Genomic DNA, 55,230 nt, shown 5'->3' on the forward strand with positions numbered 1-55,230 from the left:
GGAGCTCACCATTACGCGGCTGGCAGATTCGCCGAAGATAGACTTAACCGCCTGAGCTTCCGCTTTATCGCCTGCTGGCGTAGAGGTGCCGTGCGCGTTCACGTAGCCAATTTGTGCTGGGGTAATACCCGCATCACGGATCGCGTTTTCCATCGCCAACGCAGCACCCGCGCCGTTCTCAGGAGGAGACGTCATGTGGTAAGCATCGCTGCTCATGCCGAAACCAACGATTTCAGCATAAATTTTCGCACCGCGTTTTTTCGCGTGTTCGTACTCTTCCAGTACGATCATGCCCGCACCGTCGCCCAGCACGAAGCCGTCACGGTCTTTATCCCACGGACGGCTCGCCGCCTGCGGGTTATCATTACGGGTAGACAGCGCACGCGCCGCACCAAAACCGCCGACACCCAGTGGGGTACTGGCTTTTTCAGCACCGCCCGCAACCATAGCATCTGCATCGCCGTACGCAATAATGCGCGCGGCCTGGCCGATGTTATGTACGCCAGACGTACAGGCGGTGGCGATAGAAATGCTTGGCCCACGCAGGCCAAACATGATGGTCAGGTGACCTGCCACCATGTTAACAATCGTGGACGGAACGAAGAACGGGCTGATCTTACGCGGGCCGCCATTCATCAGAGATGTATGGTTTTCCTCGATCAGGCCAAGACCGCCAATCCCGGAGCCGATAGCGGCGCCGATACGGGTTGCGTTCTCTTCCGTAATCACAAGGCCAGAATCCTGCATGGCCTGAACGCCAGCGACAATTCCATATTGAATGAAGGCATCCATCTTGCGCTGTTCTTTGCGCGAGATGATCTCTTCACAGTTAAAATCCTTTACTAAGCCAGCAAATTTCGTTGCATAGGCGCTAGTATCGAAATGGTCGATTAGGCTGATGCCGCTCTGACCGGCAAGGAGAGCTTTCCAGGTGGACTCTACGGTATTGCCGACAGGAGACAACATGCCAAGTCCGGTCACAACTACACGACGCTTAGACACGTTTGTCCTCCAGGGAGGGATAAAAAAAGAGATTCGTGGGACTAAAAAAGATAAAACTCAGGCGGTCGAATGACCGCCTGGAGATGTTCACTTACGCCTGGTGACCGTTGATGTAATCAATGGCAGCCTGAACGGTGGTGATCTTCTCAGCTTCTTCGTCCGGAATCTCAGTATCAAACTCTTCTTCCAGAGCCATTACCAGCTCAACGGTGTCAAGAGAATCTGCGCCCAGGTCTTCAACGAAGGAAGCGGAGTTCACAACTTCTTCCTGCTTAACGCCCAGCTGTTCGCCGATAATTTTCTTAACGCGTTCTTCGATAGTGCTCATACTCTTAAATTTCCTATCAAAACTCGCTTTCGCGATGGTTTTCGTAGTGTATAAAATGTTGAAAAATTTGCAACTAAATCCCGGCAGTTCGTACCACGATTTTACGTTATTTTGAGGCCATTCGCCCTAATAACGCAAATATTTTTCATCATGGTTAAACCATATACATCCCGCCGTTGACGTGGAGGGTCTCACCAGTGATGTAACCCGCTTCGTCAGAGGCTAAAAATGCAACCGCACTGGCGATTTCTTTAGGGTCGCCAAGACGACCCGCCGGAACTGCCGCCAGCGTACCCGCACGCTGCTCATCAGTCAGCGCACGCGTCATGTCCGTTTCAATAAAGCCCGGAGCAACAACGTTTACCGTAATACCGCGGGACGCAACTTCACGTGCCAGCGACTTACTGAAACCAATCAGACCTGCTTTCGCCGCAGCGTAGTTAGCCTGACCAGCATTTCCCATGGTACCAACCACAGAACCGACAGTGATAATACGACCATGACGCTTTTTCATCATAGCGCGCATTACCGCTTTTGACAGACGGAATACAGATGACAGGTTGGTTTCGATGATATCGTTCCACTCGTCGTCTTTCATTCGCATTAACAGGTTATCGCGAGTGATCCCGGCATTGTTTACCAGAATATCCACTTCGCCAAACTCTGCGCGAATATTTTCCAGAACAGATTCGATAGATGCAGGTTCAGTCACATTCAGTACCAGACCTTTACCGTTTGCACCCAGATAGTCGCTGATGGCCTGAGCGCCATTCTCGCTGGTTGCTGTTCCAATCACCTTCGCGCCGCGCGCAACCAGTGTTTCAGCAATTGCACGCCCGATACCGCGGCTTGCGCCAGTGACCAGGGCGATTTTTCCTTCAAAACTCATGGTATTCCTCTTTTATTGCGAGAGTGCCGCTGACATCGCTTCCGGCTCGTTAATCGCCGAGGCTGTCAGGGTGTCAACAATACGTTTTGTCAGACCGGTGAGGACCTTACCTGGGCCGACTTCATACAGATGCTCAACGCCCTGAGAGGCCATAAACTCAACGGTTTTGGTCCACTGTACCGGGCTGTAGAGCTGGCGAACCAGCGCGTCGCGGATAGCTTCCGGCGTGGTTTCGCATTTCACATCGACGTTGTTCACAACGGAAATCGTCGGTGCGTTAAACGTAATTTTTTCCAGCTCAACCGCCAGTTTCTCGGCGGCAGGCTTCATCAACGCACAGTGAGACGGCACGCTGACCGGCAGCGGCAGCGCACGTTTAGCACCCGCCGCTTTACAGGCCGCACCTGCACGTTCAACCGCTTCTTTATGGCCGGCAATAACCACCTGGCCCGGCGAGTTGAAGTTAACCGGAGAGACTACCTGGCCTTCTGCAGATTCTTCACATGCTTTTGCAATTGCAGCGTCATCCAGACCGATGATGGCAGACATACCGCCCGTGCCTTCCGGCACCGCTTCCTGCATGAATTTGCCGCGCAGTTCCACCAGACGTACCGCGTCAGCAAACGCGATCACACCGGCACACACCAGCGCAGAGTATTCGCCCAGGCTGTGACCCGCGAGCAGCGCGGGTGCTTTACCGCCCTGCTGCTGCCAGACACGCCACAGCGCAACGGACGCGGTCAGCAGCGCGGGCTGGGTCTGCCAGGTTTTGTTCAGCTCTTCGGCCGGCCCCTGCTGGGTCAGCGCCCATAAATCATAACCCAGTGCATCAGAAGCTTCACGGAAAGTCTCTTCAATGACCGGATAGGTTGCTGCCATTTCAGACAACATCCCAACGGTTTGAGAGCCCTGGCCCGGGAACACAAAAGCAAATTGCGTCATTTTTTATTCCTTATCCTAGAAACGAACCAGCGCGGAACCCCAGGTGAACCCGCCACCGAAGGCTTCAAGCAAGACCAGTTGGCCCCGTTTGATTCGTCCATCGCGTACCGCTTCATCAAATGCGCACGGTACCGACGCCGCAGAGGTGTTGCCGTGACGATCCAGCGTCACCACAACGTTATCCATCGACATGCCCAGCTTTTTCGCGGTCGCGCTGATGATACGCAGGTTCGCCTGATGCGGCACCAGCCAGTCGAGCGCGGAGCGTTCAAGGTTATTCGCTTCCAGCGTTTCATCAACGATGTGTGCAAGCTCAGTCACCGCCACCTTGAACACCTCGTTCCCTGCCATCGTCAGGTAAATCGAGTTGTCCGGATTAACGCGATCGGCGTTAGGCAGGGTCAACAGTTCGCCGTAGCTGCCATCAGCATGCAGATGCGTCGAGATGATACCCGGCTCTTCGGACTGCCCCAGCAGCACCGCGCCCGCACCATCACCAAAAATAATGATCGTTCCGCGATCGGTCGGATCGCAGGTACGCGCCAGCACGTCAGCACCGATCACCAGCGCATATTTAACGGCACCGGACTTCACGTACTGATCGGCTACGCTCAGCGCATAGGTAAAACCTGCGCATGCGGCAGCGACGTCAAACGCCGGGCAGCCCTTAATGCCGAGCATGTTTTGCACCTGGCACGCCGCGCTTGGGAAAGCATGCGTGGCAGACGTCGTGGCCACCACGATCAAACCGATCTGTTCTTTATCAATGCCCGCCATTTCGATAGCACGCTGTGCGGCTTCGTAACCCATGGTCGACACGGTTTCGTCTGGCGCGGCAATACGACGCTCACGGATACCTGTGCGCGTGACAATCCACTCGTCAGACGTATCTACCATTTTTTCCAGATCGGCGTTGGTACGCACCTGTTTTGGCAGGTAGCTGCCGGTACCTAAAATCTTCGTATACATGTACGCTCAGTCACTTTTAGCTAATACAGATTCCAGGCGAGCGGCAATCCGCTGAGGGACTTGTCGCTGCACCGCCTGCACTGCCTGTTCAATCGCGACAGCAAATGCTCGCTGATTGGCGGCGCCATGACTCTTAATCACGATGCCGCGCAATCCTAACAGACAGGCGCCATTATACTGGTCGGGGTTGAGGTGACTGAATCGCCGCGTCAGGCTCTTTTGTAACCAACGCTTCAATAAAATCAGCCACCAGGCGCTTTTTTTGCCTTCTCCCTGAGATTTCAGCAGAGAAAGAAACATGCGCACGACCCCTTCCATGGTCTTCAACGTTACGTTTCCGGTGAAGCCATCGCACACCAGAACATCCGTTTTCCCCGTCAACAACTCATTGGCTTCGAGATAACCAATATAGTTGATGGAGGGAACCTGTTTGAGCAATTCAGCCGCTTCGCGAATGCTGTCCAGGCCTTTGGTCTCTTCTTCACCAATGTTCAGTAACGCAACACGGGGAGTGTTGATCCCGACGACTTCTTCTGCCAGCACCGATCCCATCACGGCAAACTGAGCCAGCATAGTACTATCACAATCGACGTTAGCGCCCAAATCGAGCACTACCGTTTTGCCCTTCTGCTGATGCGGTAACACCGTCACCAGCGCCGGACGCTCAATACCTTCTATAGGTTTGAGCAGTAATTTCGACAGCCCCATCAGCGCGCCGGTATTCCCCGCGCTGACGCAAGCCTGAGCTCGCCCTTCTTTCACCAGCTCCAGCGCTACCCGCATAGAGCTGCCACGACTATTGCGAATAGCCTGCGAAGGTCGGGCATCACTGGCAATAACTGACTGCGCAGGAATAATCTGCAGACGCGAACGTTGTTCAAAGTCAGCTTTTGCGAGTAATGGCGTGATTGCGTCGGGATTGCCGACTAAAAGAAGTGTGAGTTGCGAATTAGAATTCAGTGCCTGCAATGCTGCAGGCACTGTCACGGAAGGGCCAAAATCTCCCCCCATGACATCTAACGCCAGGGTTAGACGTGTCAAGGTATCGTCGCAGCCTGGTTCGGTAAATTCCCCGTTTGCACGGGGAAATCCTCACTAAGCCTAATCACGCTTGCGCGTGATTACTTAGTGATAACCTTGCGGCCGCGGTAGAAACCGTCAGCGGTGATGTGGTGACGCAGGTGTTTCTCACCAGAAGTCTTGTCTACAGACAGGCTGGTAACTGCAGTCAGCGCGTCATGGGAACGACGCATGCCACGTTTGGAACGGGTTGGTTTATTCTGTTGTACGGCCATGGACCTTACTCCTCAATTACTTACGCTTTAAGCTGGCTAATACGGCAAATGGGTTTGGTTTTTGCGCTTCATCAGGCAGTTCCCCAAAGACCATGTCCGCCTCGGACACTTCACAGTGTTCAGAATCATGCACCGGAACCACTGGCAAGGTGAGGATGATTTCATCTTCAACCAGAGCCAGAAGATCGATTTCACCGAATTCGTTAACCTCAATCGGCTCATACGCTTCCGGGAGTGCTTCAGCCTGTTCGTCAGAACGAACCGGACTGAAACAATACGTTGTGTGAACATGCTGTACAAACGGTTTCCCGCAACGCTGACACTCGAGCGTTACCGTCACCTTTGCATCACCGGTTAAAACGGCGAGACGCTGGTTGTCGATAGCGAACGACATGGAGCATTCTACATCACTGTCCACACTGACTACGGATTCGGCAATACGCTCAGCCTGATCGGAAGTATAGATACCTTCATAATCGAGGCGTTTTTGAGCCGTACGAACCGGATCAAGAGTCAGGGGTAATTTTACCTTTTGCATAGGGCGCGCATATTAACTTTGTAACGTCATAGAGTCAAAGAAAAAGGCAACCAGAGCTGCCTTTTGCCAATTATTCGCACACATTGCGGCCTGTAGTTTAAAATGGCTGGCATCGATACGCTATATCTGGTGATAAAAATATGCCAAATCTCGTCCTTGCTTCCACGTCTCCCTACCGCCGAATGCTGCTGGAAAAGCTCGGGATCCCGTTTGAATGCGCCGCGCCAGAGGTTGATGAGACGCCACAGCCGGGCGAGTCACCGCGTCATCTGGTAACGCGTCTTGCTAAAGAGAAAGCGCAGTCGCTGGCCGCACGCTATCCTTCGCATTTGATTATAGGCTCCGATCAGGTTTGCGTGCTGGACGGCGAAATCACCGGCAAGCCCCATACGGAGGAGAACGCCTGCCAGCAGCTTCTGCGCGCGCGAGGCACTATCGTGACCTTTTACACGGGCCTGGCGCTCTATAACTCCGCCACCGGTCATCTGCAAACGGAGTGTGAACCGTTCGACGTACACTTCCGCCATCTCAGCGAGCAAGAGATTGTGGATTATGTACGTCGGGAACGTCCGTTGAACTGTGCGGGGAGTTTTAAAAGTGAAGGATTGGGGATTGCGCTGTTCGACAAGCTGGACGGTCGCGATCCCAACACGCTGGTGGGGTTACCGCTGATTGCCTTGTGTCAGATGTTAAGACGAGAAGAGTGTAATCCGTTGACGGTGTGACCTTCGCCGGGTGGCGCTGCGCTTACATGGGCCTACTACACTGCGGCCTGCTGCCCTCCCCCCGGCCCTCTTCCACAGGGAGAGGGAGCAAACATTAAAAACGGCAACATTCGTTGCCGTTTTGCGTTTACCTTAGCCGCGCAGAACCTTAAGACAGCGTTTCAACTGCTCATCCAGCGGCGCTTCAATACGGATGACTTCACCGGTATTCGGATGGGTAAACTTCAGCGCTGCCGCATGCAGGAAAAGACGCGACAGTCCCGTCCCCGCCAGCTGCTTATCAAACTCGCGGTCGCCATAGCGGTCATCAAAGGCGATGGGGTGCCCTGCAAACTGCGTATGCACGCGGATCTGGTGGGTACGACCGGTCACCGGACTGCAGCGCACCAGCGTGGCAAACTCATAGCGCTCTTCAACCTTAAAGCGCGTCTCAGACGGTTTCCCTTCCTGGCTCACGCGGACAATGCGTTCACCGCTTTGTAGAATGTTCTTCAGCAGCGGCGCCTGCACCACTTTTACATGGGACTGCCACTGACCGCGCACCAGCGCCAGATAGTCTTTCTGCATCCCTTTTTCACGCAGCTGTTCATGCAGCGAACGCAGCGCGGAACGCTTTTTCGCCACCAGCAGTACGCCTGAAGTGTCACGGTCAAGACGGTGCACCAGCTCAAGGAAGCGCGCTTCCGGGCGCAGGGCACGCAGCCCTTCAATCACGCCGAAGCTCAGACCGCTACCGCCATGGACTGCCGTTCCTGACGGTTTATTGAGCACCAGAATGTGGTCATCTTCGTAAAGGATGACATCGCTCAGGGCCGCCACTTTCTGCAGCTTTGGTGAAACGGTCTCTTCTTCACGCTCAGCCACGCGCACCGGCGGAATACGCACTTCGTCACCGGCTTCGAGTTTGTACTCGGGCTTCACGCGTTTTTTGTTAACCCGCACCTCGCCCTTACGCAGGATGCGATAAATCATACTCTTTGGCACACCTTTCAGCTGGGTGCGCAAAAAGTTATCGATACGTTGCCCCGCGTCATCTTCGGCGATGGCAACCATTTTTACGGCTGGAGTCTCTGTTTTCATGGGTGGCGATTCTAAATATCGTCAGCCATTAGCGCCACTCATTTTTCTATGCTTATATTTACTTTTATCCGGCCTGCTCCCCGTTTCGCGCAACCGATTTGGTGGTTATTAAACCAATCGCCATTCTGAAGTGAAGAAACTGTGAGTAACCGGGTGATAATTGGTAAAAGTCATCTTGCTATAACCCGGCGAGCAGTGGAATAATGAGGCTGTTTTCCGTGTTAAATCCTGGTTAAGTAAGGATGTTGACGGAATGACCAATTTTGTCTGACCGATCATCCACGCAGCAATGGCGTAAGACGTATTGATCTTTCAGGCAGTTAGCGGGCTGCGGGTTGCAGTACTTCCCGGTATAAGGATTGTTCTCTGGAGAGTTCTACCCAGGCAATTCCCCTGATAATTGCGCTGTGTTTCCGTATGAAATACAGGCAACCGACACTCTGCGCCTCTTAAGCGAGCGACAACCGTGAGGTTGGCGACGTGAACAGACACGAGGCCATCGGTTCATACCCCGGAAAGCGTCACCTTGCCCGCAGCTTTGTCGTCAATGTAAGAATAACGAGTAAGTTACGATGAAAAGAATGTTAATCAACGCAACTCAGCAAGAAGAGTTGCGTGTCGCCCTTGTGGATGGGCAGCGCCTGTACGATCTGGATATCGAAAGTCCTGGACACGAACAGAAAAAAGCGAACATTTACAAAGGTAAAATCACCCGCATTGAACCAAGCCTTGAAGCTGCATTTGTCGATTACGGTGCTGAGCGTCATGGTTTCCTCCCCCTGAAAGAAATCGCCCGCGAATATTTCCCTGCAAACTACAACGCCCATGGCCGACCAAACATCAAAGATGTTCTGCGTGAAGGTCAGGAAGTTATCGTTCAGATTGATAAAGAAGAGCGTGGCAACAAAGGTGCCGCACTGACCACCTTTATCAGCCTGGCAGGGAGCTATCTGGTTCTGATGCCTAACAACCCGCGTGCGGGTGGCATCTCTCGCCGTATCGAAGGTGATGACCGTACCGAGCTGAAAGAAGCGCTGGCAAGCCTCGAACTGCCTGATGGCATGGGTCTTATCGTGCGTACCGCGGGCGTGGGCAAATCAGCCGAAGCGCTGCAATGGGACCTGAGCTTCCGTCTGAAGCACTGGGAAGCCATCCAGAAAGCAGCGGAAAGCCGCCCTGCTCCGTTCCTGATCCACCAGGAAAGCAACGTGATCGTGCGTGCCTTCCGTGACTATCTGCGTCAGGACATCGGTGAGATTCTGATCGATAACCCGAAAGTGCTTGAGCTGGCGCGCCAGCACATCGCCGCGCTGGGTCGTCCGGATTTCACCAGCAAAATTAAACTGTACACTGGTGAAATCCCGCTGTTCAGCCACTATCAGATCGAATCCCAGATTGAATCCGCCTTCCAGCGTGAAGTGCGCCTGCCGTCCGGCGGTTCTATCGTTATCGATACCACTGAAGCGCTGACCGCTATCGACATCAACTCCGCGCGTGCAACTCGCGGCGGCGATATCGAAGAGACCGCCTTCAACACCAACCTTGAAGCCGCTGATGAAATCGCCCGCCAGCTCCGCCTGCGCGACCTGGGTGGTCTGATTGTTATCGACTTCATCGACATGACCCCTGTTCGCCACCAGCGTGCGGTAGAAAACCGTCTTCGCGAAGCGGTGCGTCAGGACAGGGCGCGTATCCAGATTAGCCATATCTCACGCTTTGGCCTGCTGGAGATGTCCCGTCAGCGTCTGAGCCCGTCGCTGGGTGAGTCCAGCCATCACGTTTGCCCGCGCTGCTCCGGCACCGGTACCGTGCGTGATAACGAATCGCTGTCCCTCTCTATTCTGCGTCTGATTGAAGAAGAAGCGCTGAAAGAGAATACCAAAGAGGTGCACGCGATTGTTCCTGTGCCAATTGCCTCCTACCTGCTGAACGAAAAACGTGCTGCGGTAAGTGCTATTGAAGCGCGTCAGGGCGGCGTTCGCTGCATCATCGTGCCAAACGACCAGATGGAAACTCCGCACTATCACGTGCTGCGTGTCCGTAAAGGTGAAGAGACGTCCACGCTCAGCTACCTGCTGCCGAAGCTGCACGAAGAAGAGATGGCCCTGCCTTCCGATGAAGAGCCAGCCGAGCGCAAACTGCCTGAGCAGCCTGCGTTAGCGACCTTTATCATGCCAGAAGCCCCACCGGAAGCGGCACTGGAAAAACCTGCGGCTAAACCTGAAGCGCAGAAACCAGCAGCAGCGAAAGCCCAGCCGGCGCAGCCGGGCCTGCTGAGCCGCTTCTTTGGCGCGCTGAAGAAGATGTTTGCTGAAGAAGAAGCTCAGCCAGAACAGCCGAAGGAAGAGCCAAAAGCGGCCAAGCCTGAACGCCAGCAGGACCGCCGTAAACGTCAGAACAACCGCCGCGATCGTAACGACCGTAGCGATCGTAATGACCGCAGCGAGCGTCGTGACAACCGCGACAACCGTTCTGAAAATAACGAAGGTCGTGAGCAACGCGAAGACAACCGTCGCAACCGTCGCGAGAAACAGCAGCAGAATGTTGAAGATCGTGAAATTCGCCAGCAGGCGGGCGATGAGTCTGAGAAGAGCAAACAGCGTGACGACCAGCAGCCGCGCCGTGAACGCAACCGTCGTCGTAACGACGAGAAGCGTCAGGCACAGCAGGAAGTCAAAAACCTGAACCGCGAAGAGCCTGTTGAACAGCAGGACGGCGAGCAGGAAGAACGTACTCAGGTTATGCCGCGCCGTAAGCAGCGCCAGCTTGCTCAGAAAGTCCGCTTCGCCTCCGAAGCAACCGAAGAGTCAGCCGTTGTCGCAGTTGAAACCCGCGAGAACGCAACCGGCACGCAGCTGGCGAAAGTTGATCTGCCTGCGGTCGTTGAAAACAACGTTGAGCAGGATGAAAACGGTGAAAACCGTGATAACGCCGGTATGCCGCGCCGTTCACGCCGTTCCCCACGTCATCTGCGCGTCAGCGGCCAGCGCCGTCGTCGCTATCGTGACGAGCGTTACCCAACTCAGTCGCCAATGCCGCTGACCATTGCCTGTGCTTCGCCAGAAATGGCTTCCGGCAAAGTCTGGATCCGCTACCCGGTTGCTCGCCCGGAGCAGGTTGTTGAAGAGCAGCCTGTAACCGAAGAGGTGATTGCACCTGCGGCAGCGGTAGAAGACGTTGTGACTGAAGCGGCAACCGTGGTTGAACCTCAGGTTGTTGAAACGGAAGCACCTCAGGCAGTTGAAGTCGAAACCACTCATCCGGAAGTAATTGCCGCGCCGGTTGATGCCGCACCGCAGCTTATTGCTGAAGAAGATGTCGTGGTGGCTGAGGAAGTTGCTGAAGAGGCTGAACCTGTAGCCGCAGTGGAAGACACCGCTGAAGCCACCGTCGAAACCACCACTGAAGAAGTCGTTCAGGACGTTGAGATTGAGGTTGAACCGGTTGTTGAAGAACCGAAAGCGCCTGAAGTGAAACCTGAACCGGTTGTCTCTGCGCCAGCCGCTGCCCACGTGGCGACAGCACCGATGACCCGCGCTCCGGCGCCGGATTACGTGCCAGAAGCACCGCGTCACAGCGACTGGGTTCGTCCGGCGTTCAGCTTCGACGGCAAAGGCGCTGCTGGCGGCCACAGTGCAACGCATCAGGCGACTGCACCGGCAACGCGCCCGCAGTCTGTCGAATAACGACGCTGAAAGTAAAAAGCCGACCTTAGGGTCGGCTTTTTTTATGGCTGCTGCACAGGCCTTCTCATCCCGGAGACCTCCGGCATGACCTGCCGCATCAGCTCCAGAAAACGCCGCAAGCGTGCCGGATAATAACGGGACCAGGGGTAAACCAGATGCACCGGCAGCGCCGCTGGCTGCCACTCCGGCAGCAAATGCACCAGCCGCCCTTCCCGAATATCATCCTTTACCGTCCAGCTGGATACCACCGCCACACCGAGACCGGTGAGCACCGTATTGCGTGCGACATACAGGCTGTCGGTGCTGAGGCGTGGCGTAATAGCAATCCGCGCGGTGGCGGGCGAGGCATCGTGAAAAAGCTCCACGTGGCGCTGGTAAAAAGAGCTGATCGCTATCCAGGGAAACTGCTGCAAATCCTCCGGCGTGGTAACCGCTGGAAAACGGGCCAGCAGTGCCGGAGAGGCGACTACCGAGCGCGGCACTTCCGCCAGCAGCACGGATACGGTCGCCGGATCGACCTCCACGCCCACCCGAATAGCGCAGTCAAGGTTGTCGCCGAGGAAGTCCGCCGACCGATCGTTGAGCATCCACTCAATCGAAAGCTGCGGATAGCGTTGCAAAAATTCGGTTACGGGTTTCAGAAGCTGATCCTGACCAAACGCGTGTGGTGCCCGCACCCGCAGCACGCCTACGGGCTCATCTTCCGTCTGCCCCACCTCATCTTCCAGCGCCAGCCAGCTGTCAATCACCCGACGAGCGTGCTGGTAGCAGCGTTCGCCATCATCCGTCAGCCGCGTCGTGTGGGTAGTGCGCAGTATCAGGCGCACGCCCAGCATGGTCTCCAGCGACTGTAGCCGTCTGCTCACCGTGGCCTGGGTGGTGGCCAGCTGCCGTGCCGCCGCAGAGAGGGAACCCGCCTCCACTATCCGGACAAACGTCCGCATTAGCTCCACCCTGTCTATACGCTCAGCTCTTTTCATTGCATTTTCACTTATACGTTAAACGTATAAGCGTTTTACCACCGGGCCCGCTACCGTCGCAAGGCGTACTGATAAAAAATAGCCGCACACGACGAATGAGGAACAACTTATGAACACAACAACGACTCCCCATGCTGTAAGCCGCTGGGTGATTTTTATGCTGGCTCTGGGGGCCGGTTTCAGCGTGGCATCAATCTATTACGCGCAGCCCCTGCTGCCGCTAATGGGTGCCGATCTGCATCTGAGCATTGAAGGTATGGGTCTGGTCCCAACGTTAACTCAGGCAGGCTATGCGCTCGGTATCCTGTTCCTGCTTCCCCTGGGCGATCGCCACGACCGCAGGACGTTAATTCTGATTAAAAGCGCAGCGCTGGCGCTGTTTCTTCTCGGCTGTAGCCTGACCGGGCAGATCCATTCTCTGCTGCTGGCAAGCCTGCTCATCGGCATGGCCGCCACCATGGCACAGGATATCGTCCCTGCTGCGGCGATTCTTGCACCAGAAGGTAAACAGGGGAAAACCGTGGGCACGGTAATGACCGGGCTGCTGATGGGTATCTTATTATCAAGAACCGTGAGCGGCGTAGTGGGCGAAGCGTTTGGCTGGCGCGTCATGTACCAGCTGGCGGCGGCGAGCATTGCGTTCATCGGGGTGATGATGTGGTTTGTGCTTCCCCGTTTTGCCATTCACTCCACGCTGAGCTATCCCGCACTGATGCGTTCAATGGAACATCTGTGGCGTCGTTATCCGGCGCTGCGCCGCGCGGCGCTGGCTCAGGGTTTTCTGTCGATTGCCTTCAGCGCCTTCTGGTCAACGCTCGCGGTCATGCTGCTGGAACGCTATCACCTTGGCAGTGCCGTAGCGGGTGGGTTTGGTATTGCGGGTGCCGCCGGTGCATTAGCCGCCCCGCTGGCGGGGGGTCTGGCGGACAAACTGGGCGCAGGAAAAGTTACGCAGCTTGGTGCCGTCCTAGTGACCGTTTCATTCGCCCTGATGTTCCTGATGCCCGCGCTGAGCGTTCATGGACAGCTGATGCTGATCGCCGTCTCTGCCGTCGGGTTCGACCTGGGCCTGCAGTCCAGCCTGGTCGCTCACCAGAACCTGGTCTACAGCCTTGAACCGCAGGCGCGCGGTCGTCTCAATGCCCTGCTCTTTACGGTGGTCTTTATCGGGATGGCGCTGGGCTCCGCGTTAGGCAGCAATATCTACTCGCTGGCTGGCTGGACGGGTGTGGTCGCGCTGGCGACAGTCAGTGGCGCCATTGCGCTGGCCATCCGTCTGATAGAAAGCGCGCGCGTCGCCTCCGTACCGGCAGAAGCCGCATAAAAAAAATGCCCAATCCAGACGGATTGGGCAGTAAAACATGCCCAGTTTCAAGACATGTTCCAAGAGGTCAAGATGTTATTTGTTCAGCTGGAACAGAGACATGCCCTGCATATCGCTAAACGCTTTATAAGACGCCTGCAAGGCCGCCTGCTGCATGGTGTAAGAGGAAATCGCTTCGTTCCAGTCGACATCTACCAGATCACTCATCTGCTTAGTCTGACCCAGGGCACGGTCATCTCCCAGCGTATCGAGTTTTTCCAGTTCGTTCATCTTGGTTCCCACATCCGCAACGACCGTCAGGACGTTGTTCTGGGCGTTTTTGATGCCGATCTGCGCATTGGCAATCACCTGGTTTTGCGCCGTTGCGGCAGCCGGATCGTTCTCAATCGGTGTCTTCAGGGACGCAATGGCAGAATCCAGGATTTTGAACATGTTGGTCTGGCCATATCCACCGCCCGGCAGCTGTTCCGCATTACTGGTAATGCTTTCGAAAATTTGCTGTCCGGTATGGCTAATGGTCATATTTCGCGCCGTATCAACCTGCTGCGAGATGGCCTCTGCGCCGCCGTTATAATCCCCGGTCACGGCATCAAACGGTGCGCTCTCGGTTTTGTATCCCGCGAAGATAAAGCGACCATTGCCATCCGTCGTGTTGGCCAGGTTCATCAGCTGATCGCGGATCCCCTGGATATCGGTCGCCAGAGAAAGACGGTCGTCATCGCTTAATGTGCCGTTGGACGCGTAAACTAACTTCTCGCGCACGCTTGAGATTGCGGTGTTCACCTGGGTTAACACGTTATCTTCCAGCGAGACCTTCTGCGTTGCAAAGGTACGCGCAAGCGCGAACTGGCTGTTTTGCGACTGAGATTGCGACAGAACGATGGCCTGCGACGCGGCGATAGGATCGTCCGAAGGACGGTTAACGCGCTTACCGGTGGACATTTGCTCACCGTAGCTCAGCCATCTGCTCTGGGAATCAGTGATCCCGCGCATGTTCTGCTCATACATCATCTGGGTGCTAATACGCATTATTCACCTCAACCTTAACGAATGTTGATAATTGCATCGAAGAGCGTACTGGCAGTCTGGAGAACCTGGGCGTTCGCCAGGTAATACTGCTGATAACGCTGCAAATTGCCATACTCTTCGTCGAGGTTTACCCCAGAGATGGTCTGCTGCTGCTTGATTAACTGCGTTTCCACATTGGCTTTCGTCTGGCTGCTCACCTTCAGTGACGCCGTGGTGCTACCGACGGTACTGACGAGAGAGGCATACGCATCGTTGAAGGTTTTATTTCCACCCACCACTTTGCCGTTTTGCAGATCGAGCAGTTTCTGACCGTTACGGTTGTCACTTTCGCCGCCGTTCTGTACCGACGCCATCGCCAGTTTGGACTCGTCGCTGATCGCCAGATCCATGTTCATGATGACGTTGGAAACCGGCTTCACGGTAAAGCTGTCTTTGGTATTTGCCGTACCGCTCACGTTGACGTTAAGGCCATCAAACGACAGATTACCGCTGGCATCCGGGCTCATCGTAAAGCTGGTTTTGTCTGATGTGCGGGTGACCGTCCAGTCAGTGCCGTTAAACTGCAGCTTATAGTCAGTCGCCTGGACCTGTTTGCTGTCCGCCACAGAGGCCGTAACAACCGCCGATCCGCCGTTCTTGCTGTTGGACAGCACCGCAGGAGAACCAAAGTTGAACAGCTTACCGCCCGCATCACCGTTTGCATCAAAACCGGCTTCATGCTGCGTGTTCATCGCATCGGCAAAGGCCAGCGCCATCTGGTTCAGAGTGTTACGCGCTTTATCCAGATCTTCATTACGGAAGGTCAGTAAACCGCCTAAAGAACCGGTGGTGATAAATTTCTCGGGGATCTCAATATTACCCGCCACGTCATCGACGTAGGCGATGGTCGTACGCGCCGGATCGGCGCTGGACTTCACGGCAGCCAGCTGGCTGGCTTTGCTGCCCTGCACCAGGCTGTAACCATTGCCGAGAGAGATATTAAACGTGCCGCTATCCTGTACGGAGACTTCCACGCCCACGATTTTGTTCAGTTCAGTCACGAGCTGATCGCGCTGGTCGAGCAGGTCGTTTGGCGAAGCACCCGCACCGACGCCGGTCAGACGAGAAATCTGATCGTTCAGGTTCGCAATCTGCGTCGCGTAGTTGTTGATCTGAGACACGCTGCTTGAGATGGCGGTATTGACCTGCGTATCCTGGTCACGAAGATACTGATCGTTGGTTTTGAATTGATTGACCAGACCACCCGCTTTACCCAGCACCGTCTGACGTGCAGCCGGGTCTTCCGCGTTGCTCACCAGGGTTTGCAGGCTTTTGAAGAAGTCCTGCAGCGTGGTGGAGAGCGAGTTGGTGGTATCGGAGAGCACATCGTCAATTTTTGACATCTGCTGATAGCGCGTCGTCAGACCGCTGCTCTGCGTCTGCGCGGCGCGCAGCTGGTTGGTGATGAAGGCGTCATACTCACGCTGGACACCGGAGACATAGACCCCGTTACCCACCCAGCCACCGCCGGTCAGCGTGCTGTTAGATGCGCCCAGCACCGTGGTCTGGCGGGTGTAACCTGCCACGTTATAGCTTGAAATATTATTACTGACGGTATTGAGTGCCGACTGAGCAGCACTGAGGCCACTCATGGCGCTGTTAATCAAACTGGACATGGGGGTTCCTTTTATACGTTCAGACACGAGTCCTGATGAAGGTTATCGGCAACCTCCACCGGGACTTGAGAACTTTCAGAACAGATTTTCGATATCTGTGCTATAGGCTTTGCTGACCTTCTCGCCCATGGATTTCAGCTGCTGGATCATGCTGGTGAGCTTGCGTGCATAGTTCGGGTCAGTCGCGTAGCCCGCGTTTTGCAGCGCCTGAGCACCCTGCTCCGCCGTCGCCGCCTGCGTAACGGCGGTATAACGCGGATTTCGGCTCAGCAGGCCAACATAATCGGACAAGGCTTCCAGATAAGAGCTGTAGACGCGGAATTTGGCTTTGACCTTCACCGCCGCACCGTTCTCGTATTCGGTGGTCGTGATCTCCGTTGTCGGCCCCTTCCAGCTGGAGGTGGCCTTCACGCCGAAGATGTTGAAGCTCGGCTCGCCGTTTTCCTTGCGGATTTGACGCTGACCCCAGCCCGACTCCAGCGCGGCCTGCGCCAGAATCAGGTGATGCGGCACGCCGCTCTGTTCGCTGGCAAGGCGCGCAGGCAGAGAAAGCTGCGCCAGGAAGTCTTTGCTGTCACCGGAGAGCGGCTCATCGCCGCTGCCCGTGGCTTTTGGCATCGCTTTACGCACCAGCTGCGTCAGGGCCTGGTTCTGATAGCTGGTCACCGTTTCCAGGTCGAACTTCATCGGCACCTGCTGCGGCTGCTCCTGAGGCTGAATGCCCTGCGCGGCTTCGGTCTGTTTGACAATCATGTCAGCCAGACCGAGGCCTTTACCCGCAGTCATCTGCTGCGCAATCTGCTGGTCATACATGCTGGTGTAGAGACGCGTTGAATCACTGCTGAACATCCCGTCTTTCGGCAGGGTTTCGCGCATGCTTTTCAGCATCATCTGTACAAACATCCCTTCCACCTGGCGGGCGACCGGGCGGATATTCGCCGCCGGGTCTTTTCCTGCTTTGGTTTTCAGCTCGTTGAGCGACTGGGCGTCCCAGGCAGCACTGGTCAACAGTTTGCTATCGGTCAGCATTAGATGATTTCCAGTTTGGCGCGCAGGCAGCCCGCACTTTGCATCGATTGCAGGATGGACATCAGATCCATCGGCGTTGCCCCCAGGGCATTCAGGGCACGCACCACGCTGTTCAGGTTGGCGCTGGAGCGAACGCTTTGCAGTGACCCGCCGCTCTGACGCATATCAATCTGCGTTTGCGGCGTCACCACCGTCTGACCGCCACCAAATGGCGTATTCGGCTGGCTCACGTTCGCGGAGCGGTTTACCGTCACGGAGAGGTTACCCTGCGCCACGGCACAGCTGTCGAGCGACACTTCCCGGTTCATCACCACCGAGCCGGTACGGGAGTTGATGATCACCTTCGCATCCTGGACCGGAACATTCACTTCCATATTCTGGATATCTGCCAGCATGCGCACCTGGTTGCTGCTGCCGGTAGAGGTACGGATCTGTACGGTGCGCGCATCAAGTGCCGTTGCGTTACCGTAGCCGCGGCTGCGGTTGATGGTATCGGCAATCTGCTGCGCCATCGTGAAGTCTTCATTATTGAGCTGCAGGTTGATGGTGTTGCCCGCGCCAAACTGGGTCGGCAGTTCACGCTCAATGATCGCCCCGTTGGTAATCCGTCCGCCGTTCAGCTGGTTCACCTGCACGCTGCTTCCGCCTGCGGATGCTCCCGCACCGCCGACCAGTATGTTCCCCTGCGCCAGCGCATAGACCTGGCTGTCGACGCCTTTCAGCGGGGTCATCAGCAGCGTACCGCCGCGCAGGCTTTTGGCGTTACCCATTGAGGAGACCACCACGTCAATGGTTTGTCCCTGGCGCGCAAACGCCGGGTAGGACGCGGTGACCATTACTGCCGCCACGTTTTTCAGCTGCATGTTGGTTCCCGCCGGCACGGTAATGCCGAGCTGGGAAAGCATGTTGTTCAGGCTTTGGGTGGTGAACGGCGTCTGGGTCGTCTGGTCACCGGTACCATCCAGACCCACCACCAGACCGTAGCCGATCAGGGAGTTTTCACGTACGCCCTGAACGCTGGTGAGGTCGCGAATACGGTCAGCCTGGGCAAACGTTGCCACCAGCGCAAGCGCCACGGCGAAGATCGATTTAAACATGGGTCACCTCGCTTACATCGGCGATAAATTAAGGAAGAAGCGCTGCAGCCAACCCATATTTTGCGCTTCATTGATATAGCCGTTACCGACGTACTCAATGCGCGCATCCGCCACCTGGGTGGACGGAACGGTGTTGGTGCCGCTGATGGTGCGAGGGTTAACCACGCCCGAGAAGCGAATGAATTCAGTGCCCTGGTTGATGGCGATCTGTTTTTCACCCACAACGTGTAAGTTGCCGTTAACCAGTACCTGGTCAACCGTGACCGTCAGCGTACCGCTGAAGGTATTGCTGGCGTTCGCGCCGCCTTTGCCGTTAAAGGTGTTGCCGCCGGACGCGTTCACATCAGCACGCGCGTTGCCGAACAGCCCTTCGAGATAGCGTGGCACGGTATCGAAGCCAAAATTGGTTTTGCCATCGCGGCTGGCATTCGCCGACGAGCTCTTGCTCGCGCTGACGTTTTCCTGCAGCACAATGGTCAATGTATCGCCGACGTTACGCGGGCGGCGATCTTCAAACAGCGGTTGATAGCCGTAATTAATCGGCTGCGCGGTCTGGAAAATGGAGCCGTTTACCACTGGCGCAGGGCCAGGAACGGGCTGGGCAGTCGTCGCACCCTGGACCAATGGTTTGGACGGGATCAAAGCACACCCGCTGAGGGTGACAGCCAGAACAGTCAGTATCGGATAACGAAACGCCGCGTTTTTTTGCATTGCCTTCATCTTCGAAAACAGGGAGCCGGCGCGGCGTTTACCGCACCGGGCTACACCTTAGAGTTGCGTCAGTTTCTGCAGCATCTGGTCGGTCGTCGACACTGCTTTACTGTTAATTTCATACGCGCGCTGAACCTGGATCATATTCACCAGCTCTTCCGCCACGTTCACGTTGGAGGTTTCAACATAGCCCTGGTACAGCAGGCCCGCACCGTTCAGGCCCGGGGTGCTCTCATTTGGCGTACCGGAGGATTGCGTTTCGGTGTAGAGGTTCTCACCAATGCTTTCCAGACCGGTATCGTTCATGAAGGTGGTCAGGTTGAGCTGCCCAACCTGAACCGGCGCGGCCTGTCCCTGCTGGGTCACGCTGACCACACCGTCACGTCCGATGGTGATGCTCAGGGCGTTGGCCGGGATGGTGATCGCAGGCTGGACCTGGAAACCGCCCGCCGTCACCAGCTGGCCGTTCTGATCGACCTGGAACGAACCGTCGCGGGTATAAGCAGAGGTACCGTCAGGCAGCTGCACCTGGAAGAAGCCCTGCCCTTTGATTGCCACGTCTTTACTGTTGTTGGTCTGAGACAGGTTGCCCTGACTGTGCAGACGCTCGGTGGCCACCGGGCGAACACCGGTACCGATCTGCAGGCCCGAAGGCAGAGTCGTCTGTTCAGAAGACTGCGCCCCCGGCTGGCGGATGGTTTGATAAAGCAAATCTTCGAAAACGGCGCGCTGACGCTTGAAACCATTGGTGCTCACGTTTGCCAGGTTGTTGGCAATCACGTCCATATTGGTTTGCTGGGCGTCCAGGCCTGTTTTCGCGATCCATAAAGAACTGATCATAAGGAGTCCTGTTAACTCATAGCCAGAAGTTGGTTAGCCTTGCCCGCGTTTTCATCCACGCTGCTGATGATCTTCATCTGCATTTCAAAGCGGCGGGCGCTGGCGATCATGTCGGTCATGGCTTCGACCGGCTTGACGTTACTGCCTTCCAGAACGCCGGACATCACGCGGATGCTCGGATCGGCCTGTAACGTGGCACCCCGCGTCGCCTGCGCCGCCTGGGTCAGACGGAACATGCCGTCATCGCCACGCTGCACCTCTTTGCCTTCCGCCTTAACCAGCTTCAGACGTCCGACGGGCGCAACGGTGTTGGCCGGGTCGCCCGGGTTCAGCGCCGAAATGGTGCCGTCCGCGGCGATAGTCAGCTCAGAGCCTTCCGGCACGGTCAGCGGACCCGCTTCCCCCATTACCGGATGCCCCTGAATCGTCAGCTGGCCCGTCGCGCTCACCTGGATGTTCCCGTTACGGGTATAGCCTTCGCTGCCGTCGGCCGTTTGCACCGCCAGCCAGCCGTCCTGCTGCAGGGCAACATCCAGCGGGCGTGAGGTATAGTCCATCTGCCCTGGCGTCATATCGGCGCCTGGGGTTGATGCCGTCACCAGCGTACGGGTTGGCAGGGAAAGCCCTTCTACCGGCACCGCGCGCAGCGCATTAAGCTGCGCGCGAAAGCCCGGCGTTGAGGCGTTTGCCAGGTTGCTGGCGGTAACGGCCTGCTGATTGAGCGTCTGGCTTGCCGCGCCCATCGCGGTATATATTGCGTGATCCATTGCGCTTTCCTGTTAGCCGCTTAACGCAGGTTAACCAGCGTGTTGAGGATCTGATCCTGGGTTTTGATGGTCTGCGCGTTCGACTGATAGTTACGCTGCGCGACGATCATGTTCACCAGTTCCTTACTCATATCCACGTTGGAGGCTTCCAGCGCGCCGTTGGTCAGCTTGCCGAAGTTACCGGTGCCTGCGGTACCCAGCAGCGCCACGCCGGAGGACTGAGAGGCAGACCAGACGTTGTCGCCTTCTGATTTCAGACCTTCGTTGTTGGCGAAGTTTGCCAGCACGATCTGACCCAGAACCTGAGACTGTTCGTTAGAGTAGCTTCCCACCACGGTGCCATCGTCGTTGATCTGGTAGCTCACCAGATCGCCTGGCTTGTAGCCGTTCTGATTGGTTGCCACCACGCTGTTCGCACCGGTGTTCTGCTGCATGGAGTTCAGGAAGCTCAGGGAGAAGGTCGCAGCCGTCGCACCGCTGACAGAACCCGTGGTGATGTTAATGGCCGGCGTGGCGTTTGGCGTTGCGCTCAGTACACCCGCAGCGTCGTAGTTATAGACACCCGCCAGGTTACCGTTCGCATCAAAGTTCATCTGCGCCGCTTTCGCTGCTGTAGAACCTGCAACGCTGCCGTCCTGAGTGTAAAGATCCCATTTATTGTTGGCCGTCTTCACGTAGTAGACGTACATGTTATGGGCGTTACCCTGGCTGTCGAATACGGTCACGGTCCCTTTTTTGTTATAGGTGTCCGGGTTGGTCGCATCGAAAGGGGCCGTTTGAACAGGGTCGGTTGAGTTCAGGTTGATCTGCTGCGTCGCGGTGGTGGTCGATTTTGCCGCCATCAGGGTATTCGGGATAGTAATCGCCTGAGGGTTCGCACCGGTCTGAACGGTAGGCGGCGTACCCGCTACCGGGTAGCCCGTCAGCTGCATGCCCTGCATGTTCACCAGCGTACGGTTTTCGTCCAGCTTGAACTGACCGTTACGGCTGTAGAACACAGAGCCGTTGGAATCGACCATACGGAAGAAACCGTTCTGGCTGATAGCAACGTCCAGACCACGACCGGTGTTGGTGGTGGTACCGTCGGTAAAGTCCTGAGTGATGCCCGCAACTTTCACGCCCAGGCCGACTTTGGAACCGGCAAACATGTCTGCAAATGATGCAGAACCGGATTTAAAACCATAGGTCGCGGAGTTGGCGATGTTGTTGCCAATGACGTCCAGGTTGGTGGCCGCAGCATTCAGGCCGCTGACCGCTTGAGAAAAGGCCATGACTTACTCCTGATAAGTGTTAAGGCTTAGATAATCTGCCGAACTTCGTCGAGTGTGGTGGAACCCGAGGTTCCCAAATCCAGTTTGTTGCCGTCGCTTCCTTTAATCACGCCCTGGACCAGCGCGAACTGCAGCGGCTGCGCTACCAGCTGGGTTGTCCCGTTGCTGGCGCTGATCGCTACTTTGTAGGAACCGTTTGGTGCTTTCGTGCCGTCGGTCAGGCTGCCATCCCAGGTAAAGGTGTGAACACCCGCCTTCAGCTCGCCGATATCAATGGTGCGCACGACCGTGCCGTTGCTGTCGGTAATGGTTGCGGTTACTTTCTCCGCCGCCTGCTGCAACTCAACGCCAAACGGCGTGGTCGTCGTGGTGGTATTGCCGTCGGTGGTGCTGCTACCCGCCAGAATCGTGGTTCCCGGGATCATCACCCCGTGGCCAATCAGGCTTGCCGCCTGCAGAGACTGGGCGCTGTTAATCTGCCCAGAGACGGAACCGAGGGTGGTGTTCAGTTTCTCAATGCCGCTCACGGTACTGATCTGCGCAAGCTGCGTGGTCAGTTCGTTGTTCTGCATTGGGTTGGTGGGATCCTGGTTCTTAAGCTGCGCCACCAGCAGCGTCAGAAAGCTGCCCTGAAGATCGGCGGCGTTACTCCCCGTCAGGGAGTTAGAACCCGTCGTACTCTTTGTGTTGTTAACACCCGAGTTCGTAGGATCATTCACATTTACGGCGATGGACATGCATGTCTCCTTTACTGGCCGAGAGTGAGTGTTTTGAGCATCATGCTCTTCACGGTATTAAGCACTTCGACGTTGGCCTGGTAGCTACGGGAAGCCGACATGGAGTTCACCATCTCACCCACCACATCCACGTTTGGCATCTTCACGTATCCGCTGGCATCCGCGAGCGGGTTACCCGGCTCATACACCAGCCTGTCAGGCGCCTGGCTCTCTACCACATCAGACACCTTCACGCCGCCCGTCGCCGCGCCCGGCGCAGCATCGACCTGAAAGACAACCTGTTTGGCACGATAAGGCTGGCCGTCGGGTCCGGTGACGCTGTCGGCGTTTGCCAGGTTACTGGCAGCCACGTTCAGGCGTTTGGACTGCGCGGTTAACGCCGAACCGGCAATATCAAAAATATTCAACAAGGCCATCTATCAGTTCCCCCCCTGCAGGACGTTCATCATGCCTTTGATTTGTCCGCCGAGTACGGTCAGGCCCGTCTGGTATTTCAGGCTGTTATCGGCAAACTGCGTACGCTCCCGGTCCATATCCACGGTGTTACCGTCGAGTGAGGGCTGATCGGGAATGCGGTAAAGTAAATCGGTCGCTGGCGCGGTCATCGCCTGAGCAGGAATATGGCGAGAGGATGTCATGGCAAGTGCAACACCCGTTCCTTCGGCACGTCCACGCTCCATCACCTTTTTGAGTTCACTGGAAAAATCAATATCGCGCGCCTGAAACCCCGGGGTATCGGCGTTAGCGATGTTGGCGGCTAAAATCTCCTGCCGCTGGGCGCGTAAATTGAGCGCTTCCTGCTGAAAACGTAACGCGGCGTCGAGTTTATCGAGCATGTCTCCTCCGCTGATGGCAAAATTTCAGTTCACAGCTTAAATCTCACCCGGTCTCCCCTATCGACGGAATAAGCGCAAAATGCGTCGCTATTTATTGCGTTGATGCAAAACCACTGCAGGTAGAATTCATTCAACTCTGGAAACGGTGGAACTTGCGATGCAAACGTTAAAACGTGGCCTGATGGCAATTTTCTGGCTGTTTAGCCCGCTGGTGCAGGCTGAAGGCTTACAGGATCAGTTGACGGCTTTCTTTGCTGAGAAGCTGGCAGGCTTTAGCGATGACGTTACCGTTACCGTGCGCACGCCACCGAATCTGTACCCGACGTGTGACCAGCCTTCGTTCAGCGTGGTGGGGTTCACAAAGCTTTGGGGGAATGTGAACGTGCTGGCACGCTGCGCCAACGAAAAACGCTATTTACAGGTTGCAGTTCAGGCGACGGGCAATTATGTTGTCGCCGCCGTGCCCATTGCGCGCGGCAGCGTGCTGCAGACGAACAGCGTGACGTTAAAACGCGGCCGTCTGGATCAGCTGCCTCCACGCACCATGCTGGAAATAAATCAGGCACAGGACGCCGTCAGCCTGCGTGATGTTGCACCAGGCCAGCCGATACAGCTCTCAATGCTGCGCCAGGCATGGCGGATAAAAGCGGGCCAGCAGGTGATGGTGGTGGCCAACGGAGAGGGCTTTAGTATCAACAGTGAAGGGAAAGCGTTAAACAATGCCGCGGTGGCGCAAAACATCCGCGTCAGAATGTCCTCAGGCCAGGTGGTGAGCGGAACCGTCGATTCTGATGGGAATATTCTGATTAACCTATAATCTTTTTAAAGATTTCGCGGCGCGTGCCGATAAATATTCCACTAATGATGATGTCAGGCGCAAACGCCGCGAACCCTCGATGAGGACAACACTATGAGCATTGATCGTACATCAGCCCTGAAGCCGGTAAGCGCTGTACAACCTCGCGAAACGAATGACACTCCTGCGCAAAAAACGCGTCTGGAAAAACCGTCAACTTCCAACAGCACCAGCGTGACCCTGAGCGATGCGCAGGCGAAACTGATGCAGCCAGGCACCAACGATATCAATATGGAACGTGTTGAAGCGCTGAAAACGGCTATTCGTAACGGTGAACTGAAAATGGATACCAGCAAGATCGCTGATGCCCTGATTCAGGAAGCACAGAGTTTCTTACAGAGTAACTAACCGTATGAGTCGACTGTCAGAAATACTGGATCAAATGACGGTTGTCCTGAACGACCTGAAAACGGTAATGGACGCTGAACAACAGCATCTCTCTTCCGGTCACATCAACGGCAGCGCGCTGCAGCGTATTACTGAAGATAAGAGTTCGCTTCTGGCGACGCTGGATTATCTGGAGCAACAACGCCGCGCTGAGCAGGATCCGAAGCGCAGCGCCAATGACGATATTATTGAGCGCTGGCAGACCATTACCGAAAAAACCCAGCACCTGCGCGATCTTAACCAGCATAACGGCTGGCTACTGGAAGGTCAGATTGAGCGTAATCAGCAGGCGCTTGAGGTGTTGAAACCGCATAAAGAAACCGGACTGTACGGTGCGGATGGTCAGACAGCGACTGCGCGTATTGCGGGTGTGAAAAAGATTTCGATTTGACGCATCAGCGACAAATCATGCAGTGGGGAGCACCATAAGGTGAACTCCCCTTTTGGCGTTTATGCCGTCCGGCGGGCAAACTCTTTCACTTTAAAGCCCAGCACCGCGAGCGTGGCAAAGTACGCCAGTACCCCGACGCCCACCACGGCCATCAGCCGCATCAGACGGTAGGGCATGGTGCCCTGAGACCACTCCGGCATCACGTACATCATGCCGAGCAGCGCGGCAGACATCACCAGTACCGCAACGATCAGACGCACCAGGAAACTTCCCCAGCCCGGCTGCGGTGTAAAAATATCCTGCTTGCGCAGCTGCCAGTACAGCAGTCCGGCATTCAGACAGGCCGCCAGACCAATCGATAATGACAGGCCCGCATGCTTCAGCGGACCAATAAACGCCAGGTTCATCAGCTGCGTCATAATCAGCGTCACAATGGCAATTTTCACCGGCGTTTTGATGTCCTGACGCGAGTAGAACCCGGGCGCCAGCACCTTGACGACGATCAGCCCCATCAATCCGACCGAGTAGGCAATCAGCGCGCGCTGGGTCATGGCGGCATCAAAGGCGGTGAATTTCCCGTACTGGAAGAGCGACACCGTCAGCGGTTTGGCCAGAATACCCAGCGCCACCGCGCTTGGCAGGGCCAGCAGGAAGCAGAGACGTAACCCCCAGTCCATCAGGCGGCAATACTCATCATGATTACCGCTGGCAAAACTTTTCGACAGCGACGGCAGCAGGATGGTCCCCAGCGCCACGCCCAGCACTCCGGACGGGAACTCCATCAGACGGTCGGCGTAGTACATCCAGGAAACCGAGCCGGAAACGAGGAACGAGGCAAAGATGGTGTTGATAATCAGCGAGATCTGGCTGACGGAGACGCCGAGAATAGCGGGCCCCATCTGCTTGATGACGCGCATCGCCCCGGCATCTTTGAGATTGATGCGCGGCAGCACCAGCATGCCGATTTTTTTCAGATGCGGCAGCTGATACGCCAGCTGCAGCACGCCGCCCACGGTGACCGCCCAGGCCAGCGCCAGCACCGGCGGGTTGAAGTGCGGCGCAGCGAACAGGGCAAAGCCGATCATGCTGACGTTGAGAAACGTTGGCGCAAACGCCGGAACAGAGAAGCGGTTCCAGGTATTCAGGATCGCCCCCACCAGCGAGGCCAGCGAGATCAGCAGAATATAGGGGAAAGTAATGCGCAGCAGCTGCGAGGTGAGCGCAAACTTGTCGGCCGTATCGGCAAAACCTGGCGCGGTTACCATAATCACCCACGGCGCGGCCAGCATCCCGAGTACCGTCACCACCGCCAAAGCCAGCGTCAGCAGCCCGGAGACATAAGAAACAAAGACGCGCGTCGCGTCTTCACCCTGCTTGCTTTTATATTCCGCCAGGATAGGCACGAATGCCTGGGAAAACGCCCCTTCAGCAAAAATACGACGCAGCAGGTTCGGCAACTTGAACGCGACGAAAAAGGCGTCCGTGGCCATCCCTGCACCAAATACCCTTGCCACAATGGCGTCGCGCGCAAAACCCAGCACGCGGGAAAACATGGTCATCGAGCTGACGGCCGCCAGCGATTTTAATAAGTTCATTAACGTGAATTTCCAGAACCATACGGATTTGTGAGCCGGGTAAGCGTAAGCGCCACCCGGCAAAGCCAACAAGCGGCGCTTAGTCTAACCGGATTTCAACGAATTACTATCCGCAGATGTTACAGCGAGTTATTCGCTCATGGCCTCGCGCCAGAGCCTTTCCACAATGCGCTGCGCCATAATGGCCTGCTCACCGGACGTTTCAGGAACCGTCTGATTTTGCACGCAGGTGATAAAGTGGCGGGCACAACCGGCAAAACCGCGCTGTTCAAGCGTGCTCTGCCAGCCAGGGGCAGGTAGCGTCACCACGCCGCTGCCCTTCTCTTCCCGCCATTCACGCATGTCGGTTATGTCGTACAACGCGCCGTCGGTGACGGCCTGGACGGATTCACGCTGACTCCCCGCACGACGATGCATGCTGGTCGTGATCTGCAGATGGTCAATCGCGAAATGATGTTCGGCGTAGACCATTTCACCCTGCTCGTTCGTCAGTAGCGTGCCACTTTGCAACTGTGCATTGCCGCTGGTGAGCCACAGCGCCGTATCCACAACGTGCAGATAGTCATCCAGCAGCGTGAAGCGCAAATCGTTTGGCCCAATGCTGTCGGTACGGTGCTTATCCATCCGCAGCGAGGCGAGCGTTCCCGACTGCGCCTTCAGCTGTTGATAAAGCGGCGCAAAGCGGCGGTTGAAGCCCACCATCAGCGTCAGTTTTTTGCGCGCGGCCAGCTCAATCAGCCGTTCGGCATCCTGAACATTTTCAGCCAGCGGTTTATCCACGCAGACGTGAACCCCCAAATTGAGCAGCTCGCTCACCACCTGATAGTGGGTTGCCGTTGAGGTATGCACAAAAACCGCATCACACTCGCGGGCCAGATCCTGCAGGGAGGCAGCATACGGCATGCGCCAGGTTTCGCAGATACGTTCTGCCTTTTCTCGGGTGGGTGACCATGCCCCTTGCAGGGTCCAGTCCGTCGCCGCACCTAAAACAGGCAGCCAGGCTTTTTGCGCGATGCCGCCCAGCCCCACCACGCCTACGCGTAATTTTTTCACCGTCAGTCTCCCAAATGTGCCAGCAACGCATCCAGACGCTGTTTCAGCCCGGCGACCTCATCTTCCAGCGCCTCTACGCGGGCAACCAAATCGTCATCTCCAGCACTAATATCGGTTGCGCTGGATTTAACTGAAATATCAACTTCACCACTGAACAGATGCATATAGCGGCTTTCGCGTTTTCCCGGCTCGCGCGCCAGACGCACCACGTATGGGCCGTCTTCACGCGCGGCTAGCCCTTCCAGGGTCTGCTCGACCTCCTGCATATCGCTGAACTCATGCATACGGGAAGCGCGCGTGCGCAGCTCTCCCGGCGTCTGTGCCCCGCGCAGCAGCAGCGTGGTGATGACCGCCACTTCCGCACTGCTCAGCTTCAGGTCGCCAAATTCGGAGTTACAAAAGCGCTGTTCGTATTTGGTCACGCGGTTGCCGAAGCCGCTGACGGTGCGCAGATAGTGGCGTTTTACCAATGCATCGAGCACGTCCTGAACCTCATGCTCGCTGAGGTTCATCACCGGCTCGCGGTTGGTCTTCTGATTGCAGGCCATGGTCACGGCGTTGACGGAGAGCGGATACTGCTCCGGCGTGGTGACCTGTTTTTCGAGTAAGCACCCAATCACGCGCGCTTCTGTACCGTTTAGCTGATACTTCATCTTTTCTCCTTAACGACCTGCGGTCCAGTCCCGGGTGGTTAACGCCGTCAGAACGTGGTCGCGCCACTCTCCGTCTATCAGCAGATAGTCTTTGGCGTAACCCTCTTTCTCGAACCCTAAACGCGCCAGCAGATTTCCGCTGCGCTGGTTATGCGGCATATAGTTCGCCATGATGCGATGGATATGCTGCGTGCGTTGCATATAGCGGATCGCCACCGTTAACGCCTCGTACATCAGCCCCTGCCCCTGCCATTTCTGGCCGATGGAGTAGCCAAGGTAGCAGGCGTGAAACGATCCCCGCACCACGTTTGAAAAATTGGCGATCCCGATAATTTCTTTCTCTTCAGGATCCAGCAGCGCGAAATAAAACGCGCTGCCCTGCTTGTGAAATTCCGTAATCATGCTGAGGCGCGCCTGCCAGCCGGAAGGGTAACAATGGCTCTCATCCCGAACGGGTTCCCAGGGTTTTAAAAACTGGCGATTCTCGGCGTAATAATCCGCCAGACGCCAGGCATCACGCTCATGCACCAGACGAACGACCAGCCTGTCCGTTGTCAGACGCACTTTTGGCACATTACTGCGATAGCCAAACATCGTTACCACTCCTTCCCGTCACTTCTGCTTACCCATTAGCTTTACTATACCTGCGCCTGCGCCGTCTGTGAAAACAGTGACATACCATTTTCACCTCTTTTCACACTTTTCGATGAGAACTCTCTATCAAAGCACCCTTTTGATAAAAAAATATTGTCGCGTTCAGGGGTGGGAAAAAACGCGGCGACACCGCAGAATGTTAGCGTGCTCACCATCTTATTTTCCCTGGAGGGAAAATGTCCCGCGTATCACAGGCCAGGAGCCTGGGTAAATATTTCCTGCTCGTCGATAACATGCTGGTCGTGCTCGGCTTTTTTGTCGTTTTCCCGCTGATATCGATTCGCTTTGTCGATCAAATGGGCTGGGCGGCATTAATGGTTGGCATTGCCCTGGGGTTACGCCAGTTTGTCCAGCAGGGGCTGGGCGTCTTTGGCGGGGCCATTGCCGACCGCTTTGGCGCTAAACCGATGATCGTGACCGGTATGCTGCTGCGCGCGGCAGGCTTTGCCACGATGGCGGTCGCTCAGGAGCCGTGGCTGCTTTGGTTCTCCTGTTTCCTTTCCGGTATCGGGGGCACGCTGTTCGATCCGCCGCGCACCGCGCTGGTGGTGAAGCTTATTCGCCCGCAGCACCGCGGCCGTTTCTTCTCGATTCTGATGATGCAGGACAGCGCCGGGGCGGTTGTCGGCGCCCTGCTGGGAAGCTGGCTGCTGCAGTATGACTTCCGTCTGGTCTGTGCGGCTGGCGCGGTACTCTTTATTTTGTGCGCGCTGTTTAATGGCCTGTTCCTGCCGGCGTGGAAACTGTCGACGGTGAAAGCACCTGTCCGGGAAGGGCTTGGCCGCGTCCTGCGCGACAAACGTTTTGTCACCTATGTGCTGACCCTGACGGGCTACTACATGCTGGCTGTGCAGGTCATGCTGATGCTGCCGATCATGGTTAACGACATTGCTGGCACGCCTGCTGCCGTTAAATGGATGTACGCCATCGAAGCCTGCCTGTCGTTAACGCTGCTTTATCCGATTGCCCGCTGGAGCGAACGGCGTTTTCGTCTGGAGCATCGCCTGATGGCCGGGCTGTTCCTGATGACGCTGAGCATGATGCCGATCGGCCTGGTGAACTCTCTCCAGCAGCTGTTTACCCTGATTTGCACCTTCTATATAGGGTCGATCATCGCCGAGCCTGCCCGTGAAACGCTGAGCGCCTCCCTTGCGGATGCGCGTGCGCGCGGCAGCTATATGGGTTTCAGCCGGCTGGGGCTGGCGCTTGGCGGCGCATTAGGTTACGCCGGGGGCGGCTGGTTGTTTGATGCCGGTAAAGCGTTAAACCAGCCCGAACTCCCGTGGATGATGCTCGGCGTGGTGGGCTTTATGACGCTTCTTGCCCTGTGGTGGCAGTTCAGCCAGAAACGCAGCGCGAGCGGTATGCTCGAGCCTGGCGCGTAGCCTTTCCCTCGGGCGGGAGTTCCTCCCGCCCCACTTCTCAGTTTTTTCTGCTGGTTTCTGCCCATTCACGCTGACATACTGGCGTAACAGGACAGAAGCGCCGATTTTTCGTTGAGGAACACTATGAAGAAAATTGTCTTTGCCGCTGCATTAGTTGTCAGCGGTCTGCTGGTTGGCTGTAACCAGCTCACGCAATATACCGTCAGTGAACAGGAAATTAATCAGGCGCTGGAAAAACATAACAATTTTTCTAAAGACATTGGCGTGCCGGGGCTGGCGGACGCGCATATCGTGCTCACGAATCTGACCAGCCAGATCGGACGTGAAGAGCCAAACAAAGTCACCCTGGCTGGTGACGCGGATCTTGATATGTCCTCCCTCTTTGGCAATCAGAAAGCCAACATCAAGCTCAAGCTGAAGGCACTCCCCGTTTTCAACAAAGAGAAAGGGGCGATTTTCCTCCAGGAGATGGAAGTCGTCGATGCGCAGGTGTCCCCGGACAAGATGGCGCCGGTTCTGCAAACCCTGATGCCCTATCTCAACCAGTCGCTGCGTAATTATTTCAACCAGCAGCCCGCGTACGTCTTAAGCGAAGACAAAAGCAAGGGTGAAGCCCTGGCGAAAAAATACGCAAAAGGCATAGAGGTTAAGCCGGGTGAAATCATCATTCCTTTCACCGATTAACCTGAAGGGCGCTGCGGCGCCCTTTTTTTTACGGAAAAGTGTGCAAACGAAAACGTTTCCGCTTATGATTTGTGTCCGGCAAAAACAGCCATCCTTATGACTGATTCCTGACAAGCCGGAGCTTCCATGACTGCACAACCCCAGGTTCTTAAAATCCGCCGCCCTGACGACTGGCATATCCATCTGCGTGATGGCGATATGCTGAAAACCGTCGTGCCTTATACCAGCGAAATTTATGGCCGCGCGATTGTCATGCCTAACCTGGTTCCACCAGTCACCACCGTCGATGCCGCGATAGCCTATCGCCAGCGCATCCTGGATGCCGTGCCTGCGGGACACGATTTCACCCCGTTGATGACCTGCTATCTGACCGACTCGCTGGACCCGAACGAAGTGGAGCGTGGGTTTAACGAAGGCGTATTTACGGCGGCGAAACTCTATCCGGCGAATGCCACCACCAACTCCAGCCACGGCGTCACCAGCATTGATGCCATCATGCCGGTTCTGGAGCGCATGCAGAAACTGGGCATGCCGCTGCTGGTCCATGGTGAAGTCACGCATGCCGAGATTGACATCTTCGACCGTGAAGCCCGGTTTATCGAGACCGTGATGGAGCCTCTGCGCCAGCGCCTGCCCGCGCTTAAAGTGGTCTTTGAGCATATCACCACCAAAGACGCGGCAGAGTACGTGCGCGACGGCAACGATCTTATCGCCGCCACCATTACGCCGCAGCACCTGATGTTTAACCGTAACCACATGCTGGTGGGCGGGGTGCGCCCTCACCTGTACTGCCTGCCGATTCTCAAGCGCAACATCCACCAGCAGGCGCTGCGCGAGCTGGTTGCCAGCGGGTTCTCCCGCGCGTTCCTCGGCACCGATTCCGCGCCTCACGCCCGCCACCGTAAAGAGGCAAGCTGCGGCTGCGCAGGCTGCTTCAACGCCCCAACGGCGCTTGCCAGCTACGCGACCGTATTTGAAGAGATGAACGCGCTGGAACATTTCGAAGCGTTCTGCTCCCTTAATGGCCCGCGCTTCTACGGCCTGCCGGTCAACGACAGCTTCATCGAACTGGAGCGTAAAGCGAGCCACGTTGAGGAGTCCATTGCGCTGACGGATGACACGCTGATCCCCTTCCTGGCGGGCGAAACCGTTAACTGGACGGTAAAACGTTAAAAAATCAATGCCCCTTGTTGTCAAACCGATAATATACCTGTATAAATAAACAGTATATTACACAGGGGGCATTTATGCGTATTGAAGTCACCATAGCCAAAACAACTGTTCTGCCTGCCGGCGCGCTTGATGCACTGGCAGGCGAATTATCCCGCCGTATTAACAACACCTTTCCCGACAACGCGGGTGCCGTAACGGTGCGTTACGCCGCGGCGAACAACCTCTCCGTCATTGGTGCGGCGAAAGAAGATAAAGATCGCATCAGCGAAATCCTGCAGGAAACGTGGGAAAGCGCAGACGACTGGTTTATCACAGATTAATACTGCTCCCTCATTGTGTTTTTTTGCCGGGTCGCCCCGGCTTTTTTTTGTCTAAAAATACGGTAAGTTCAAATTAATTCGGCATCTTCTTTAAGAATCGTGAACAAGATGGTGTTTTATTGTTCGAACAATCCTAAAAAGCAGAAAAATGTGTTGCCACCTGTTTATTTTTCCCTTCGGAACCCTTATTACTTGGTATACTGAAGATGCTTTCAGAAAAACATGCATTGAACCTCAAAGCCGTTGTCTTCTAACACGCATTAAGGGGGTTATAATGGAAAAGAATAGTGAAGTGATCCAGACCCATCCACTTGTTGGCTGGGATATCAGTACCGTAGATAGCTACGATGCGCTGATGCTGCGTTTGCACTACCAGACCCCGAATCAACTCAACCGTGAAGAAGCGGAAGTTGGACAGACGCTGTGGCTAACAACAGACGTCGCCCGTCAGTTTATTTCTATTTTAGAGGCAGGTATTGCAAAAATAGAATCTGGCGACTATCAGGAAAATGAGTATAAACGGCACTAAGCTTATGCCCACTTTTCTCTCTACAGGCACCCTCGCGGTGCCTTATTTATTTCTCCCTTGTCTAACTCCGCGTTGTTAATTACTCTGCTAACAAAACGTCAGTTTATGAGATGCATATGAGATACGACTTAATCATTATTGGTAGCGGCTCCGTGGGTTCCGCTGCCGGTTATTACGCAACACAGGCAGGTCTGAAGGTCCTGATGATCGATGCCCACCTCCCTCCCCATGCGGAAGGCAGCCATCATGGCGATACCCGCCTCATGCGCCATGCGTATGGAGAAGGCGAGCGCTATGTCCCGCTGGTGCTTCGCGCCCAGACGCTGTGGGATGAACTGGCGAAACAGACCGAAGAGCGTATTTTCGAGCGTACCGGGGTTATCAACCTTGGTCCGGCTCATTCGGAATTTCTTGCCGGCGTCGAGCGCAGCGCGAAAGCCTTTAATCTGGACGTTGAGAAGCTGGACGCAACGGGCATAACCGCGCGCTGGCCTGAAATTAGCGTCCCGGACGATTATATTGGCCTCTTTGAAGCCCACTCCGGCGTACTGCATTGTGAAACAGCGATCAAAACCTGGGTCGACCTTGCCGCGAAAGCTGGCTGTGCACAGCTGTTTAACTGTCCGGTGGAGGCCATCACCCATGACGAGAATGGCGTCACGGTAACGACCCTTGACGGTGAATATTCCGCGGTTCGCCTGCTCGTCAGCGCAGGAACCTGGGTCACTCGCCTGCTGCCGGACCTGCCGATCCAGCCGGTGCGCAAGGTCTTCTCCTGGTTCCAGTCGGATGGTCGTTACAGCGTCCAGAATAAATTCCCGGCCTTCACCGGGGAATTACCGAATGGCGATCAGTTCTACGGTTTCCCTTCCGAGAAAGACGCGCTGAAAATTGGTAAACACAACGGGGGCCAGGCGATCACCTCCCCTGAAGAGCGTAAGCCTTTCGGCGCCTTTCCTCAGGATGGTTCGGAAGCCTTCTCGTTCCTGCGAACTATTCTTCCGGGCGTCGGTGGCTTGCTGTATGGCGCAGCCTGTACCTACGACAACACACCGGATGAAGACTTCATCATTGATACGCTGCCCGGGCATGACAACACCCTGCTAATCACCGGGCTGAGCGGCCACGGCTTTAAATTCGCTTCCGTGCTGGGTGAAATCGCCGCGCAGTTTGCCCAGGGTATTGCACCGCAGTTTGATCTGACGCCCTTCTCACTCTCGCGTTTTAACGGATAATCCGCACGGGCTCCGGACGTCCCGGCGCCCGTTTCACTCACACTGCATTACGGGGCGTTATGCGCAGGATCGTTAGCTTTCTGATGAATAATATTCGCGAGCACTTCATGCTCTATCTCTTATTGTGGGCGCTACTCGCCATTATTGATTTTGTTTACATTGTATTTTATTGAAAAGCCCGACTGACAATAATTGACATTTATTTAGCTTTATTGAAAATCTCAATTTCATCTTGCACGAAGACATTGAATTACCTTTATCAATCCTGTTCAAAAGCGCTGAAATAAATAAAATAAAAATCAATAGACAATTATTTCAGTTGCAATATCCCGTCTTCCCGTTCATTTTTACTTTCCGGTTAATTTGAAAATGGACATTCTGATGCAATTGCGTAACTCCTCCCGGCGCTACGGAATAATATCCATAGGTTTGCACTGGATATTTGCTCTTGCCGTCTACGGTATGTTTGGACTTGGGCTCTGGATGGTCACGCTCAGCTATTACGATGGCTGGTATCACCAGGCGCCGGAGTTACATAAAAGCATTGGTGTCCTGCTGATGCTGGGCCTGGTTTTCCGCGTGATCTGGCGACATATTTCCCCACCGCCGGCCGCGCCGAATACCCACAGCAAATTTACCCGCGTCAGTGCAGTCGCCGCGCATATTGCGCTCTATGCGCTGCTCTTCGCCATTCTGATTAGCGGATACCTTATCTCGACGGCGGACGGTAAGCCGATTAGCGTCTTTGGCCTTTTTGACGTCCCGGCAACGCTCAGCGATGCGGGCGCTCAGGCTGACACTGCAGGGGTCGTTCACCTCTGGCTTGCGTGGAGCGTCGTGATCCTGTCCGTACTTCACGGGCTTGCCGCCCTCAAACACCATTTTATTGATAAAGACGATACGCTAAAGCGCATGCTTGGCCGCTCGTCAGTTGACTCTGGAGCATAAAATGAAAAAACACCTGCTGGGTATCGCCCTGGGTTCTCTGTTATTCACCGCCGGTTCCGCCGTGGCGGCTGATTATAAAATTGATAAAGAGGGCCAGCACGCTTTCGTCAATTTCCGTATTCAGCACCTGGGTTACAGCTGGCTGTACGGTACCTTTAAGGATTTTGACGGCACATTCACCTTTGACGAGAAAAATCCTGCCGCCGACAAGGTCAACGTGACCATTAATACTAACAGCGTTGATACCAATCATGCTGAACGTGATAAACATCTGCGCAGTGGGGAATTCCTCAATGTCGGGAAATACCCACAGGCTACTTTCACCTCCACGGAAGTGAAAAAAGACGGTGATAAGCTGAATATTACCGGCAACCTGACGCTTAACGGCGTAACAAAACCGGTCACGCTGGAGGCTAAATTATTGGGTCAGGGTGACGATCCGTGGGGCGGTAAACGCGCAGGATTTGAAGCAGCGGGTAAAATTCATCTGAAAGATTTTAATATCACAACGGATTTAGGCCCGGCGTCTCAGGACGTGGAGCTGATTATTTCCGTTGAAGGTGTACAGCAGAAATCATAATAGATTCGCCCGGCAGGCTTTTGCCGTACCGGGCGTTATTATCATTCCGGGTCAGGGATACCCAGTTTGGTATTCAGACGGCCGCGTGATTTATTGAAAATCTTGTTGCCGTTTTCACGTCCTGCACGACGGCGACGCTGTTCTTCTTCCGGCAGGATGCTCTCTTCGCTGCATAGCTCGCTACAGCAGCCGTTAAACTTCTCGGCACAGGCCGGGCACTGAATAAACAGCAGATGACACCCGTCGTTTTTGCAGTTGGTATGGGTATCGCACGGCGCGCCGCACTGGTGGCACTGGGCAATAACGTCTTCCGAGATACGTTCCCCCATACGCTCGTCAAAGACAAAGTTTTTCCCGATAAAGCGTACCGGTAAACCCTGTTCACGGGCGCGGCGGGCATACTCGATAATGCCGCCTTCAATATGCCAGACCTTATTAAAACCGTTGTGCTTCATCCACGCGCTGGCTTTCTCACAGCGGATACCGCCGGTGCAGTACATAACGATCTTTTTATCTTTATGTTCCTGCATCATCTCAACCGCTTTGGGCAGCTGCTCGCGGAAGGTGTCGGCCGGGATTTCCATCGCGTTCTCGAAATGCCCCACTTCGTACTCATAGTGGTTACGCATATCAATGAACACGGCATCCGGATCGTCCAGCATCGCATTCACTTCCGCCGCCTTGAGATATTCGCCGACATCCGCCGGGTTAAACTCAGGATCGTCGATACCGTCCGCCACGATGCGTTCACGCACCTTCATGCGCAGCACCCAGAAGGATTTCCCGTCATCATCCAGGGCAATGTTCAGGCGTAAGCCGTCGAGGGCCGGATCGAAGTGATAAAGAACGTCGCGGAAAGCGCTGACTTTGCTTTCCGGTACGCTAATCTGCGCGTTGATGCCTTCACGGGCAAGGTAGACGCGTCCGAAGACGTTCAGGGTCGTGAACGCCTGATAAAGCGCATCGCGGGTTGCCTGCGGATCGTTGATCGTGAAGTATTTGTAGAAAGAGATGGTGGTGCGCGGTTCGGTTTCAGCCAACATACGCGCTTTTAACATCTCATTCGACACGCGGTTGTGTAACACTGGCATGGTGTACAGTCCTGGAATCGTTAGAGAGAATGAAAAATCGGTCGGCATCATATAGCAAATAAAACTAATTTACATCCACACAATTTACGCTACATTTCACACACCCTGATTAATCAGGCTTAACAATTGCTGTATTCGTGCACGCTTCGAAAGCAGATATTTTGGCTACGTCTAAAAAAATGAGACACTAGCAAAACAGGACGTTTGAACACAGGAAAGACATGACCCAGTTACCAAAATTTACTGCCGCCCTTTTGCATCCCCGCTATTGGTTGACCTGGCTTGGCATTGGCTTTTTATGGCTCCTGGTACAGCTTCCCTACCCTGTAATTTTTCGGTTGGGTAAATTTCTGGGCCGTTTCGCGCAGCTGTTTATGAAGCGTCGCGCCAAAATTGCGTACCGCAATCTTGAGCTGTGTTTTCCGCAGATGAGCGAGACAGATCGTCACGATATGGTTTCGAAGAATTTCGAATCCGTCGGGATGGGGCTTATGGAAACCGGTATGGCGTGGTTCTGGCCGGACAAACGCATGGCCCGCTGGAGCGAGGTGACGGGAACCGGCATGGAGCCTGTGCATACGCTTCAGGCCAACCAGACGGGCGTTCTCCTGATCGGCGTCCATTTTCTGACGCTGGAAATCGGGGCACGCATGTTCGGCATGCAGGCACCCGGCATTGGCGTTTATCGTCCTAACGATAACCCGGTCATCGATTTAATCCAGACCAACGGTCGCATGCGCTCCAACAAAAGCATGATCGACCGAAAAGATCTGAAGGGCATGATCCGCGCACTAAAATCCGGTGAAGTGGTCTGGTATGCCCCCGACCATGATTATGGCCCGCAGGCCAGCGTATTTGTCCCCTTCTTCGCCGTTGACGAGGCCGCCACAACCACCGGCACCTGGATGCTGGCGCGGATGTCCAAAGCTGCCATCGTGCCTTTTGTTCCTCGCCGTAAACCGGATGGTTCAGGCTACGAGCTGATGATGCTGGAGCCGGAACTCGCGCCGCCGCTTGACGATGCAGAAACCACCGCACGCTGGATGAACAGCGTTGTGGAGAAGTGCATCATGCTCGCCCCGGAGCAGTATATGTGGCTGCACCGTCGCTTTAAAACGCGGCCAAAAGGCACGCCGTCCCGCTATTGATTTTCAACGTGCGGCCCTCAGGGCCGCATGCTGTTTTAGCTTTAAAAGCTCCCCCTCATTGCGGCAATCATAACCCAGGCGCATAATTAGCATGCTTATTACTTCATGCTTCAGGTGCTCAGCACCTCATTATGCGGATTGTTATGTCACCCTCAGATGCCCCCATAAACTGGAAGCGTAACCTCACGGTTGCGTGGCTTGGCTGTTTTCTTACCGGCGCGGCGTTTAGCCTGGTCATGCCCTTCCTGCCGCTCTACGTCGAACAGCTGGGCGTGACGGGTCACAGCGCGCTCAATATGTGGTCCGGCCTGGTATTCAGCATCACGTTCCTGTTTTCCGCGATAGCCTCGCCCTTCTGGGGTGGCCTTGCCGATCGCAAGGGACGTAAAATCATGCTGCTGCGCTCGGCGCTGGGGATGGCCATTATCATGGCGCTGATGGGCGTGGCGCAAAACGTCTGGCAGTTCCTGATCCTCCGCGCGCTGCTGGGCCTGCTGGGGGGCTTTATTCCCAATGCCAATGCCCTGATTGCCACACAAATTCCCCGCCATAAGAGCGGCTGGGCGCTGGGCACGCTTTCAACCGGCGGCGTGAGCGGCGCCCTGCTGGGGCCACTGGCCGGTGGACTCCTGGCCGATAGCTATGGCCTGCGGCCAGTTTTCTTTATCACCGCCAGCGTGCTGTTCCTGTGCTTTATCGTCACCCTGCTCTGTATTCGGGAAAACTTCACGCCTGTCGCCAAAAAAGAGATGCTCCACGCCAGGGAGGTGCTGACCTCGCTTAGAAATCCCAGACTGGTGCTGAGCCTGTTCGTGACGACAATGATTATCCAGGTGGCTACCGGGTCGATTGCCCCTATTCTGACGCTGTACGTTCGCGACCTGGCGGGTAACGTCAGCAATATTGCGTTCATCAGCGGGCTGATTGCCTCCGTACCCGGCGTGGCGGCGCTACTGAGCGCCCCGAGGCTGGGAAAACTGGGGGACCGGGTGGGTCCGGAAAAAATCCTGATCTGCGCGCTGGTGATTTCCGTCCTGCTGCTTATCCCGATGTCGATGGTGCAAACGCCATGGCAGCTGGGCGTCCTGCGCTTTTTGCTGGGTGCCGCCGACGGCGCGTTGCTGCCCGCCGTACAGACCCTGCTGGTCTACAACTCCACGAACCAGATTGCCGGGCGTATTTTCAGCTATAACCAGTCATTCCGGGATATTGGTAACGTCACCGGACCGCTGCTCGGGGCCGGGATCTCTGCCAGCTTCGGCTTTCGCGCCGTCTTTATCGTGACGGCGGGCGTCGTGTTGTTCAATGCCATTTATTCGTGGTTCAGTTTATCCCGCGCGTTACGGCCCGTGACGGAATAAGACGAACGCCTGAAGCTTATTTTCGCATTCATACTTGCAGAATCTTATATTCAGCTATTCTTTCCCTGAAACCTTCTGGAAAACAGGGAGACACTAATGACCATGTACGCTGACCTGCTCCTCGTTGATTAAGACACCGCGATGTAAGTAATGTCTTCATAAGCCACATGAGGACATCCCCATGAAGAAGCGTTTTTCCGACGAACAGATCATCAGTATCCTCCGCGAAGCTGAAGCAGGGGTTTCTGCCCGTGAGCTCTGCCGCAAGTACGCCATTTCCAACGCCACCTATTATACCTGGCGTAAGAAGCTGCTTGCCGAAGCCATGCTGGATAAGGAGGCTCTTCAGTGGCCCTGGGGCGAAAGTACTGACGACAGACCAGAAGCGGGAAGCCGTGGTATTGATGTGTGATGCGACCGGTCGCAGGATCAAGTGCCTGACCTGTGTGGACGACTTCACGAAGGAGTGCCTGACATTACCATCGCATTCGGGATTTCAGGCGTTCAGGTCACGCGTATTCTGGACAGCATTGCACTGTTTCGAGGCTATCCGGCGACGATAAGAACTGACCAGGGGCCGGAGTTCACCTGCCGTGCAATGGATCAATGGGCTTTTGAGCATGGTATTGAACTGCGCTTAATCCAGCCGGGCAAGCCAACGCAGAACGGATTTATTGAGAGCTTTAACGGGCGATTTCGCGATGAATGTCTGAATGAGCACAGGTTCAGTGATATCGTTCACGCAAGGAAAGTCATTAATGACTGGCGGCAGGATTATAACGATGTCGTCCACATTCAGCACTGAATTATCAGACGCCATCAGAGTTTGCAGCACGGTGGCGGAATGGAAAATGTGAAAGTAAACAAACCGACATTACTAACTGATGGTTGTATCTAATACGGGGGGCAGGTCAGGACGGTTATCACATTGCCAATAACTTCATAAACAAAATCGTTAATAATATATTTTTCCATAAACTCACCTCATCTATTGTTGATGTATTTATTGTTATAGTCAGTAATTAAGTACCAAAAAACACCCTCACCATATACAGTGAGGGTACTTAATAAAATGAGGTATTAGCGATTGGCCTGAAACTTTCTTAGTACCAAACGTGTGAGCAAGAACAGTATGGTAGCGTAGATAAGTACCATCAGGATTAAGGCGATGAACCTTATCGGATCTGCATCAGCTTCATATGAACCACTCAGGCCGGAACCGAAAGTACTATAGGCGGTATCCATGACCCATTGCGTTAGTCCATTGAGAGGCTTACCGAAACTTGATAGCCACCATGCAAAGACAATACAGATACTGTATATGGCCGCATTCTTAACGAATCCTGCACTTCGCATAGTCGCTCCCCCCTTGCACATCAACATAACCATATGCCATCAATCCAGTCCTTGATCCTGGTACTTTAACCTTTTTAGTACGGAGCAACTGACTACGTACAGTATAGAAATCGGGTCGATTGACAAAAGTAATACACCCCTCAGAGAAACCAGAACCATCCGGCCTGAGTGGATGTAACCGGAAACTACCACGCGATACACCGTTAATCATTATGCTATCTGTCATGGTTTGAGCACTGAAGAGTGCAAACCATTCGGAGTGGTCATTACCTGTGATTGTATCAACGCCCCATGCCCGGATCTTATTCAATGTAGAGCCAGTTGGCCTATCAACTATCCAGTACCGTCCAGTAGGTATTGCACTGTTTGGTAAGTACGCACAGTTGGGATCATTGGTATATGGGTTTTGCCCACTGAATGCAGAGAAAGTTCCTATTCCATAGACGTGTAATTTGGCATAGCCATTTTTATCAATGTCGTCGTATGTCATCCTCATTATTTGCATTTTGTTTTCCCTGCTGTTTGCATAGGGCGATTCTATCATGTGTCGAGTAATCGAACATCACCACTATAAGGTAGGTAAGTACGCGAAGGGATTCAACAGCCCGCAACCCTGACAAGGAGCAAGGCGACGCGTAATTACTCGCAAAGACTTTAGGTACGTAGTACCGACCCCAATCACTTTGATTCAGTACTATCATCTGTCGAGCAAAGTGAGTAATAACGCCTTGCGGGTTTTCGAGTACTGGCGTGACCTGCCTCCATCGGTAGATACATCTTGTTTATTATTCGGAGGTTTATTACTGTTATGTGGAATATGGATAGGGAGAAACATGGGAAGGATTCATGAGCTACAACTCGCTTATACTGAACAAACTTGATGCTGATCGCTACATGGCTAACCTGCTGGATAAAGCCTTGCTGGTGTTCAACAGCAAGCCGTACAACAGGCTCATTTAATATACTCTGGGGTGGAAAGGCTTTCGTTGTATAGCTCGTGCTTCCTCGACAACTACCAGGAAGTATGTACACGTTTGAAGCAAGAAGATAAGAGGTTCTTGAAGGCTCTTGTAGTACTCGTAAAACATCATGACACTATAAGAGAGATGCTTGAAATCTATATCAACTATATGTTTGAAAATCTCTCAGACCAGCGCATCAGGAACATTACGTTAATCTTGTCTAAAGCAGGAGCTGGGTTTACAACTGCCACCCTTACCAAGTTTACCATTGCGTACACTATCGCTACGTTAGCGGCTTCAAGTCTTTCAATGCAAGTATCGATCTCCTCGGCACTCACCAAATGGTCAACGCGTGGTGTAGCTGCGGCGGGAATATATGGGTACGCACAGGTAGCTTCACAGGCTGCGGAACGTCTTTTATATAAACATAGTCGGTACTATAGAGATCTCTATAATCGTGATCTGGAAATGTTATACTTCCTGGTTGAACCAATAATTGATCGTGTTGACGTACACAACCAATACCAAAAAAGCGATAACGATATTGTTTCTGATATTCTTAGGATAGTACGATGAAAAAAATGTTTAGCGTGTGGTGGCAGGAATTAGTTAGGCTTGTTATGCAAGTTTATATACCTATTGGTTTAACTATTATTTTCGGTATGCTCGCCGTCACCTTTTGGGAAGATTATGCATTAATATCTACTGTTATATTCCTGATAGTTGCATTTATTGTCAGTGATCGTTTATTCAAACCAAAAAAGAAGCGTTGATATGGAATCAAGAAAAAGCCCCGCTTAATGGGCAATGCCGTTCAGTTAAGGAGCGGTTGACCGATTCTTTACCGCGGCACTATAACGGCTTCCACTACAGGGAGCCGTTTTCTTATGCCATTTCTCAACGACCTGCTCGTTTTCAGCGACGGTTCGCCCATGTCGTCGTCTGCCGCCATCGGAGATGTCAGTACTGGTGAATACCGTCAATCCAAAAACAATTAGAGCACATGTGTGGAGATCTGGAAGCGGTGTTCATAACAAAACGCCTCCAGCCATTAAGGCCGAGGGCAGTTAAGATGTCAAAAATCCGTTACGCGGTGAACTCTCGTGCCGCACCGCTTAAGTGGGCGGCATTGAATGTGTGACGTCTTATTTTCACATTCATACTTGCAGAATCTTATATTCAGCTATTCTTTCCCTGAAACCTTCTGGAAAACAGGGAGACACCAATGACCATGTACGCCACGCTGGAAGAAGCTATTGATGCCGCTCGTGAAGAGTTCCTCGCCGACAACCCCGGCGTTGATGAAGAAGATGCTGACGTGCAACAGCTTAATATCCAAAAATACGTTCTGCAGGATGGGGATATTATGTGGCAGGCCGAATTCTTTGCCGATGAAGGTGAAGAAGGGGAATGTTTGCCGATATTGAGCGGTGAAGGTGCGCAGGCCGTCTTCGATGGCGACTATGACGAAATCGAACTTCGGCAGGAATGGCTGGAAGAGAACACGCTACACGAGTGGGATGAGGGCGAGTTTCAGCTCGAGCCACCGCTGGATACGGAAGAAGGTCAAACCGCAGCCGATGAGTGGGACGAGCGTTAATTTACGCTATTCGTAAGGGCCATGGCTGGCATCAATCGGCAGCAACAGCGTGTCGAAAATCAGCGAAAACGGCAGATCGAGCATGGTCAGGTAACGCCATGCGGAATCACGGAGATCCCATTTTACCCCCGGGTAATACTGATTACCGTGGCCTTGCCCTGGAATGGTGCGACTGATGATACTGCCGCAGCCGCTGAGCAGGCATGCCATCATGACGACGATGATTATTCTCATCTCTAACCTCTAAAAAAATACCGGCCTCGCAGCCGGTATTTTATCTGGCGGGTAGCGCTTCGCTACCCGCCCTGCTTAACGACTTACTTCGCCTTCAGTGCAAGCGGATTCAGCTTCACGCCCTTATAGTAGTTCACCCACGAAGAGTATTTCTCCGGAGCGGACCACACGCGGTAGTGAAGACGCGCCATGGTCACCGGGTCGCTCAACAGCACCAGTCGACGGTCGCGGTTGAGTTTTTCCGGGGTCTCGTTAAGCGCCTGCTCAACGTGACGATCGCGGGCAATCTCCAGCACCTGGCTGGCACGGTGACGCGCAGTGGCCATCGCCGTTGCCAGGGCGTTGAATGACGGGTTAAACACGGCGTGCATAAAGCCGTCATCCAGCGTGCGATTGCGGTTCTGCTCGAGATAACGATCGGTATCCACCAGCACCTGCGGCGGGGAATACTCTTCCGGGATCAGGAACAGTTTCCAGCGTTTGGTCCGCAGCCCCACCGTTGAACGGCTGGAGATCACGGAGACAAACGGCGACAGGATCAGCGAGAAGACAATCGGCGCCAGCCAGAACAGGAAGCGCAGATCCAGCCAGGCCATCCCGGCCGCCCACACCAGACCCAGCAGCAGCTGAGAACCGTGGCGCATAAAGGCTTCGCTCCACGGCGTGGAGTCGTCATCACGCTGCGGTGAGTTCCAGACCACTTCCCAGCCCAGGAACGCACTGACCACAAATACGGTGTGGAACAGCATACGCACCGGTGCCAGCAGCACGGAGAACAGCACTTCCAGCAGCAGTGAAAGGGTCACGCGGAAGAAACCGCCGTACTCTTTCGAGCCTTTGCACCAGATCAGGATGATACTGAGCAGCTTAGGCAGGAACAGTAGCACCATGGTGGAGGCAAACAGCGCAATCGCCAGCTCCGGACGCCACTGCGGCCACACCGGGAACAGCTGTCGCGGTTGCAGGAAGTATTGCGGCTCCGTCAGGGCATGGACGACCTGCAGTGCAGTGGAGAGCGCAAGGAACATAAACCACAGCGGTGCGGAGAGATAAGACATCACGCCCGTCAGGAACACCGCACGGTGAACCGGGTGCATCCCTTTAACAAGGAACAGACGGAAGTTCATCAGGTTACCGTGACACCAGCGGCGGTCACGCTTGAGCTCGTCCAGCAAGTTCGGCGGCAGCTCTTCGTACGATCCCGGCAGGTCGTAGGCAATCCAGACGCCCCAGCCAGCACGACGCATTAGCGCCGCTTCCACGAAGTCATGCGACAGAATAGAACCGGCAAACGAACCCTCGCCCGGCAGCGGCGCCAGCGCACAGTGCTCAATGAACGGCTTCACGCGGATAATGGCGTTGTGACCCCAGTAGTGCGACTCACCCAGCTGCCAGAAGTGCAGACCCGCGGTAAACAGCGGTCCGTAGACACGGGTGGCGAACTGCTGGCAGCGCGCGTAAAGGGTGTCCATGCCGGACGCTTTCGGCGAGGACTGAATGATACCCGCGTTAGGGTTGGCTTCCATCAGACGCACCAGACCGCTCAGGCAGTCACCGCTCATGACGGAGTCCGCATCCAGCACGACCATATAGCTGTACTGATTACCCCAGCGACGGCAGAAGTCATCGATGTTACCGCTTTTACGCTTCACACGGCGGCGGCGACGGCGGTAGAAGATCTGCCCTTCGCCCTGCACTTCTGCAATCAGCTCCATCCACGCTTTTTGTTCTGCAACGCAGATATCCGGGTTGTAGCTGTCGCTCAGGATGTAAACGTCAAAATGCTCCGCGTTGCCGGTCGCCTTTACGGACTCCCAGGTCGCGCGCAGGCCCGCAAATACGCGGTCAACGTCTTCGTTACAGATAGGCATAATCAGCGCGGTACGGTGCTCGGGATTGAGGGGTTCATCCCCGACCGTTGACGCCGAAATGCTGTATTTGTCACGCCCCATCAGCAGCTGCAGGAAGCCCATCAGTGCAGTCCAGAAACCGGCCGAGACCCAGCAGAAGAGAACCGCGAACAGCAGAAGGATGCCGCTCTGCAGAATATACGGCAGCAGCTGCATGAAGGAGACCCAGAGATCCTGGCCCATCATGTCCGTCGGGTTGATGAACGCCCAGCCCTGATAAGGCAGGATGGTTTTCATGTACCAGGTCGCGACGACCGTCTGCGCCAGCGTCAGAAGCAGCAGGATATAGCGACGGATGGTCCCCACGGTACGCCATTTCTGTTCGGACGCCTGCTCTTCTTTTGTCAGGCGCGACAGATAGCGCGGCGTCACATCACGCCCGCGCAGGCGATCCCAGAAGCGGCCCACCGGGTTGGTGCGCCATGGATCGGGGAACATTGAGGAACGCGTGGCCTTCGGCATCGCCTGCAGCTGATCGCGCCCTTCGTCGTCTTTAATCAACTGCCCTTCCGCCAGCGAGTCCGGCCAGGCCTGCTCCAGACGCGCCTTGACTGACCCGAGCGGCGTATCATCATCACGGGAAAACTGACGATGTTCACCATCCAGCGCGGTGTGAACCGCGCGGATGTCGCTCTTAGGCAGTGCCGCTTTTTCGATATCCGTCAGCGGCATGGCATCAATATATTCAGATGTATTATTCATTGGCAGGTAGCTGATAGCTCCAGGTTTCACTCAGCGGCTGATCGTTACTGACCAGCGCAGCACGCATTTCAGTGGTCTGTTTCGGATCTTTCACTTTCACGCGCAGGGTCAGACGCCAGCCTTTGGTTACCGGGTTGTAACGCACGGTATTCTCAACGATTTCACCGTTATCACCGATGCTGGCCTGAGCGGCAACGGCGGTGTCCGGCGACAGTTTCTTCATATCCTGGCCGGTGAAGTCCACGACAAACGCCACGGTCCCGTCAGGCTGACGGATAAGATTAGACTGCTTCACATCACCCGTTGAGCGGCGAGTCTGCATCACATACGCGTTATCCGGCGCATGCAGCTTATCTTCATCGCGGCTGAAGGTAATGGTGTACTTGAAGTTCATCTCTTTACCGGCTTCCGGCAGTTGATCCGGTGTCCAGTAAGCGACGATGTTATCGTTGGTTTCATCGTTGGTTGGAATTTCTACCAGCTCGACCTTACCTTTACCCCAGTCACCGTTTGGCGTGACCCAGGCGCTTGGACGCTGGTCATAACGATCGTCCAAATCTTCAAAGCGGGAGAACTGACGACCACGCTGCAGCAGGCCGAAACCTTGCGGGTTTTCCATTGCGAAGCTGCTAACCGCCAGATGTTTCGGGTTATTCAGCGGACGCCAGATCCACTCACCGTTACCGGCATGAATAGACAAACCGTTGGAATCATGCAGTTCCGGGCGGAAGTTGGTTGCCGGAGACGGCTGGTTCGGCCCAAACAGGAACATGCTGGTCAATGGTGCAACGCCCAGTTTGCCCACTTTATCACGCAGGTAAACCTTGGACTGCACGTCAACTACCGTGTCACGACCCGGCATAATCACAAAGCGATAGGCGCCGGTTGCACGCGGGGAATCCAGCAGCGCATAAATGGTCAGACGTTTGTCCGTTGGTTTTGGACGCTCAATCCAGAACTCACGGAAACGTGGGAACTCTTCACCTGATGGCAGCGCGGTATCAATAGCCAGTCCGCGCGCAGAAAGCCCGTATACCTGCCCCGCGCCAATGACGCGGAAATAGCTGGCACCCAGCATGCTGACGATTTCGTCGTTTTTATCTTTGCTGTTGATCGGGTAAAGCACCTTGAAGCCAGCGAAGCCCAGGTCTTTCACCGTATCTTTATCGTGTTGCACATTGCCAAAATTGAAATAATCCGGGCTGTACTTAATCTTACGAACCGCTGTCGCCGTCACTTCATTGATGGCAACAGGCGTGTCGAAGTACATACCCTGATGATAAAATTCAAGCTTGAACGGGGTTTTGATATTGCTCCAGTACGCTTTATCGTGATTGAACTGGATCTGCTGATAGTCCGCATACTTCATGTCGCGGAAAACGGAGGGCAAGTTACTTTTCGGCGCTTCGTAGCTCTTGCCTGCCATCGATTTTGCCTGTTTTGCGACATCGTCGATGTTAAAGGCCAGTGCCGATGAGGTATACAGTGACAACACCACTGCAGCACCCAACCAACGCATTTTCATCATCTGTGGTTTATGTTTCATAATAAGTAAGCACTTCCCCCTTTGTGTGCTTATATCGATCCGATCCATTTTAATGGAAACTCAGGCAATCCGACAACATTATCACTGCTTTGTTCAGCTGCTGGCTCAGGGATTAAGCAAATGAAAGAACCCGCTATTCACTTTGCGTGCTTATCCTGGAGACAGGGTGTCGGTCTTGGTGTAGGGTTGCCTTCGAATGTAACCATTATGAGTCTTAGGGATAAGACGAAAAGTCTGAGAATGCACAACGTTATATGAGCACAACACCAACAGAACGTGAATATTTCCTCGACTCGATCCGGGCATGGCTGATGCTATTGGGGATCCCCTTTCACATTTCACTGATTTACTCCAGCCACACCTGGCACGTGAATAGCCAGATGCCCTCCTGGTGGCTGACGCTGTTTAATGACTTTATTCACGCCTTCCGTATGCAGGTGTTTTTCGTCATATCCGGCTATTTCTCTTACATGCTGTTTCTGCGATACCCGCTCAAGCGCTGGTGGAAAGTGCGCGTAGAGCGCGTGGGGATCCCCATGTTAACCGCCATTCCGCTGCTGACGCTGCCCCAGTTCATTATGTTGCAGTACGTGAAGGGTAAAGCGGAGAACTGGCCGAATCTGACGCTGTATGAAAAGTACAACACGCTGGTCTGGGAGCTGGTGTCTCACCTGTGGTTCCTGCTGGTCCTGGTGGTGCTCACAACGGTGAGCCTGTTGATTTTCAGCCGCCTGCGCCACCACCTGAGTTCGAAGGCCGACACCTTTTTCGCCAACGTTACGATGGGCAAATTGTCAGTGCTCTTCTTGCTGTTGGGGATTGCCTATGCCGCCGTGCGACGGACCCTGCTTATCGTCTACCCGCCGATTTTGAGCGACGGGTTATTTAATTTTGTGGTGATGCAGTCGCTGTTCTACATTCCGTTCTTCTTAATCGGCGCGCTGGCGTTTATTCATCCGAAGCTTAAATCGCTGTTTGTCACCCCGTCACCGTGGTGCGCGCTGGGAGCCACCCTCGCGTTCGCGGCCTATCTGCTGAATCAGCGCTACGGAAGCGGCGACGCCTGGATGTATGAAACGGAAAGCGTGATCACGATGCTGTTGGGCCTGTGGATGGTGAATGTGGTATTCGCGCTAGGCCACCGTTTGCTGAACTTTAAGTCCCACCGCGTGACCTACTTCGTTAATGCTTCGCTGTTTATCTATCTGGTGCATCACCCGTTGACGCTTTTCTTCGGGGCTTATATCACACCGCACATCGCTTCCAACACGCTGGGCTTCTTTACCGGGCTGGTGTTTGTTGTGGGGGTGGCGATCGTACTCTACGAAATCCATCTGCGGATCCCGCTTCTGCGTTTCCTCTTTTCAGGAAAACCGCAGGCGAAAGCCTCTTAGAACACGCGGCGCACCGGATGCGCCGCGTTTGCTTCAGCTTTCCAGCTCTTGTCTGCGCTGAGTCAGAAGCCGCTGATAAAGATGCGTGGTGTCGTCGTCGAAACAGACAAAAATCACCTTCTCCGGCAGCGGTTTTAACGACAGGTAGCGGTAAACGGTTTCTACGGCGATCGTTGCGGCGGCGGCCTTAGGGTAACCATACACGCCGGTGCTGATGGCCGGGAACGCCATCGTTTTATAACCGTTGTCGGCGGCCAGCCGTAAACAGTTCCGGTAAGCCTCTTCCAGAATACTCGCTTCGTGCTGGTCCCCGCCATGCCAGACGGGCCCTACGGCATGAATAACCGCTCTGGCAGGCAGATTGCCCGCAAGCGTAATCACCGCGTGACCGGGAGGACATTCGCCCTGCTGTTGCCGCACGGTTTTACAGGCTTCCAGCAGCTGCGGTCCGGCAGCCCGGTGGATAGCCCCGTCCACGCCGCCTCCCCCCATCAGGGAGGGATTGGCCGCATTGACGATAACGTCGACGTGCATGGTCGTAATATCGCCATGAATAATGTCAATTTGCGGTTTCATAAAGCCCCTCTGCGACCCGCCTTTTTCTTAAGTGTATCGCAGAGGAGACCGGGAGAAAAAACTATCAGAAAAAATCCTCTTCCACCGCTGGGCGGGAGAGTGCGCATTAGCGATACTGGATTTCGACAACCGCGAGCGTTTTTTCAGGATTAAGGTATTTCATATTGAGCGTCGCCAGGTTTGAGTCACTCACTTTCCCGTTAAGCGCCTCTTCATAGCTCACCATACGCGTTTGCATACGGTTATTATCTGGACATGACATTGCAAACTGTTGCTTCTGGGGAGTGACTTCACAGGGGTCTGCGACAATGGCACCGCGAAAATGAATGACACCACCGTCAACAACTGTGGCCGAATAAGCCGGGATACTCAAAGCAGAAACGACCAGACCCAGACCTGCCGCGAGTCGAGCAAAATAGTTATTCATTATAGGTACTCCTCAATGAAAATCGTCCATGAGGGGTAAACGCGCTCCATTTATTACGGCAAACGAAGTCTCACGTTAAGGAACATAATGACCAGGTCCCTGATATCAGCATAGCTCAACGGCACAGACCCGCCACATTCGCAACATATTGATTTCATGAATATTTAGATCGAACTTCCCGCCGGTGACCACTGTTGTGATAAATGAAGCGATTTTCCATCTGAAACGGTGACCACGATTTTTACCGTGTCTCCTGCGTTAATATTTAAACTCAGGCGCATTAAATCAATCGTCTGATTAGCGGGTATAAAAAGGGTATTTTGCTGTCGGGACGAACTTTGTCCCCCCTGCCCTTCCCGAACAGAAACAATTTGAACCTGACAATCACACGATTGCGCCAGAGTGACCTGCGGAATAATGGTGGTCATGTTTTCCTGCTGCGACGTTTTGAACGTTATCTGACTGGAAAGCGCGGCGAGTAGAATTAAAGTATTCATGATGAACTCCCGAAAAAAAACAGGGCTGATGCCCTGTTTTTTTGTAGCACAGATTTCAGTATCAGTACTGATGAGCTGTCGCGTGGTTACCAAAACCGATCTGGGTAACGTTAACAGTTGAGTTGGACGCAGTCTGGTCTACGAGTGCACCGTTAAAGCCGCCGGACTGGCTAACATTCATGACGGATTTTTTACTGTTCCACTGATCAAGTGTTGCACTGTTGCCAAACCCATTCTGGGTCAGGTTGATTTTACTGTCATCAGAACCCTGACCAACGTCAGCGCCGTTACCGCCACCTGTCTGGCTAATATTCAGGACAGAATTTCTGGCGTCTGTTTGCAGAGCAACCGCGGAGTTACCGCCACCATTCTGATAAATATTCAGGGTTGAATTTGGGCCACCGTATCCGCCATGACCATGCCCATGACCCCAGCCATCCTGATTAATCAGACCAGCCATAGCACTACCAGAAACTACGATTGCTGCAAGCGCTGCCACTTTGAAAAATTTCATGGTAAACCCCCGTCGGATTGATTAAAGTCGTCGCGAAAGCGCTAATGTTGAATAACGTTAATCGCCATTTGCGACTGTTTCTGCACTACAACTGCGGTTTTCTGCGTACCGTACTGCGTAATATTTGCTCTATTACCCGACCCTTGCTGGATAATTTTCGCGCTATTACCGTATCCATCTTGCGTAATACCTGCATCATTCCCGTTACCGCTCTGATCGATCCAGGCTATATTGTAAGCCCCTGATTGATCGACTCTCGCTCTGTTGCCTACCCCATCCTGGGAAACAATGGATAAGAGTTTTGAACCGTCCTGGCGAACCTGAGCGTCATTGAAAACGCCCCGTTGACCAATAATGGCTGCCTGATTTAGTGATGAAAGACTTAATTCGTTAACCGCAAAGTTATATTCAGCATTTGCCAAATCTGAATTAGCCGCGGTTACAAATCCAGGCGCACCCAGTAATGTAAACATCACAATTAACGATGTGTTTTTCATGTTGTCACCCTGGACCTGGCTATTTAATTACTCCATGTTTAAACGGCTCGCATGGTGTTAACGCGTCGTTACGGTGAAGAGTATGTCCGCTGAAACATTTTAAATATCTCACCCGCGCGGCTTATTTTTATTTTTCGGGTCACCACAAAGTCGTAATTTACAGTAAAAATCACTTTAATCAGGCCTGCTTATATTTTTTAATAAAGGTGTGTTGTGAAAGGGTTGTACAACGAGACAAAGGCTGTCCACGCTTCCTCCCGGGTTGTTTAAACGTAACGGCAGGAAACATTTTTCTCAGTGCGTGACACAGAGCCTCTTTTCTTAAGCCAGACAGTCGCTCATTCCTGGGCTTAGAAATCATCTGAAACTCATACTTAATTAGCTCTTTACAAAAATAACAAATATTCTTAATAATCATATTATTAAAAATATTTGTATGATTTTTAAAATCTGTGCATCTCTATTTAGGTGTACAACTTTCTCATCAATTCTCACCATTCCAAACAACCAAATTTCACAAATTAATATTGAATTTTACATCCAGTTACATGTTTAACACTTGCTTTAAACTTCGTAAAAGCTAGATTGAAATTAGATGTACGAAATTGGTTTTATATTTACCTCCCTGTGGAGGTTATGGTCTGATTCTACACACAGCAGTGCAACATCTGTCAGTACTTCTGGTGTCCTCTTTTAAACTGGAGGACAGCTGCCAGGTGCCAAAATAAAGTGGGGTTTCATCATGTATAATGAAGTCCATAGTTTACATGGTCATACATTACTGTTGATCACAAAACCTTCTTTGCAAGCGACAGCATTATTACAACATTTAAAGCAATCTTTATCACTGAGCGGGAAATTGCATAATATTCAACGTTCTTTTGATGATATTGCACCTGGCAGCATCATTCTTTTCGATATGATGGAAGCTGATAAAAAGCTTATCCATTACTGGCAGGATATTTTAAGCAGAAAAAACAATAATATCCGCGTGCTATTGCTGAATACACCTGATGAATATCCTTTCAGAGATATTGAAAGCTGGCCGCATATCAATGGCGTGTTCTACGTCACGGAAGAAGAAGACCGGGTGGTAGAGGGGCTGCAAGGTATATTGCGCGGAGAGTGTTATTTTTCGCAAAAGCTTGCCAGCTATCTCATCACGCACTCCGGAAATTATCGCTATAACAGCTCAGAGTCAGCACTGCTCACGCACCGTGAGAAAGAGATCCTGAATAAGTTACGCATTGGTGCTTCAAATATTGAAATCGCCCGTTCGTTATTTATCAGCGAAAATACGGTAAAGACGCACCTTTATAATCTTTTCAAGAAGATAGCTGTGAAAAACCGAACTCAGGCGGTTTCGTGGGCAAACGATAACCTCAGGCGTTAATCACATGAAGCGCACGTTGAGTTGGATCGCCGCAGCGGGTTTCCTGCTCGCTGCTGGGAATCTGAAGGCCGTCGAGGTCGAAGTTCCCGGATTGTTAACAGACCACACTGTCTCATCGGTCGGGCACAGTTTTTACCGTGCCTTCAGTGACAAATGGGAAAGTACATACACGGGTAATATAACAATCAACGAGCGGCCCAGTGCACGATGGGGAAGTTGGATAACAATAACGGCTAATCAGTCCGTTATTTATCAAACGTTTTTATTCCCGACCAAAATGGACTTCGATAAAAACGTAGTCTTAGCACTGGCACAATCAGAAGACGCTATTAATCGCCTGCAAATAGATAAAGCCCTATTAAGCACCAGCGATTTAGCAAAAGACGAGTTCTAGCGAACCGATATGCGGAGGCTGTCATGCGTATTGCATATGCAGTTGTTTCGATAATGCTGATCACACCCATCAGCTGGGCCGGAAACATGACGTTTCAGTTCCGTAACCCTAACTTTGGCGGTAACCCTAACAACGGCGCGTTCCTGCTGAATGAAGCTCAGGCGCAAAACTCCTATAAGGATCCCAGTTTAAAGAATTTTAGCGTTGATACCCCGTCCGCACTGGATAACTTCACGCAGGCCATCCAGTCGCAGATTTTAGGTGGTTTGCTGACCAACATTAATACCGGTAAACCCGGGCGGATGGTGACCAACGACTTTATCGTTGATATCGCCAACACGGACGGACAGCTGCAGTTGAACGTGACCGATCGTAAAACCGGAAAAATCTCCACCATCCAGGTTTCCGGTCTACAAAACGATTCAACTAACTTCTGAACAACAACGAAATAAGGACAACAATCATGCAGCGCTTCCTGATATTTGTTGCAGTGTGCTTATTGAGCGGTTGTTTAACTGCTCCACCTAAAGAAGCTGCAAAACCAACATTAATGCCTCGGGCCCAGAGTTATCGTGATTTAACGCATTTACCTGCTCCAACGGGAAAAATATTTGTCTCCGTGTACAACATTCAGGATGAAACCGGGCAATTCAAACCTTACCCGGCAAGTAACTTCTCCACGGCAGTGCCGCAGAGCGCCACCGCGATGCTGGTTACGGCACTCAAGGATTCGCACTGGTTTATTCCGCTGGAACGTCAGGGGCTTCAGAACCTGTTGAATGAACGCAAAATCATTCGTGCCGCCCAGGAAAATGGCACCGTTGCGGACAATAACCGGACGCCTCTGCAATCTCTGGCTGCAGCGAACGTAATGATTGAAGGATCGATTATCGGCTACGAAAGTAACGTTAAATCGGGTGGTGCGGGCGCGCGGTACTTCGGTATCGGTGCGGATACCCAGTACCAGCTTGACCAGATCGCCGTTAACCTGCGTGTGGTTAACGTCAGTACAGGCGAAGTGCTCTCTTCGGTGAACACCAGCAAAACCATTCTGTCTTATGAAGTTCAGGCTGGGGTATTCCGCTTCATCGATTACCAGCGTTTGCTGGAAGGTGAAATCGGCTACACCTCTAACGAGCCGGTCATGATGTGTCTGATGTCAGCCATTGAAACCGGCGTGATCTACTTAATTAACGACGGTATAGACCGCGGGCTGTGGGATCTGCAAAACAAAGCAGACGTGCAGAACCCGATACTGGTGAAATACCGCGATATGTCAGTCCCTCCGGAATCCTGACAGGAAGCGCATAAAAAAGGCGAGATGATTATCTCGCCTTTTTTTATTCACTCACTGCCGTGATGTTTTGCGCTTTTTCCCGCCGCGATGCCAGCCATAGGCCGCTGTTTTTCATGGCATAGCCAAACAGCAGCCCCAGCGCCAGTGAAGGGAGCACC

At 54.0% G+C, this 55,230-nt stretch carries 61 protein-coding genes and 1 pseudogene (1 of these 62 only partly in view); 26 read left to right on the forward strand and 36 right to left on the reverse strand.

What is annotated here, in order from left to right:
* From fabF to yceD, 8 genes are all read right to left on the reverse strand, one after another.
* On the reverse strand, positions 1-1,002 hold a 1,002-nt coding region (gene fabF / locus DOU50_RS14750), incomplete at its 3' end, for a beta-ketoacyl-ACP synthase II (protein ID WP_148769665.1).
* A gap of 91 nt (positions 1,003-1,093) precedes the next feature.
* Complete coding sequence (acpP, locus tag DOU50_RS14755) at positions 1,094-1,330, reverse strand: acyl carrier protein (RefSeq protein WP_003857954.1); 237 nt, start codon at positions 1,328-1,330, stop codon at positions 1,094-1,096.
* A gap of 154 nt (positions 1,331-1,484) precedes the next feature.
* Positions 1,485-2,219, reverse strand: coding sequence for a 3-oxoacyl-ACP reductase FabG (gene fabG / locus DOU50_RS14760; RefSeq protein ID WP_148769666.1), 735 nt, complete (start codon positions 2,217-2,219; stop codon positions 1,485-1,487).
* Between the two features lie 12 nt (positions 2,220-2,231).
* A complete protein-coding gene (gene fabD, locus DOU50_RS14765; protein WP_024909026.1) occupies positions 2,232-3,161 on the reverse strand; it encodes an ACP S-malonyltransferase in 930 nt (309 codons plus the stop codon).
* Between the two features lie 15 nt (positions 3,162-3,176).
* Positions 3,177-4,130 carry a beta-ketoacyl-ACP synthase III gene (locus tag DOU50_RS14770; protein ID WP_008500797.1) on the reverse strand — a complete coding sequence of 318 codons (954 nt, stop codon included), beginning with the start codon at positions 4,128-4,130 and terminating at the stop codon, positions 3,177-3,179.
* 6 nt (positions 4,131-4,136) lie between these two features.
* Positions 4,137-5,171, reverse strand: coding sequence for a phosphate acyltransferase PlsX (gene plsX, locus DOU50_RS14775; RefSeq protein WP_024909025.1), 1,035 nt, complete (start codon positions 5,169-5,171; stop codon positions 4,137-4,139).
* 80 nt (positions 5,172-5,251) lie between these two features.
* Positions 5,252-5,425 (reverse strand): 50S ribosomal protein L32, encoded by a 174-nt coding sequence (rpmF, locus tag DOU50_RS14780; RefSeq protein WP_003857964.1) that lies wholly within the window; start codon positions 5,423-5,425, stop codon positions 5,252-5,254.
* Positions 5,426-5,441: 16 nt separating this feature from the next.
* Complete coding sequence (gene yceD / locus DOU50_RS14785; protein ID WP_014883375.1) at positions 5,442-5,963, reverse strand: 23S rRNA accumulation protein YceD; 522 nt, start codon at positions 5,961-5,963, stop codon at positions 5,442-5,444.
* 140 nt (positions 5,964-6,103) lie between these two features.
* On the opposite strand from yceD, the gene DOU50_RS14790 reads away from it, so the two are divergent.
* Entirely contained in the window at positions 6,104-6,688 is a 585-nt protein-coding gene (locus DOU50_RS14790) for a Maf family protein (RefSeq protein ID WP_024909024.1), read from the forward strand.
* Positions 6,689-6,820: 132 nt separating this feature from the next.
* On the opposite strand, the gene rluC is transcribed toward DOU50_RS14790, so the two are convergent.
* Positions 6,821-7,768, reverse strand: a complete 948-nt coding sequence (gene rluC, locus DOU50_RS14795) for a 23S rRNA pseudouridine(955/2504/2580) synthase RluC (protein WP_024909023.1) — start codon at positions 7,766-7,768, stop codon at positions 6,821-6,823.
* Between the two features lie 572 nt (positions 7,769-8,340).
* Between rluC and rne the strand changes: the two genes are divergently transcribed.
* On the forward strand, positions 8,341-11,454 hold the full coding sequence (rne, locus tag DOU50_RS14800; RefSeq protein ID WP_148769667.1) for a ribonuclease E: 3,114 nt from the start codon (positions 8,341-8,343) through the stop codon (positions 11,452-11,454).
* A 41-nt stretch (positions 11,455-11,495) separates the two neighbouring features.
* Here the strand turns inward: rne and DOU50_RS14805 are convergent, their stop codons facing one another.
* Entirely contained in the window at positions 11,496-12,434 is a 939-nt protein-coding gene (locus DOU50_RS14805) for a LysR family transcriptional regulator (protein ID WP_148769668.1), read from the reverse strand.
* A gap of 109 nt (positions 12,435-12,543) precedes the next feature.
* Between DOU50_RS14805 and DOU50_RS14810 the strand changes: the two genes are divergently transcribed.
* The gene (locus DOU50_RS14810; protein ID WP_090417360.1) at positions 12,544-13,758 is read left to right on the forward strand and encodes an MFS transporter; all 1,215 of its coding nucleotides are present in this window, start codon (positions 12,544-12,546) and stop codon (positions 13,756-13,758) included.
* A 75-nt stretch (positions 13,759-13,833) separates the two neighbouring features.
* Here DOU50_RS14810 and flgL read toward each other — a convergent pair whose 3' ends face one another.
* From flgL to flgB, 11 genes are all read right to left on the reverse strand, one after another.
* Positions 13,834-14,787: a flagellar hook-associated protein FlgL gene (gene flgL, locus DOU50_RS14815; RefSeq protein WP_024909019.1), complete on the reverse strand. Its 954-nt coding sequence runs from the start codon at positions 14,785-14,787 to the stop codon at positions 13,834-13,836.
* A gap of 14 nt (positions 14,788-14,801) precedes the next feature.
* Entirely contained in the window at positions 14,802-16,442 is a 1,641-nt protein-coding gene (gene flgK, locus DOU50_RS14820; RefSeq protein ID WP_032650846.1) for a flagellar hook-associated protein FlgK, read from the reverse strand.
* Between the two features lie 75 nt (positions 16,443-16,517).
* The gene (gene flgJ / locus DOU50_RS14825; protein ID WP_024909017.1) at positions 16,518-17,471 is read right to left on the reverse strand and encodes a flagellar assembly peptidoglycan hydrolase FlgJ; all 954 of its coding nucleotides are present in this window, start codon (positions 17,469-17,471) and stop codon (positions 16,518-16,520) included.
* The gene (locus DOU50_RS14830) at positions 17,471-18,568 is read right to left on the reverse strand and encodes a flagellar basal body P-ring protein FlgI (protein WP_029740346.1); all 1,098 of its coding nucleotides are present in this window, start codon (positions 18,566-18,568) and stop codon (positions 17,471-17,473) included. Before DOU50_RS14830 ends, flgJ begins: the two co-directional genes overlap by 1 nt.
* 12 nt (positions 18,569-18,580) lie before the next feature.
* Positions 18,581-19,279, reverse strand: a complete 699-nt coding sequence (gene flgH, locus DOU50_RS14835; RefSeq protein ID WP_024909015.1) for a flagellar basal body L-ring protein FlgH — start codon at positions 19,277-19,279, stop codon at positions 18,581-18,583.
* Between the two features lie 57 nt (positions 19,280-19,336).
* Entirely contained in the window at positions 19,337-20,119 is a 783-nt protein-coding gene (gene flgG, locus DOU50_RS14840) for a flagellar basal-body rod protein FlgG (RefSeq protein ID WP_008500810.1), read from the reverse strand.
* An 11-nt stretch (positions 20,120-20,130) separates the two neighbouring features.
* Positions 20,131-20,886: a flagellar basal body rod protein FlgF gene (locus DOU50_RS14845; protein WP_008500811.1), complete on the reverse strand. Its 756-nt coding sequence runs from the start codon at positions 20,884-20,886 to the stop codon at positions 20,131-20,133.
* 20 nt (positions 20,887-20,906) lie between these two features.
* A complete protein-coding gene (flgE, locus tag DOU50_RS14850; protein ID WP_061715547.1) occupies positions 20,907-22,157 on the reverse strand; it encodes a flagellar hook protein FlgE in 1,251 nt (416 codons plus the stop codon).
* A 26-nt stretch (positions 22,158-22,183) separates the two neighbouring features.
* Entirely contained in the window at positions 22,184-22,894 is a 711-nt protein-coding gene (gene flgD, locus DOU50_RS14855; RefSeq protein ID WP_061715548.1) for a flagellar hook assembly protein FlgD, read from the reverse strand.
* Positions 22,895-22,905: 11 nt separating this feature from the next.
* Complete coding sequence (gene flgC, locus DOU50_RS14860) at positions 22,906-23,310, reverse strand: flagellar basal body rod protein FlgC (RefSeq protein ID WP_008500814.1); 405 nt, start codon at positions 23,308-23,310, stop codon at positions 22,906-22,908.
* Between the two features lie 3 nt (positions 23,311-23,313).
* Positions 23,314-23,730 carry a flagellar basal body rod protein FlgB gene (gene flgB / locus DOU50_RS14865; protein WP_023311135.1) on the reverse strand — a complete coding sequence of 139 codons (417 nt, stop codon included), beginning with the start codon at positions 23,728-23,730 and terminating at the stop codon, positions 23,314-23,316.
* Positions 23,731-23,887: 157 nt separating this feature from the next.
* On the opposite strand from flgB, the gene flgA reads away from it, so the two are divergent.
* The 3 genes from flgA (at position 23,888) to flgN (ending at position 25,364) form a co-directional block, all read left to right on the forward strand.
* Positions 23,888-24,547 (forward strand): flagellar basal body P-ring formation chaperone FlgA, encoded by a 660-nt coding sequence (gene flgA, locus DOU50_RS14870; RefSeq protein ID WP_024909011.1) that lies wholly within the window; start codon positions 23,888-23,890, stop codon positions 24,545-24,547.
* A gap of 93 nt (positions 24,548-24,640) precedes the next feature.
* Positions 24,641-24,934, forward strand: a complete 294-nt coding sequence (gene flgM / locus DOU50_RS14875; RefSeq protein WP_032650838.1) for a flagellar biosynthesis anti-sigma factor FlgM — start codon at positions 24,641-24,643, stop codon at positions 24,932-24,934.
* A 4-nt stretch (positions 24,935-24,938) separates the two neighbouring features.
* Positions 24,939-25,364 carry a flagella biosynthesis chaperone FlgN gene (gene flgN / locus DOU50_RS14880; RefSeq protein WP_008500818.1) on the forward strand — a complete coding sequence of 142 codons (426 nt, stop codon included), beginning with the start codon at positions 24,939-24,941 and terminating at the stop codon, positions 25,362-25,364.
* A 59-nt stretch (positions 25,365-25,423) separates the two neighbouring features.
* On the opposite strand, the gene murJ is transcribed toward flgN, so the two are convergent.
* The 4 genes from murJ to rimJ all read right to left on the reverse strand — a co-directional run bounded on the left by murJ (position 25,424) and on the right by rimJ (position 29,259).
* Positions 25,424-26,959 carry a murein biosynthesis integral membrane protein MurJ gene (gene murJ, locus DOU50_RS14885; protein WP_148769669.1) on the reverse strand — a complete coding sequence of 512 codons (1,536 nt, stop codon included), beginning with the start codon at positions 26,957-26,959 and terminating at the stop codon, positions 25,424-25,426.
* A gap of 129 nt (positions 26,960-27,088) precedes the next feature.
* The gene (locus DOU50_RS14890; protein ID WP_148769670.1) at positions 27,089-28,012 is read right to left on the reverse strand and encodes a Gfo/Idh/MocA family protein; all 924 of its coding nucleotides are present in this window, start codon (positions 28,010-28,012) and stop codon (positions 27,089-27,091) included.
* A gap of 2 nt (positions 28,013-28,014) precedes the next feature.
* Positions 28,015-28,665 (reverse strand): YceH family protein, encoded by a 651-nt coding sequence (locus DOU50_RS14895; RefSeq protein WP_148769671.1) that lies wholly within the window; start codon positions 28,663-28,665, stop codon positions 28,015-28,017.
* Between the two features lie 9 nt (positions 28,666-28,674).
* Positions 28,675-29,259, reverse strand: coding sequence for a ribosomal protein S5-alanine N-acetyltransferase (gene rimJ / locus DOU50_RS14900; RefSeq protein ID WP_008500822.1), 585 nt, complete (start codon positions 29,257-29,259; stop codon positions 28,675-28,677).
* A 236-nt stretch (positions 29,260-29,495) separates the two neighbouring features.
* Here rimJ and mdtH point away from each other — a divergent pair, with 236 nt between their 5' ends.
* The 9 genes from mdtH to DOU50_RS14945 all read left to right on the forward strand — a co-directional run bounded on the left by mdtH (position 29,496) and on the right by DOU50_RS14945 (position 36,173).
* Positions 29,496-30,704, forward strand: a complete 1,209-nt coding sequence (gene mdtH / locus DOU50_RS14905) for a multidrug efflux MFS transporter MdtH (RefSeq protein WP_024909006.1) — start codon at positions 29,496-29,498, stop codon at positions 30,702-30,704.
* 123 nt (positions 30,705-30,827) lie between these two features.
* Complete coding sequence (locus DOU50_RS14910) at positions 30,828-31,388, forward strand: lipoprotein (protein WP_023311126.1); 561 nt, start codon at positions 30,828-30,830, stop codon at positions 31,386-31,388.
* Positions 31,389-31,514: 126 nt separating this feature from the next.
* Complete coding sequence (gene pyrC / locus DOU50_RS14915; RefSeq protein ID WP_032650832.1) at positions 31,515-32,561, forward strand: dihydroorotase; 1,047 nt, start codon at positions 31,515-31,517, stop codon at positions 32,559-32,561.
* Positions 32,562-32,635: 74 nt separating this feature from the next.
* Complete coding sequence (gene dinI, locus DOU50_RS14920; protein WP_008500826.1) at positions 32,636-32,881, forward strand: DNA damage-inducible protein I; 246 nt, start codon at positions 32,636-32,638, stop codon at positions 32,879-32,881.
* A gap of 274 nt (positions 32,882-33,155) precedes the next feature.
* A complete protein-coding gene (gene bssS, locus DOU50_RS14925) occupies positions 33,156-33,410 on the forward strand; it encodes a biofilm formation regulator BssS (RefSeq protein ID WP_008500827.1) in 255 nt (84 codons plus the stop codon).
* Between the two features lie 116 nt (positions 33,411-33,526).
* Positions 33,527-34,645 (forward strand): N-methyl-L-tryptophan oxidase, encoded by a 1,119-nt coding sequence (gene solA / locus DOU50_RS14930; protein ID WP_148769672.1) that lies wholly within the window; start codon positions 33,527-33,529, stop codon positions 34,643-34,645.
* 59 nt (positions 34,646-34,704) lie between these two features.
* The gene (locus DOU50_RS14935; protein WP_032645429.1) at positions 34,705-34,818 is read left to right on the forward strand and encodes a DUF2770 family protein; all 114 of its coding nucleotides are present in this window, start codon (positions 34,705-34,707) and stop codon (positions 34,816-34,818) included.
* 208 nt (positions 34,819-35,026) lie between these two features.
* The gene (locus tag DOU50_RS14940) at positions 35,027-35,593 is read left to right on the forward strand and encodes a cytochrome b (protein WP_048990276.1); all 567 of its coding nucleotides are present in this window, start codon (positions 35,027-35,029) and stop codon (positions 35,591-35,593) included.
* Position 35,594: 1 nt separating this feature from the next.
* Positions 35,595-36,173, forward strand: a complete 579-nt coding sequence (locus DOU50_RS14945; RefSeq protein WP_048990275.1) for a YceI family protein — start codon at positions 35,595-35,597, stop codon at positions 36,171-36,173.
* Between the two features lie 41 nt (positions 36,174-36,214).
* Here the strand turns inward: DOU50_RS14945 and DOU50_RS14950 are convergent, their stop codons facing one another.
* Positions 36,215-37,264, reverse strand: a complete 1,050-nt coding sequence (locus DOU50_RS14950) for a rhodanese-related sulfurtransferase (protein ID WP_148769673.1) — start codon at positions 37,262-37,264, stop codon at positions 36,215-36,217.
* A 221-nt stretch (positions 37,265-37,485) separates the two neighbouring features.
* On the opposite strand from DOU50_RS14950, the gene DOU50_RS14955 reads away from it, so the two are divergent.
* From DOU50_RS14955 to DOU50_RS14970, 3 genes and pseudogenes are all read left to right on the forward strand, one after another.
* A complete protein-coding gene (locus DOU50_RS14955) occupies positions 37,486-38,412 on the forward strand; it encodes a Kdo(2)-lipid IV(A) acyltransferase (protein WP_024909000.1) in 927 nt (308 codons plus the stop codon).
* A 143-nt stretch (positions 38,413-38,555) separates the two neighbouring features.
* Positions 38,556-39,773, forward strand: coding sequence for a multidrug efflux MFS transporter MdtG (mdtG, locus tag DOU50_RS14960; protein ID WP_090417375.1), 1,218 nt, complete (start codon positions 38,556-38,558; stop codon positions 39,771-39,773).
* A 181-nt stretch (positions 39,774-39,954) separates the two neighbouring features.
* Positions 39,955-40,658 (forward strand): annotated as a pseudogene (locus tag DOU50_RS14970) (integrase core domain-containing protein).
* 448 nt (positions 40,659-41,106) lie between these two features.
* On the opposite strand, the gene DOU50_RS14975 reads toward DOU50_RS14970, so the two are convergent.
* On the reverse strand, positions 41,107-41,673 hold the full coding sequence (locus DOU50_RS14975; RefSeq protein WP_322742063.1) for a DUF2778 domain-containing protein: 567 nt from the start codon (positions 41,671-41,673) through the stop codon (positions 41,107-41,109).
* Positions 41,674-42,163: 490 nt separating this feature from the next.
* Here DOU50_RS14975 and DOU50_RS14980 point away from each other — a divergent pair, with 490 nt between their 5' ends.
* The 3 genes from DOU50_RS14980 to DOU50_RS14995 all read left to right on the forward strand — a co-directional run bounded on the left by DOU50_RS14980 (position 42,164) and on the right by DOU50_RS14995 (position 43,691).
* Positions 42,164-42,667, forward strand: coding sequence for a hypothetical protein (locus DOU50_RS14980; RefSeq protein WP_061715554.1), 504 nt, complete (start codon positions 42,164-42,166; stop codon positions 42,665-42,667).
* The gene (locus DOU50_RS14985; RefSeq protein ID WP_048990092.1) at positions 42,664-42,864 is read left to right on the forward strand and encodes a hypothetical protein; all 201 of its coding nucleotides are present in this window, start codon (positions 42,664-42,666) and stop codon (positions 42,862-42,864) included. The genes DOU50_RS14980 and DOU50_RS14985 overlap by 4 nt, the downstream gene beginning before the upstream one ends.
* Positions 42,865-43,316: 452 nt before the next feature.
* The gene (locus DOU50_RS14995; protein ID WP_014831418.1) at positions 43,317-43,691 is read left to right on the forward strand and encodes a MysB family protein; all 375 of its coding nucleotides are present in this window, start codon (positions 43,317-43,319) and stop codon (positions 43,689-43,691) included.
* A 6-nt stretch (positions 43,692-43,697) separates the two neighbouring features.
* Here DOU50_RS14995 and DOU50_RS15000 read toward each other — a convergent pair whose 3' ends face one another.
* From DOU50_RS15000 to mdoG, 3 genes are all read right to left on the reverse strand, one after another.
* Positions 43,698-43,925, reverse strand: coding sequence for a YceK/YidQ family lipoprotein (locus tag DOU50_RS15000; protein ID WP_048991550.1), 228 nt, complete (start codon positions 43,923-43,925; stop codon positions 43,698-43,700).
* Positions 43,926-44,008: 83 nt separating this feature from the next.
* Complete coding sequence (gene mdoH, locus DOU50_RS15005; protein ID WP_048991549.1) at positions 44,009-46,537, reverse strand: glucans biosynthesis glucosyltransferase MdoH; 2,529 nt, start codon at positions 46,535-46,537, stop codon at positions 44,009-44,011.
* Entirely contained in the window at positions 46,530-48,083 is a 1,554-nt protein-coding gene (gene mdoG / locus DOU50_RS15010; protein ID WP_021240787.1) for a glucans biosynthesis protein MdoG, read from the reverse strand. Before mdoG ends, mdoH begins: the two co-directional genes overlap by 8 nt.
* A gap of 254 nt (positions 48,084-48,337) precedes the next feature.
* Here mdoG and mdoC point away from each other — a divergent pair, with 254 nt between their 5' ends.
* On the forward strand, positions 48,338-49,477 hold the full coding sequence (gene mdoC, locus DOU50_RS15015; protein WP_148769674.1) for a glucans biosynthesis protein MdoC: 1,140 nt from the start codon (positions 48,338-48,340) through the stop codon (positions 49,475-49,477).
* A 33-nt stretch (positions 49,478-49,510) separates the two neighbouring features.
* Here the strand turns inward: mdoC and ymdB are convergent, their stop codons facing one another.
* The 5 genes from ymdB to csgB all read right to left on the reverse strand — a co-directional run bounded on the left by ymdB (position 49,511) and on the right by csgB (position 51,988).
* Positions 49,511-50,053, reverse strand: a complete 543-nt coding sequence (gene ymdB, locus DOU50_RS15020; protein ID WP_024908992.1) for an O-acetyl-ADP-ribose deacetylase — start codon at positions 50,051-50,053, stop codon at positions 49,511-49,513.
* Between the two features lie 106 nt (positions 50,054-50,159).
* Positions 50,160-50,480: a type 1 fimbrial protein gene (locus tag DOU50_RS15025; protein ID WP_048991547.1), complete on the reverse strand. Its 321-nt coding sequence runs from the start codon at positions 50,478-50,480 to the stop codon at positions 50,160-50,162.
* Between the two features lie 164 nt (positions 50,481-50,644).
* Positions 50,645-50,977 carry a curli assembly chaperone CsgC gene (gene csgC, locus DOU50_RS15030; RefSeq protein ID WP_032650821.1) on the reverse strand — a complete coding sequence of 111 codons (333 nt, stop codon included), beginning with the start codon at positions 50,975-50,977 and terminating at the stop codon, positions 50,645-50,647.
* 61 nt (positions 50,978-51,038) lie between these two features.
* Positions 51,039-51,491: a curli major subunit CsgA gene (gene csgA / locus DOU50_RS15035; RefSeq protein ID WP_045326932.1), complete on the reverse strand. Its 453-nt coding sequence runs from the start codon at positions 51,489-51,491 to the stop codon at positions 51,039-51,041.
* Positions 51,492-51,532: 41 nt separating this feature from the next.
* Positions 51,533-51,988: a curli minor subunit CsgB gene (csgB, locus tag DOU50_RS15040; protein ID WP_148769675.1), complete on the reverse strand. Its 456-nt coding sequence runs from the start codon at positions 51,986-51,988 to the stop codon at positions 51,533-51,535.
* A 742-nt stretch (positions 51,989-52,730) separates the two neighbouring features.
* Between csgB and csgD the strand changes: the two genes are divergently transcribed.
* The 4 genes from csgD to csgG are packed head-to-tail and all read left to right on the forward strand — an operon-like array spanning position 52,731 to position 55,072.
* Positions 52,731-53,381, forward strand: a complete 651-nt coding sequence (gene csgD / locus DOU50_RS15045) for a biofilm master transcriptional regulator CsgD (protein WP_024908987.1) — start codon at positions 52,731-52,733, stop codon at positions 53,379-53,381.
* A 4-nt stretch (positions 53,382-53,385) separates the two neighbouring features.
* Complete coding sequence (gene csgE, locus DOU50_RS15050) at positions 53,386-53,775, forward strand: curli production assembly/transport protein CsgE (RefSeq protein WP_148769676.1); 390 nt, start codon at positions 53,386-53,388, stop codon at positions 53,773-53,775.
* Positions 53,776-53,798: 23 nt separating this feature from the next.
* Positions 53,799-54,212 carry a curli production assembly/transport protein CsgF gene (gene csgF / locus DOU50_RS15055; RefSeq protein WP_032648919.1) on the forward strand — a complete coding sequence of 138 codons (414 nt, stop codon included), beginning with the start codon at positions 53,799-53,801 and terminating at the stop codon, positions 54,210-54,212.
* 26 nt (positions 54,213-54,238) lie between these two features.
* Complete coding sequence (gene csgG, locus DOU50_RS15060; protein ID WP_032648920.1) at positions 54,239-55,072, forward strand: curli production assembly/transport protein CsgG; 834 nt, start codon at positions 54,239-54,241, stop codon at positions 55,070-55,072.
* 43 nt (positions 55,073-55,115) lie between these two features.
* Here the strand turns inward: csgG and DOU50_RS15065 are convergent, their stop codons facing one another.
* Positions 55,116-55,230: the final stretch of a DUF1097 domain-containing protein gene (locus tag DOU50_RS15065; protein WP_148769677.1), read on the reverse strand. 368 nt of this gene lie beyond the right edge of the window; the window shows 115 of its 483 coding nt (coding positions 369-483); the start codon falls outside the window, past its right edge — the gene reads right to left on this strand; the stop codon is at positions 55,116-55,118.

Origin of the sequence: Enterobacter sp. C6 (genome assembly GCF_008122455.1) — a bacterium.
Taxonomy (GTDB): Bacteria; Pseudomonadota; Gammaproteobacteria; order Enterobacterales; family Enterobacteriaceae; genus Enterobacter; species Enterobacter pseudoroggenkampii.

Bases quoted from the DNA above. Each gene is read 5' to 3' on its own strand.
- DOU50_RS14975 (WP_322742063.1), bottom strand. From the start codon at position 41,673: ATGATAGAATCGCCCTATGCAAACAGCAGGGAAAACAAAATGCAAATA.
- csgE (WP_148769676.1), top strand. From the start codon at position 53,386: ATGAAGCGCACGTTGAGTTGGATCGCCGCAGCGGGTTTCCTGCTCGCT.
- flgG (WP_008500810.1), bottom strand. From the start codon at position 20,119: ATGATCAGTTCTTTATGGATCGCGAAAACAGGCCTGGACGCCCAGCAA.
- acpP (WP_003857954.1), bottom strand. From the start codon at position 1,330: ATGAGCACTATCGAAGAACGCGTTAAGAAAATTATCGGCGAACAGCTG.
- flgK (WP_032650846.1), bottom strand. From the start codon at position 16,442: ATGTCCAGTTTGATTAACAGCGCCATGAGTGGCCTCAGTGCTGCTCAG.
- csgB (WP_148769675.1), bottom strand. From the start codon at position 51,988: ATGAAAAACACATCGTTAATTGTGATGTTTACATTACTGGGTGCGCCT.
- mdoC (WP_148769674.1), top strand. From the start codon at position 48,338: ATGAGCACAACACCAACAGAACGTGAATATTTCCTCGACTCGATCCGG.
- rluC (WP_024909023.1), bottom strand. From the start codon at position 7,768: ATGAAAACAGAGACTCCAGCCGTAAAAATGGTTGCCATCGCCGAAGAT.
- mdoH (WP_048991549.1), bottom strand. From the start codon at position 46,537: ATGAATAATACATCTGAATATATTGATGCCATGCCGCTGACGGATATC.
- mdoG (WP_021240787.1), bottom strand. From the start codon at position 48,083: ATGAAACATAAACCACAGATGATGAAAATGCGTTGGTTGGGTGCTGCA.
- flgM (WP_032650838.1), top strand. From the start codon at position 24,641: ATGAGCATTGATCGTACATCAGCCCTGAAGCCGGTAAGCGCTGTACAA.
- DOU50_RS14910 (WP_023311126.1), top strand. From the start codon at position 30,828: ATGAAGAAAATTGTCTTTGCCGCTGCATTAGTTGTCAGCGGTCTGCTG.
- flgH (WP_024909015.1), bottom strand. From the start codon at position 19,279: ATGCAAAAAAACGCGGCGTTTCGTTATCCGATACTGACTGTTCTGGCT.
- DOU50_RS14995 (WP_014831418.1), top strand. From the start codon at position 43,317: ATGACCATGTACGCCACGCTGGAAGAAGCTATTGATGCCGCTCGTGAA.
- bssS (WP_008500827.1), top strand. From the start codon at position 33,156: ATGGAAAAGAATAGTGAAGTGATCCAGACCCATCCACTTGTTGGCTGG.
- DOU50_RS14845 (WP_008500811.1), bottom strand. From the start codon at position 20,886: ATGGATCACGCAATATATACCGCGATGGGCGCGGCAAGCCAGACGCTC.
- DOU50_RS14770 (WP_008500797.1), bottom strand. From the start codon at position 4,130: ATGTATACGAAGATTTTAGGTACCGGCAGCTACCTGCCAAAACAGGTG.
- murJ (WP_148769669.1), bottom strand. From the start codon at position 26,959: ATGAACTTATTAAAATCGCTGGCGGCCGTCAGCTCGATGACCATGTTT.
- csgG (WP_032648920.1), top strand. From the start codon at position 54,239: ATGCAGCGCTTCCTGATATTTGTTGCAGTGTGCTTATTGAGCGGTTGT.
- csgA (WP_045326932.1), bottom strand. From the start codon at position 51,491: ATGAAATTTTTCAAAGTGGCAGCGCTTGCAGCAATCGTAGTTTCTGGT.
- DOU50_RS14895 (WP_148769671.1), bottom strand. From the start codon at position 28,665: ATGAAGTATCAGCTAAACGGTACAGAAGCGCGCGTGATTGGGTGCTTA.
- DOU50_RS14955 (WP_024909000.1), top strand. From the start codon at position 37,486: ATGACCCAGTTACCAAAATTTACTGCCGCCCTTTTGCATCCCCGCTAT.
- DOU50_RS14985 (WP_048990092.1), top strand. From the start codon at position 42,664: ATGAAAAAAATGTTTAGCGTGTGGTGGCAGGAATTAGTTAGGCTTGTT.
- csgC (WP_032650821.1), bottom strand. From the start codon at position 50,977: ATGAATACTTTAATTCTACTCGCCGCGCTTTCCAGTCAGATAACGTTC.
- csgD (WP_024908987.1), top strand. From the start codon at position 52,731: ATGTATAATGAAGTCCATAGTTTACATGGTCATACATTACTGTTGATC.
- DOU50_RS14810 (WP_090417360.1), top strand. From the start codon at position 12,544: ATGAACACAACAACGACTCCCCATGCTGTAAGCCGCTGGGTGATTTTT.
- mdtG (WP_090417375.1), top strand. From the start codon at position 38,556: ATGTCACCCTCAGATGCCCCCATAAACTGGAAGCGTAACCTCACGGTT.
- mdtH (WP_024909006.1), top strand. From the start codon at position 29,496: ATGTCCCGCGTATCACAGGCCAGGAGCCTGGGTAAATATTTCCTGCTC.
- flgC (WP_008500814.1), bottom strand. From the start codon at position 23,310: ATGGCCTTGTTGAATATTTTTGATATTGCCGGTTCGGCGTTAACCGCG.
- DOU50_RS14935 (WP_032645429.1), top strand. From the start codon at position 34,705: ATGCGCAGGATCGTTAGCTTTCTGATGAATAATATTCGCGAGCACTTC.
- dinI (WP_008500826.1), top strand. From the start codon at position 32,636: ATGCGTATTGAAGTCACCATAGCCAAAACAACTGTTCTGCCTGCCGGC.
- solA (WP_148769672.1), top strand. From the start codon at position 33,527: ATGAGATACGACTTAATCATTATTGGTAGCGGCTCCGTGGGTTCCGCT.
- DOU50_RS14790 (WP_024909024.1), top strand. From the start codon at position 6,104: ATGCCAAATCTCGTCCTTGCTTCCACGTCTCCCTACCGCCGAATGCTG.
- csgF (WP_032648919.1), top strand. From the start codon at position 53,799: ATGCGTATTGCATATGCAGTTGTTTCGATAATGCTGATCACACCCATC.
- DOU50_RS14945 (WP_048990275.1), top strand. From the start codon at position 35,595: ATGAAAAAACACCTGCTGGGTATCGCCCTGGGTTCTCTGTTATTCACC.
- fabG (WP_148769666.1), bottom strand. From the start codon at position 2,219: ATGAGTTTTGAAGGAAAAATCGCCCTGGTCACTGGCGCAAGCCGCGGT.
- flgN (WP_008500818.1), top strand. From the start codon at position 24,939: ATGAGTCGACTGTCAGAAATACTGGATCAAATGACGGTTGTCCTGAAC.
- flgE (WP_061715547.1), bottom strand. From the start codon at position 22,157: ATGGCCTTTTCTCAAGCGGTCAGCGGCCTGAATGCTGCGGCCACCAAC.
- pyrC (WP_032650832.1), top strand. From the start codon at position 31,515: ATGACTGCACAACCCCAGGTTCTTAAAATCCGCCGCCCTGACGACTGG.
- ymdB (WP_024908992.1), bottom strand. From the start codon at position 50,053: ATGAAACCGCAAATTGACATTATTCATGGCGATATTACGACCATGCAC.
- DOU50_RS15025 (WP_048991547.1), bottom strand. From the start codon at position 50,480: ATGAATAACTATTTTGCTCGACTCGCGGCAGGTCTGGGTCTGGTCGTT.
- DOU50_RS14940 (WP_048990276.1), top strand. From the start codon at position 35,027: ATGCAATTGCGTAACTCCTCCCGGCGCTACGGAATAATATCCATAGGT.
- yceD (WP_014883375.1), bottom strand. From the start codon at position 5,963: ATGCAAAAGGTAAAATTACCCCTGACTCTTGATCCGGTTCGTACGGCT.
- flgL (WP_024909019.1), bottom strand. From the start codon at position 14,787: ATGCGTATTAGCACCCAGATGATGTATGAGCAGAACATGCGCGGGATC.
- flgJ (WP_024909017.1), bottom strand. From the start codon at position 17,471: ATGCTGACCGATAGCAAACTGTTGACCAGTGCTGCCTGGGACGCCCAG.
- rne (WP_148769667.1), top strand. From the start codon at position 8,341: ATGAAAAGAATGTTAATCAACGCAACTCAGCAAGAAGAGTTGCGTGTC.
- rimJ (WP_008500822.1), bottom strand. From the start codon at position 29,259: ATGTTTGGCTATCGCAGTAATGTGCCAAAAGTGCGTCTGACAACGGAC.
- DOU50_RS14805 (WP_148769668.1), bottom strand. From the start codon at position 12,434: ATGAAAAGAGCTGAGCGTATAGACAGGGTGGAGCTAATGCGGACGTTT.
- flgB (WP_023311135.1), bottom strand. From the start codon at position 23,730: ATGCTCGATAAACTCGACGCCGCGTTACGTTTTCAGCAGGAAGCGCTC.
- DOU50_RS14830 (WP_029740346.1), bottom strand. From the start codon at position 18,568: ATGTTTAAATCGATCTTCGCCGTGGCGCTTGCGCTGGTGGCAACGTTT.
- rpmF (WP_003857964.1), bottom strand. From the start codon at position 5,425: ATGGCCGTACAACAGAATAAACCAACCCGTTCCAAACGTGGCATGCGT.
- fabD (WP_024909026.1), bottom strand. From the start codon at position 3,161: ATGACGCAATTTGCTTTTGTGTTCCCGGGCCAGGGCTCTCAAACCGTT.
- DOU50_RS15000 (WP_048991550.1), bottom strand. From the start codon at position 43,925: ATGAGAATAATCATCGTCGTCATGATGGCATGCCTGCTCAGCGGCTGC.
- flgD (WP_061715548.1), bottom strand. From the start codon at position 22,894: ATGTCCATCGCCGTAAATGTGAATGATCCTACGAACTCGGGTGTTAAC.
- flgA (WP_024909011.1), top strand. From the start codon at position 23,888: ATGCAAACGTTAAAACGTGGCCTGATGGCAATTTTCTGGCTGTTTAGC.
- DOU50_RS14950 (WP_148769673.1), bottom strand. From the start codon at position 37,264: ATGCCAGTGTTACACAACCGCGTGTCGAATGAGATGTTAAAAGCGCGT.